The organism is Rhodoluna sp., from assembly GCF_024639375.1.
Taxonomy (GTDB): domain Bacteria; phylum Actinomycetota; class Actinomycetes; order Actinomycetales; family Microbacteriaceae; genus Rhodoluna.
On sequence record NZ_JAHEIM010000008.1, the window covers coordinates 1 to 57671 of the forward strand.

Here is a 57671-nt window from a genome sequence, read left to right on the forward strand (position 1 = left end):
AGCCCTCGGCCACCGCAGTGACACCGGAGTTGCGCACCAAGAAACGTTCCCCGACGATGCCGCGAAGCAACATGGTTCCGCTGGTAGCACCGTAGCCAATAACGTTTCCGGCGATGATGTTTTGCTCGGCTGCAAACACGCTTGCACGGTCTGGACGAACCACGATGGTTCCACCTGAAAGACCCTTGCCGACGTAGTCGTTCGAGTCACCCTCAAGCGAAAGTTTGATTCCCTTAGGCACAAATGCGCCGAATGACTGACCGGCTGAACCCTTTAGCGTGATGTCGATGGTTGCCTCAGGCAATCCATCCGCAGCAAAGCGCTTGGTTAGCTCGTTGCCCAGCATGGTGCCCACTGCTTGGTCAACGTTGGTTATGTCGAGTGAAATCTTTACCGGCTGTGCATCTTCAAGGGCTGCGGTTGCCAAAGCGATCAACTTGTGGTCGAAGTGCTTCTCAAGCTCGTGGTCTTGCACAGTGATGCGGCGACGAGAAGCGCCTGCAGGCAAGGCTGGTGAACTAAGGATTGGAGTCAGGTCCAAACCGTCGGCCTTCCAGTGCGAGATTGCTCGGTTGACATCGATGAGTTCGCTGTGACCAATCGCTTCGTCTAGTGTGCGGAAACCAAGAGCAGCCAGGTACTCGCGAACTTCTTGAGCCAAGAATTCAAAGAAGTTAACTACGAACTCCGGCTTACCAGTGAAACGCGCACGCAAGGTTGGGTTTTGAGTAGCTACACCAACTGGGCAAGTGTCAAGGTGGCAAACCCGCATTAAGATGCAGCCCTCAACCACCAACGGCGCAGTTGCGAAGCCGAATTCTTCAGCACCTAGCAGCGCTGCGATAACAACGTCGCGACCGGTCTTCATCTGACCGTCAACCTGAACCGAAACACGATCGCGCAAACCGTTTAGCAACAACGTTTGCTGAGCTTCGGCAAGACCAAGTTCCCAAGGGGTGCCGGCGTGCTTCAAAGAGTTCAATGGGCTTGCGCCGGTTCCGCCGTCGTGGCCGGAAACCAAGATCACATCGGCCTTTGCTTTGGCAACACCCGCAGCAACGGTTCCGATACCAACCTGCGAAACAAGCTTCACGTGCACACGTGCGGCACGGTTAGCGCGCTTCACATCGAAGATCAATTGCTTGAGGTCTTCGATTGAGTAGATGTCGTGGTGAGGTGGTGGCGAAATCAGACCAACACCCGCGGTTGAGTGACGAGTCTTAGCGATCCACGGGTAAACCTTATTAGGTGGCAATTGGCCACCCTCGCCTGGCTTGGCACCCTGGGCCATCTTGATTTGAATGTCATCTGCGTGAGTCAAATACATGCTGGTTACACCGAAGCGACCAGATGCAACCTGCTTAATTGCAGAGCGGCGAGTTGGGTCGAGAAGACGTTCAACATCTTCACCGCCTTCACCGGTGTTTGATTTTGCACCAAGTTGGTTCATAGCGATTGCTAGAGTTTCGTGCGCCTCAGCCGAAATCGAACCATAAGACATGGCTCCCGTTGAGAAGCGCTTAACGATCGATGAAACCGGTTCGACTTCGTCAATCGAAACAGCAGGGCGAACACCCTCGCGCAATGAGAACAAACCACGCAGAGTCATTAGGTTCTCTGCTTGGTCGTCAATTGCCTTGGTGTATTCGCGGAAGATGTCGTATCGCCTGTTGCGAGTTGAGTGCTGCAACTTGAAGACGGTTTCAGGGTTGAAAAGGTGTGGTGGGCCTTCGCGACGCCACTGGTATTCGCCACCGGTCTCGAGAGACTCGTGAACATTGGTTGAAAGCTCAATTGGGTAGCCAAATGCGTGACGTGAAGCGATTTCGTCGGCGATAACTTCGATACCGATTCCACCGAGTTGGCTGGTGGTTCCGGTGAAGTAGGTGTCAACGAACTCTTGGCTCAAACCGATAGCTTCAAAACACTGAGCGCCTGAGTAAGACGACACTGTTGAGATGCCCATCTTCGACATGATCTTCAGAACACCCTTGCCGAGCGCCTTCACCAAATTGGCGTGAGCCTTCTCGGTGGTTAGACCAACAATTGCGCCTGACTTAACCATTTGCTCAACAGATTCAAGAGCTAGATATGGGTTGATTGCTGCAGCTCCGTAACCAATCAAAGCTGCAACGTGGTGAACTTCACGCACGTCTCCGGCCTCAACAACAAGACCAACATTGTTGCGCAGCCCTTCACGAATTAGGAAGTGGTGCACTGCGGAAGTTAGTAGCAACGAAGGAATCGGTGCCATTTCACGGTTGCTGTCTCGGTCAGAAATAATCAGGTAGGTAGCGCCAGACTTAATTGCGTCGTGCACCTGACCGAAAATCTCGCGAATGCGTTCGGCCAGAGCTTCTGCACCACCATCAACACGGTAGGTTCCCTTGACGGTGTAAGCCTGACCAACACCTGGGCGCTCGTCGATGTGCTGAATCTTTGCCAACTCGTCGTTGGTGATTACCGGGAAATTCAAAATTACCTGCTGAGCGTGTTCAGGAGTGGCAGTTAGCAAGTTGCGAACTGGTCCAATTCCGGTGCTCAGTGAAGTGACAACTTCTTCGCGAATCGAGTCAAGTGGCGGGTTGGTGACCTGTGCAAATTGCTGAACGAAGTAGTCGAACACCAAACGTGGGCGGTCTGAGATTGCCGCAATTGGAGTGTCTGAACCCATTGCACCAAGAGGCTCTGCGCCGGTGCGCGCCATTGGCGCCAAAAGAATGCGCAGTTCTTCTTCGGTGTAGCCGAAAGTGCGCTGACGGCGGTTTACCGAAGTAGCGGTGTGGGCAATGTGCTCACGCTCAGGTAGGTCTTTCAAATTGATGCGGTTGCCTTCAAGCCACTCGCCCCAAGGTTCGAAAGAAGCAATCTCTGCCTTGATTTCGTCGTCATCAATTAGTCGACCATTAACGGTGTCGGCCAGGAACATGCGACCAGGCTGCAAGCGACCCTTGCGAACAATCTTGCTCGGGTCAATGTCGACCACACCAATTTCTGATGCAAGCACAACAAGGCCGTTGTCGGTGATGATGTAGCGACCTGGGCGCAGACCATTGCGGTCAAGGGTTGCACCAACCAATGAGCCGTCGGTGAAGATAACCGCCGCTGGGCCATCCCAAGGTTCCATCAACATCGAGTGGTACTCATAGAAGTTCTTGCGACTCTCGTCGATGTCGCTCTGCTTTTCCCACGCTTCAGGAATCATCATCATCATTGCGTGAGGTAGCGAACGACCACCCATGTAGAGCAACTCAACAACTTCGTCGAACGACGCCGAGTCACTAGCACCAGGAGTAATGATTGGGGTCAACTGCTTGATGTCGCCAAGTACATCGGCGCCAAGTTGAGCTTCACGTGCGCGCATCCAGTTGCGGTTACCCTTGACGGTATTGATTTCACCGTTGTGCGCAATCATGCGGAATGGGTGTGCCAATGGCCAAGAAGGGAAAGTGTTGGTTGAGAAGCGAGAGTGCACCAACGCCAGAGTTGATTCAAAACGCTCGTCGCTTAGGTCAGGGTAGAACGGCTCAAGCTGAAGCGTTGTAACCATGCCCTTATAAACAATCGTGCGTGACGACAGTGACGGGTGGTAAGCGCCGGTTGAGCGCTCTGATCGGTTGCGCAAACGGAAAGCGCGCCGTTCAAGTTCAATGCCAGTTGCAGCATCTGGGGCTGAAACAAACACTTGACGAATCACAGGCATCGCAGCGCGAGCCAAGTCACCCAAAACGCTTGGGTTAGTTGGCACTTCACGCCAGCCCAAAACCTGAAGTTTTTCTTCGGTGGCTAGGTTTGCAAAAGCTGCTTCGACCTGCTGCTCTTGGCCAGGTTCAATGAAAACTAGACCAGCGGCGTATGTGCCCTTGGCTGGCAATTCAAACCCGGCAACTGCTCGCAAGAAAGTGTCTGGTAGCTGCGAAAGGATTCCCGCACCATCACCGGTGCCGGCGTCTGAACCAACCGCGCCACGGTGCTCAAGGTTGCGCAGGGCGTTGAGCGCGGTGTCAATAATGTCGTGACCAGCCTTGCCGCGAAGAGTCGCAACCATGGCAAGGCCACAGGCGTCTTTCTCGTTAGCTGGGTTGTAGAGTCCGGTTGCTGCAGGCGCAGTACCAAATCTCTCAAACGGCGACATTACGGGCATGCCACGCTCCAATCTTTAATCAGAGGGACAACACTGGCCCAGAAAAAGGCGTCGAAATGACGCAGGAAACAAGGGGTTATTTAGGTTCCGAGTCTAATGCATCGGGGGCAACATCAAGGGCTTTTGGCCCCTTACCAGGCAAGTAAACCGTGGTCTCCAGGCCCGGGTGGCGCATTCGCTGCACAAAGAAGATGGCCAAACCAATGGCGATGCCAAACAAAGCCGACCAAATGTTAGTTCTAAGACCTAGGATGATGTCGCTCGGATCTATGCGCAAAGACTCGGTCCAAACGCGGCCAATTGAGTAGAAAACCAGGTACAGGCCAAACAACTTTCCCCAGCGAAGCTCATATTTGCGGTCTAGCCACAGCAAAAGGGCCACGCCAATCAGGCTCCAGATCGACTCGTAGATAAAAGTCGGGTGAAAAAGGGTCTCCGTTGGCAACCCCTGCGGAATCGCCTGGTTGCCTGGATCAATCTGAAGACCCCAAGGCAGATCGGTTGGCAGACCAAAAAGTTCTTGGTTGAAATAGTTTCCCCAGCGACCCAGGGCCTGCGCCAACAAAATGCCAGGTGCCACGGCATCGGCAAAAGACCAGAACTTGATTCCAGCGCTGCGAGCACCAAGCCAGGCGCCGAATGCACCGCCAATCAGTCCGCCATAAATTGCAATGCCGCCCTCCCACACGCGAAATACTGCGGTGAGGTCGGCGCCGTCATAGAAATAGTCATTGGTGTGGGTAAGCACGTGAAAAATTCGGGCGCCAATAATGCCGATCGGCACAGTCCAGAGCGCAACATCCAAAGCAAGGCCACCATCGGCCCCGCGCGCCTTTAGTCGACGATTAGCCAACCAAATTGCCAAGACGATGCCAGCCAAAATAAAGAGAGCGTAAAAGTGAACGCGCACTGGCCCCAGATCGACATAACTAATCGAAGGGCTAGGGATGCTTTGCAAGATGTTCAATTTGGAAACGACTACTTTCTAAGGGGTTTGGAAAGTTCTTGAACTTTGGCTTTGAGAGCTTCTAGCCCGCCGTCTTGATATGCGCGCACGAAGGCTGAACCCACGATGGCGCCATCGGCATATTGATTTACTTCAAGCACCTGATCGGCGGTTGAAATTCCGATTCCAACGGCAGTGTTTTGCTCGGTCGAAGCGTGACGAACCGAAGAAACAACTTGCTTGGCGAGTTGATCTACTTCTTTGCGAGCACCGGTGATGCCCATCGTTGAGACGGCATAAACAAATCCGCGGCTCAGATCCACTGCGGTTTGCACTCGCTCGGATGAAGAAGACGGTGCCGCCAAAAATACTCGGTCTAGTTCAAATTCGTCAGAGGCTTGCAGCCATTCTTTTGCTTCGTCTGGAATCAAGTCAGGAGTAATCAGGCCTGCTCCCCCGGCTGCAGCAAGGTCACTGGCAAATTTCTCGACGCCGTAGCTGAGCACCGGGTTCCAATAGGTCATCACCAAAACCGGTGTGTCAACTTGCTGGGTAATGCGCTTGACTGCCTCAAATACTTGCTTAAGTTTGAAACCGTTTTCTAGCGCAACCAATGTTGCAGCCTGAATCACGGGGCCGTCCATCACCGGGTCGCTGTATGGCACGCCCAATTCAAGAACGTCAACACCGTTTTGACACATAGTGACTGCGGCTTCAACCGAGTCATCAAGGGTTGGATAACCGGCTGGGTAATAACCAATTAGCGAGCCAAGCCCTGCGGCTTTGTTGGCCTTTAGTTTTTGTGAGGTTTTACTTGCCATCTTTTGCACCATCCAAGATGCCGAAGTACTTGGCGGCAGTTTCCATGTCTTTATCGCCACGACCACTGTTGTTCACCAAGATGTTCGAACCGGCTGGCAGGTGCCTGCCAAGCTTTAGTGCGCCGGCAAGACCGTGTGCGGTTTCAATCGCCGGGATAATTCCTTCGGTGCGGCTAAGCAGTCGAAGAGCATCCATAGCTTCGGCATCTGAAATGCCCCAGTACTGGGCACGGCCGAGGTCTTTCAACCATGCATGCTCTGGGCCAACACCTGGGTAGTCGAGGCCAGCTGAAATTGAGTGGCTATCCATGGTCTGACCGTCTTCGTCTTGAAGCATGTAGCTCTTTGCTCCGTGCAACACACCTGGGCGCCCATAGTTCAAAGTAGCTGCGTGCATTGGGGTGTCCATGCCCGCGCCGGCCGCTTCAAAACCAAACAGTTGTACATCGGCATCATCTAAGAATGCATGGAAGAGACCAATGGCGTTTGAACCGCCACCAACACAAGCCGCAAGTGCGGTTGGCAAGAAGCCGAATTCGTCGAGCATCTGCTGGCGAGCCTCAATGCCGATTACCGAGTGGAAGTCGCGAACCATCTGCGGAAACGGGTGCGGGCCCGCAACGGTGCCAAGCAGATAGTGAGTGTTGTCAACATTGGCAACCCAGTCTCGAAGAGCTTCATTGATGGCATCTTTTAGAGTGCGGCTGCCGGTCTTCACCGGAATAACCTCGGCCCCGAGCAAACGCATTCGTGCAACGTTGAGAGCCTGACGTTCGGTGTCGACCTCACCCATGTAAACCACACACTCGAGACCAAATAGTGCTGCCGCGGTTGCCGAGGCAACACCGTGCTGACCGGCACCGGTTTCGGCAATCACACGAGTTTTGCCCATGCGCTTGGTTAGCAGTGCTTGACCCAACACGTTATTGATCTTGTGCGAACCGGTGTGGTTCAAATCTTCACGCTTTAGAAAAATACGAACATCTCCAGCGTGCTCGGCGAAACGCTTTACCTCGGTAATGATCGAAGGGCGACCAGTGTAGGTGCGGTGCAACTCGGCAAGCTCGTGTTGAAACGAAGGATCTTTTTTTGCCACGTTGTAGGTGGCTTCAAGTTCGTCTAGTGCTGCAATCAGCGATTCAGGCACAAAGCGGCCACCGTATTCGCCGAAATATGGACCTTGTTGATCTCTGAGGTTAGACATGAGTTAAATTCTAAGACTTGCCGGCTTGCAAGAAGGACTGCAGCATGGCCGCTGGATCATTGGTGACTAGGGCCTCGCCTACCAACACCACGTCTGCCCCAGCTGCACGGTAGTGAGCCACGTCATCAGCATTGCGAACCGCTGACTCGGCAATCTTGATTACATCGCTTGGAATCAGGTGCACAAGTTTGCCGAATAGATTGCGGTCAGTTTCGAAGGTTGACAGGTCACGCGCATTGATTCCAATCAACTTCGAATCGATGTCGAGCGCGGCCTTGAGCTCATCTTCACTGTGAGTTTCGACAAATGGAGTCATGCCCAGCTCATGCGTAAAGGTTTTTAGGCGTTGAATTTGAGCAAGTGGAAGGCCTGCCACAATCAACAGGATGATGTCGGCACCAGCGGCTCGAGCCTCAAGAATTTGATATTCATTTGCGATGAAATCTTTGCGCAAAAGTGGCACAGACACCGCGGCACGCACGGCAACAAGATCTTCGAGTGAGCCCTTGAACTTGCGCTCCTCGGTTAACACACTGATTGCGCTGGCACCATTTTGGGCATAAGTTTTGGCTAGTTCGGCCGGCTCGGCAATTTCGGCTATGTCACCACGGGATGGCGATGCGCGCTTAACCTCGGCAAGAACCTTGATTTGATCAATCGGAGCCAAAGTCACCATGGCATCAAGTGCTTTAGGAGCAGCAAGCGCCAACGATTCAATTTTGCTTAGAGAAATTTGCTCTTGTCTGCGCTGAGCATCAGCGATGGAGCCAGCAAAAAGCTGATCGAGCACTAGTGGCTGTTCTTGGACTTCGAGCCGCCAACACCATAGCCCTGGCGCTTTAGCACGAATCCAACGCCAACACCTGCAACGGCAACCACTGCAGAAAGAATGACTAGAACCGGCTGGTCAAGCCAGAAGAACAAGGTGCCCGCCGCTGATGCCACCATGATGATGGTTACGGCAGCCCAAGAGGCTACTGAATCGCCGTGGCCTGGGTCGCCTGCTGGCAGGTTGTGGTTCTGAGACATGCTTGCCTTTCTGGTTCTTTACTAAATCTTAGCGTTGAGAATCCCACAGCGAGATGCTGTCGGTAGGAGCTTTTGCTACGGATTGTCGCCGCTCGATCTTTGCCACGCGGGCAGGCCAATGGCGCTCGGTTAGCAAAACGATCGCGGTGGCCAGCACAAGCAATACAAACCCAGCGATTCCAACTTGAGCCCAAAACGTGGTGACCACGTCGACATTCTTAATTCCGTGATTGGCCGCGATTCCCGTGGCTTTCTCAATCTGAACACTGAGACCGGATATATCCGAGGTAGACACACGGCTAATTAGCAGAGCCAAGCCGGCAACTGAAAGCAGCAACGCAAAACTCGCAATTATCTTGCGGGCAAGAGTGCCCACAAATGAAATCACGAACGCGGCGGCCAAGCTGGCCAGCAAAACTGCCGAGATGAATGAATAAGAAGTGAAGCCGTCGAATTCAGAAATGGTGACCGCATCGCCGTTGGGTGACATGCTCAATTGAAACCAGGTTTGACTTGCCGCAATTGTGGCGGCACCAAGGGCAATAAACCACAAGCCAAGCGCGCTGGTCTTCTTGATTTTCAATTAATTTCCTCGAAGTGAATTTGCTGCGACCACAGCACGCATCGGTGCCCCTGCTTTTGAAAGAGTCTCTTGATACTCGGTTTCGGGAACCGAATCGAGCACTAGGCCTGCGCCTGCCTGCACGTGTGCAACACCGTCGCGAATAAACGCGGTTCTAATGGCAATCGCAAGGTCTGCGTTTCCGGCGAAGTCAAAGTAGCCAATGACGCCACCATAAACACCACGGTTTGAGTCTTCGAGTTCATCGATGATTTCAAGCGCGCGTGGCTTGGGTGCTCCAGATAGCGTTCCCGCTGGGAACGTGGCGCGGAACACATCCACAGGTGATTGATTCTCGCGAAGCTCTCCCTCAACGGTTGAAACCAAGTGCATGATGTGGCTGTATCGGTGAATCTGCATGAACTCGGTGACAGTGACCGAGCTTGGCTCGCAAACTTTCAGTAGGTCGTTTCGGGCCAGGTCAACCAGCATAAGGTGCTCGGCTTTTTCTTTGTGATCTATCAATAACGATTCTGCGTGTTCGGCATCTTGCGCGTCGGTCTTGCCGCGCGGGCGTGAACCAGCAATCGGGTGTGTGATCGCCTTGCGATCGATAACTTTGACAAGAGCTTCGGGCGAAGAGCCAACCACTGCGTATGGCCCTGCTTCGTCTACGAAATTAAGCAGGTACATGTAGGGGCTTGGGTTCAATTCGCGCAATGCACGGTAAACCTCGAGTGGGCTGGCAACGCAATCAATGTCGAAGCGCTGCGACAACACCACCTGGAACACATCGCCGATGCGCACGTAATGCTTGGCTTTCTCGATTGATTCGAGGAAGTCTGATTTGAGCGAACGATTGCGTGGGCGCAGTTCACCATCGAGCTCAAAAGTACCCTCGTGCACAGCACTTGGCTTCTTGAGGTCTTGCAACATTTGATCGATGTGCAAGAGGCTTAGTGAATGTGCCGCTGAAAGGTCAATGTTGTCTTCGACAAAGACATTCGAAACCAAAAGCATGGTTTGCTCTAGATGGTCGACAACCACCAAATCACGGAACATAGCCAAGGCCATGATTGGTGCCGGGTAATCAGCCTTTGGCGCTGGGCCAAGTTTTTCAATTTCACGAATTAGATCCCAGCCAAAAAGACCCACCAAGCCAGAAGTAAGTGGCGGCAAATTTTCGTGCGCAGCTGAATGCCAAGCCGTCTGAATCTGAGCCACGGCATCCAAAGCGTGCTCTGAAAGTTCCTCGCCATTGGGCAATGGTTGTGAACCGGTTTCGGAAACCCAATTGACCAAACCAGAAGCGCTTTGAATCAAGGTGCCGCGGTTGCGCACACCGATAAAGCTGTAGCGCGACCAAATGCCCTGTTCTGCAGATTCAAGCAAAAAACTGCCAGCCACATCGGCCGCAAGCTTTTCAAAAACCGAAAGCGGAGTCTCAGCGTTTAGTGGAACAGTTTCGATGATCGGCACCACACGGTGCACAGTCGCCAACTTTTGCAAATCGGCAAGTGTGAAATTGACCATTAGTCCTGCACCTCAAAAAGGGTTGCGGTGTCAAAGCATGACTCGGTTCCATTGTGACAAGCCGGACCTGTTTCATGAACCTGAATCAGCAAGGCGTCTGAATCACAGTCAACTTCGATAGAAACAACTTTTTGCACGTTGCCCGAAGTTTCACCCTTGTGCCACAACGCATTACGAGATCGCGAATAAAAGACAGTCTCGCCAAGTTCGATCGTTTTCAGCAAAGATTCTTGGTTCATCCAAGCCATCATCAAGACGCGCTTTGATTCAGCACTCTGCACAATTGCAGGAATCAAGCCTGATTGGTTATAGGCAAAACCAAAAACTGCATCGCTGTTGAAATCCATTGTTATCTCGTCTCGTATCCTGCTGATTTTAACGCCTGTTTGGCTTGCGCAATCGAGACAGAACCCTCGTGAAAAATCGAAGCCGCAAGAATTGCGTCGGCACCCGCAGCCGCAGCAACCGGAAAGTCTTCTGCCTTGCCCGCTCCACCGGATGCAATCACTGGAATCGGCGAGATGGCGCGAATGGCGGTTAGCATCTCGGAGTCAAAGCCCTCGCGAGTGCCATCGGCGTCGATGCTGTTCACCAGCAACTCGCCAGCACCAAGCTCGATGGTTTGCTCAACCCAGGATAGAGCGTCAAGATCAGTTTCGTTGCGGCCACCGTGAGTGGTGACAATAAAGCCAGACTCCGTTTTTTCAGAGCGTTTCAGATCGAGAGAAATGACCAAGACTTGGTTTCCAAAGCGGTTCGCAATGTCACCAAGAAGCGCTGGATTGGAAATTCCCGCTGAGCCAACGCTCACCTTGTCAGCACCAGCACCCAGCAGTCTTGCTACGTCGTCAACCTCACGAATACCGCCGCCAACCGTGAGTGGAATGAAAACCTGCTCGGCGCAAGCAGTCACCAGGTCATACATAGTCGAGCGATTGTCAACAGTTGCGTGCACGTCAAGAAAAGTTAGTTCGTCGGCACCGTCGAGGTAATAGCGAGACGCAAGTTCAATTGGGTCACCGGCGTCGCGCAGGTTAAGAAAGTTGACACCCTTAACTACTCGCCCATCGGCAACGTCGAGACAAGGAATGACTCGAATTGATAGGGCCACTAGATTCTCGCTGCGTGAATTGCACTAACTAGAATCGCGCGTGCACCAAGTTGATAAAGTTCGTCCATCTTTGAGTTGATGTCTTGTGTGCGCACCAGGGCACGAACAGCAACCCAATCTGCGTCACGCAACGGCGAAATTGTTGGCGACTCAATGCCCGGAGTAATTGCCGAAGCCTGCTCTACCAAATCAGTTGGGCAGTCGTAATCAAAAATTACGTACTCGCGCGCAACCAAAACGCCCTGCATGCGACGCAAAAGTTGTGCGTGCTCATCTTTGATGTTCGGAGCAATGATCAAGTGAGCCGAGCTCTCGAGAATCACCGGGCCGAAAATCTCTAGCCCAGCTTGACGCAAGGTGTTGCCGGTTGAAACCACATCGGCTACGGCATCTGCAACGCCAAGACGAACGGCCACTTCAACGGCACCGTCGAGCTGAACCAATTGAACGTTCACGCCCTCTTTTTTTAAGAAGTCCTCAACTAGGTGTGGGTAGGCAGTGGCAACACGCTTGCCGGCAAGATCAGCAATCGACTTGAATGCACCCACCGGGCCCGCAAATCTAAAAGTCGAACCGCCGAACCCAAGGTCGGCAACCGAGTTTGCAGTTGATCGACTGTCAAGCAATAGGTCAAGGCCGGTGAAACCAACATCCAAAGAGCCTGAACCAACATAGGTTGCAATGTCGCGTGGACGAAGGTAAAAGAATTCAATTTCGTGTGCTTGGTCTACCACGTGCAGATCTTTTGGATCGCGACGAACGGTATAACCGGCTTCTTTCAACATCAGAATTGCTGAGTCAGAAAGGATGCCCTTGTTTGGAACAGCTACCTTTAGCATTTGTCTCTTTCGTAAAATTTTTAGAAGTTTTTCTCGAGGTCGTCAAGGGTGATTCCCTTGGCGGTCATCAGCACCTGCAGATGGTAGATCAACTGAGAGATCTCCTCTGCGGTGCGCTCCTTGCCTTCATATTCGGCGGCCATCCACACCTCGGCGGCTTCTTCGACAATCTTTTTGCCAATGGTGTGAACCCCGGCATCAAGCCATTTCACGGTTTCGGAGCCCGCAGGACGCGAGGCAGCCTTTTCGGTGATTTCGGCGAGTAGTTGTTCGAAGGACTTCATCCCTCTAGGTTACCCGTAAACCCCTGATTCATTCGGTTCTAGTGATGGTGTGCGAACCCGGCGGTCGCTAAATCGCGCAGATTATCGATTTGCTTGGCTCGATCATCGGCCTTAAACACCGCACTTCCGGCCACGAAAGTGTCGGCGCCTAGTTCGGCTACTCGAGCAATGTTTGATTCATCAATTCCGCCATCAACCTGAAGCCACACGTCAAGCTTCTCTTGATCGATTTTGCGACGTGCAGCCGAAACCTTTTCAAGTGTGCTCTCAATAAGCGATTGTCCGCCAAAGCCCGGCTCAACAGTCATCACCAGTAATTGGTCAAATTCAATCAGGGAGTCAAGAATGCTATCCACCGAGGTTCCTGGCTTGACTGCCACACCGGCACGGGCGCCAATGCTGCGCAACCTTCTGGCCAGCGCGATCGGGTCGGCAGCTGCTTCAAGGTGAAAGGTCACAGAGAACGCACCCGCCTCGGCGTATCCGGGGGCCCATTTATCGACTTCTGAAATCATCAAGTGCACGTCTAGCGGCTTAGGGGTAATTTGCTGCATTCGATGCACCATTGGCAGACCAAAAGTTAGGTTCGGCACAAAGTGGTTGTCCATGACATCCACATGAATAAGGTCGGCGTTAGCAATGGTGTTGAAGTCGCGCTCGAAATTGGCGAAATCTGCCGAAAGAATGCTTGGGTTGATGCGCGCTGACATGCATTTAGCCTAATGACTTGTGCAATAAAGCGATGAACATGGCATCGGTCTGATGCAGGTGTGGCCACAGTTGCACTGTCTTGCGCTTGGTGTTGAGCTGCAGGTTTGGGTTAATCTTTGCCAACACGGCGTTGCCGTCAAGCAATTCAACCCCGGATAACTTTCGCGTCGCCCATTCCACAACCGAATTAGTCTCGGCGATGTGAGGTGAACAGGTCACATAAGCGAGCACGCCACCGGGTTTGAGTGCGGCCCAAGCGCTGGTCAGCAACTCTTCTTGCAGTTTGCTCAGTTGCGCAACGTCGCTTTGCTGTTTGCGCCATCGGGCTTCTGGCCGTCTGCGCAACGCACCAAGACCTGTGCAAGGCGCGTCGAGCAAAATTCGATCGAACTTGTTTGGGCTGTCGGTGCCAATTTCGCGTCCATCTTCGATGGTCACCCTGATTGAGCTATCAACCGGCTTTAGAGCTTGTGCCACGAGTTTGGCTCGATGCTCCGAAACCTCGTTGCAAACCAACTTGGCTCCGGCGAGCTTGGCTTCAGCGGCAAGCAGCGCAGCCTTGCCACCTGGGCCAGCACACATGTCGAGCCAGAGCTCATCCTTGGCAACCGGTTTCACATCGACTAACGCGAGGGCTGCAAGTTGCGAGCCCTGATCTTGCACACGCACGCGGCCTTCTCTAAAGGCAAGCAGTTGATTCGGGTCGCCGCCATCGAGTTGTGCGCCGATTGGGCTGGCTGGGCCCACTTCGAGATCTTCGAAATCGTCTTGATTGGCCAAGCCCGGCAGGGCAACCAAACTAACTAACGGCGCAATGTTGTCGGCTAGCAAAAGGTCTTGCAGCTCCCCCTCATGGCCGTCTAGTTTTAGCGCAGTGCCAAGAGCGCGAACTACCCAGATTGGATGTGAAAACTCAACGGCCAATCGCTCATCAGGGTTCTCAAGACCTTCCAAAACAATCGCGAGCCATTCCTCGCGCGTGCGCTCAGAAACACGGCGCAGCACACCGTTGACAAATCCGACCGCACCTTGACTGAGTGCTGCCTTAGCAAGGTTTACGGTTTCGCTAAGCGCCGCGTGCGACGGAACTCGCATGCCCAGAATTTGGTGTGCACCGAGTCGCAGAACTACTAAAGCTTTGATGTCTATCTCGTCGCTGTAACGCTTGGCGCATTCTTCAATCACGCGGTCGTAGAACAACTGCCAGCGCAAAGTTCCAAAAGCTAGTTCCTGCGCGAAACCAGTGTCACGGGTGTCTAGACCAGAGCGATCGAGCAACTTGGGTAAGAGCAAGTTTGCATATGCATCTTCAAGTTCGACAGCCAGAAGCAATTCGAGCGCAACTGATCGCGAAGAAGTCTTGCCTTTAAATTTATTCAATTGAATGCCACCGATGTTTTAGAGATTTGACCGCGAGCCCAGTCGGTAGCCAGCATTGCTTTTTTTCCAGCCGGCTGCACTTCTTTGAGTTCGAGCAAAGTGCCGCCCCCGCAATTAACAATTACTTGTTCAGAAATAGAAACTGTGCCCACCTGGGAATCCTGTTGAGAAAGCGCCGACCAGTCCGTTGCTCCTAGCGCGCGAGCATCAAGAATTCGAAAAGTCTCTTCATTGAGATTGGTCCAAGCCATTGGTTCTGGATTCATCGCCAATACGCGGCGCTCAATGCGCACCGCAGTTTCATTCCAGTCAATCGCACCATCATTGCGGGAGAGTTTGGCGGCTAACGGCAACTCCTTGGCTAGTTCTTGGTCTTGCGGCTGGGCCGAGATCAAACCGGCCTCAATTTGTGGCAATACTTCAAGCAACGCACTGATACCAAGGGTAGTTAGTCGATCAAGCAAGCGGGCGGAATTCTCCCCCGGTTCGATTAGTGACGGCACCCGCAAATAAACCGGCCCGGTGTCCATTCCTTCATCAAGCCTGAAAACAGTGACGCCGGTTTCACGGTCACCAGCAAGAATGGCTCGCTGCACTGGGGCGGCACCTCGCCAATGCGGCAAAAGACTGTAGTGAACGTTGAGCCAACCCTTGTCTAATGCAGCTAGAGCTTTGGTTTTTAAGAATGCGCCATACGCAACAACGACTCCCAGCTCGGCGCCGCTGGCTGCGATTAGTTCTAGAGCAGTGTCGTCAATCACATTGGTCTTGAGCAATGGCAAACCGAGCGCATCAGCCATTTCGGAAACTGGCGATGGCGTAATTACCTTTTTGCGTCCAATTGCCGCATCCGGGCGAGTAATAACCAGAGCAATCTCTGTGCCGTTTAGGTGAAGTGCCTTGAGGGTAGCCGCAGCGTTATGTGGAGTACCCGCAAAAACTAACTTCAAACTGCACCAAGCCTTTCAGCCTCTAGATTACTTGCGAGTCATCCATCTTGATGCGAATTGGGCGCACTGCCCGACCCGATTTTGCACTCACACGACTCTGCCCCGCCGATAGTTGAAGACTCAACGCCTTGAGAAACTCAGCCAACTTAGCGCCTTGAGAGTATTCGTAGCGCAAAAGAATGCGCCAGGTTTGCACAGCGGGCTGTTGGTTTGAAGCAATTGGGCCGAGTACTTCGACTCCTTCGAAAGAAGACATGGCAGTTACTACTTGCTCAAGCAGTGGTCGCTCGGCTTCTACCGATGCCATTCTTACCGCAGGTGCGAATCGAAGTTCTTTGCGATGCTGCAACTCAATTTTTGCCAGTTCAACCTGTGACCAGAGCGCAAGCTGTTGCCCAAGTTTCTGAGATAAGCCAGTGATAACCGCGTGCCCACTTGGCGCCAATAATGCAATTGAATTGCTCCATGATCGCAGTGCATCCTCGGTTGCCCTGAGGCTGTCTTTCGAAAGTGTTTCTTTTGCATCAAGAATTACCACTGCCGCGTAACCACCCGGCACTCTTGGTTCGGCACCTGGGGTTGCCACCACGATCGTCTTACCTGGTTTGATCCACTGCAGTCGATGTTCAGCGTTGGCTTCGATTATTTGCGCCTGCGCGAAGGCTTTGCCGAACTCAGAAGTTGTGCGGGTAGAACCGGCGCGACCTTGCTTGAGTGCTCTGCCACCACAACTTTGACAGGTGAAATTCAGATTCGTGGCGTTGCACCAACGACAACGTGGATGTTTATCGGCGCCCAGCCAAATTGGACCAGCACAAATATTGCAACTTGCTCGGTCTGAGCAATCAGCACAGTAGGCAGAAACGGATTGACCCTTGTTTGCCACTTGAACCAGCACGGCCCCTGAATCAAGGCCAGTGCGAATCGCTTGCCAGGCCATCGCGTCTACCCGAGACTCAGCCGTTGATACTGCTAGTTTGGGAACCGCAAAACTGCGGGTGACGTCACTGAGATAACCAAGCTCGACCAACCGCTGTATTTCGGTTGAGCGCGAGTGAGCTGCAAAAAATATGTTGCAACCACTCTGCTGTTGACGAATCAGTGCAACATCACGCACATGAAAATACGGCGAGGTCGGCTCAACCAGCGCTTGGTCACCGTCATCCCAAATCAGTATTGATCCAAGATTGTTTACCGGTGCGAAAATTGCAGCCCTGGAACCTATAACTACGCTCGCGCTTTTTTGCAAGGCCGCGAGAAACGCAGAGTAGCGTTTCGACGGGGTTTGGTCGGTTGAGTAATCAACAACCTGATCTGCAAACTCGCTTTTAGCAAGTGCCGATAACAACAGCGCCTGGTCTCGATAGTCGGGCACGATCGCGATAGTCGAGCGACTCTGCGAAACCTCGGATTTTATTCGCGCTAGAAATTCGGCTACCCAAAGCGGCTCATCGGCAATTTGAACCGGCTGCTGCAAAGCGGTTTCGCGCAAACCCTGGGGTTTGTTTAGCGCAGCAATAATTTCGCCATTTTGGTCAATAGCTTTTTTCTCAACTGCAACAGAACGGGCCGGAATAGCTAATTTGAGAACATCCGAGGCAGTGGCAGCTTGGCGATCGGCTACTGCCCTAGCCAACTTATAAATATCGGCGGTAAGCACAGTTAGCGGCGAAATCACTTCAGCAACTTCGGATAATTGCCCATCGAAACTTGGCGTCTGGACAAGTTCAACTACGAACGCCGAATGTTTAGCTGTGCCCCTGCCAAAAGGAACCTGCACACGCACACCTGGTTTTACCGAGTCAACTAAATGCTGCGGAATTGCGTAATCAAATAGGCGATCGAGTTGCGGCAACGGCGAGTCAATAGCAACTCTCGCGAAGGTCAATTGCTACTCCTAGGCGTTTGCTGCTGCGCGCAAATCTGCTGCGCGATCAGTTGCTTCCCAAGTGAAGTCTGGTAGTTCACGACCAAAGTGACCGTAGCTTGCGGTCTTTGAATAAATCGGGCGAAGCAAATTCAGTGCATCGATAATCGCCTTTGGGCGCAGATCAAACACGTCGTTGATTGCGGCAACGATAGCTTCGTCGGCAACCTTGCCGGTACCAAAAGTTTCTACATAAAGACCAACTGGACGTGCGACACCGATTGCATAAGCAACCTGCACTTCAACGCGATCGGCCAAGCCCGCGGCAACAACATTTTTAGCAACCCAGCGCATCGCGTAAGCAGCCGAGCGGTCAACCTTTGAAGGGTCTTTGCCTGAGAATGCTCCACCACCGTGACGACTTGCGCCACCGTAGGTGTCGACAATAATTTTGCGACCGGTTAAACCGGCGTCACCCATTGGGCCACCGATTTCAAATTTGCCGGTTGGGTTGATAAACAACTTAACGTTTGAGAAATCCAGACCCGATTGAGACAAGATCGGATCGATAACACTTGACTTCATTGCCTCAACAATTTGATCGTGAGTAACACCTGGATTGTGCTGGGTTGACAAAACAACCGCTTCAATTGTGCGCGGCGTGGTGCCTTCGTAGCCGATGGTCACCTGAGTCTTGCCATCAGGGCGCAAGAAATCTACAGTCTTGTTTTTGCGCACCGCGGCCAATTGCTCACTCAAGCGGTGAGCCAAGTTGATTGCTGTCGGAATCAGCGTTGGCGTTTCGTTTGTGGCATAGCCAAACATGATGCCTTGGTCACCGGCGCCCTGCGAGTCATACTCATCCGCAGATTTGCCAACTCGGGATTCAAGACCCACGTCAACACCCTGTGCGATGTCAGGAGACTGTTGACCAATCGAAATTGAAACACCACAGCTGTCGCCGTCAAAACCGATATCAGAAGAGGTGTAGCCAATCTCACGAATCTTCTCGCGAACCAACTTTGGAATCTCAACGTAACCAGATGTGGTTACTTCGCCGGCCACATGAACTAGGCCGGTGGTCACCATGGTCTCAACTGCAACACGTGATGTTGGGTCTTGCTCGAGCATGGCGTCGAGAATCGTGTCACTGATTTGGTCACAGATTTTGTCTGGGTGACCTTCGGTGACTGATTCTGAGGTGAATAGGCGAAGGGAAGTCATAATTGCTCAAGTATATCGTCGCGATGCGACGAAGCGGCTAGGCCAACTCAGATTCGATCACGTCAAGCAACTCAGCGGCCACCAGAGCCTTTGATCCCTTGGCGCTAACTGCCCGACCCGACTTGGTGAGGATGAGCGTGTCATTGGTTTCGGCCCCGAAAACTGCTCCATTCGAGACATCATTGGCAACCAAAATGTGGCAACCCTTGCTTGCCAATTTGTGCTGAGCAAATTTTTCAAGTGCCTCGCCACCCGCAGTTTCAGCTGCAAAGCCAACAGTGATGCACTTGCTATTGTCAGCAGCAAGTTGGGCAACGGCGTCAGCCAAGATGTCTGGGTTCTGCTCCAAGGTAATTTGAATGCTGCTTTGCTCTGCAAACAATTCAGCACGCTTGAGTTTTTGCTCGGCACCATTGGCGACTTTGAAATCAGAGACCGCAGCAGTCATAACCAAAACGGTTGCCTCGGATAGCGTTGCCGCTACCGCAGCCTGCAGTTCTGCAGCGGTGTGCACATTCAGTTGAGCGTCGAATTCATTGCTGTCTTCTAGATTTGCTGCAATCAGGGTAACTCGCGCGCCACGCGCCTTCGCCTCACGAGCAATAGCGATGCCCTGCTTGCCACTCGAGTGATTGCCAATGAATCGCACCGGGTCAATTGGTTCTTGGGTGCCACCCGCGGTGACCACAAAGTGCTTGCCGGCTAGCGAACTCACCGGATAATTTGCCAAAGCAAATTTCACAATTTCTTCTGGTTCCGGCAATCGCCCGATTCCATAATCTGCACCGGTTAGGCGGCCTTCGGCAGGAACCATCACGCGAACACCGCGCTCTTCAAGTGTTGCCACATTCTCTTGAGTTGAAGGGTGATTCCACATTTCGGTGTGCATTGCCGGGGCAACCACCACAGGTGCCTTGGTGACCAAGAGAGTGTTGAGCAATAAGTCATCGGCGATGCCGGCCGCATAACGACCCAAGAAAGCGGCAGTGGCAGGTGCAACTAAGACAAGGTCTGCTTCTTGACCCAAGGCAACATGTTTTACCGAATCAACATCGGTGTAGAGATCTGGGTCAACGGTGTTGTGCGACAGTGCCTCAAGCGTGGTTGCGCCAATAAAACGCAATGCGTTAGCGGTTGGAATTACTTTGACCGAGTGGCCAGCCTCGGTGAGCTGGCGAATAATCGAAGTTGCCTTATATGCAGCGATACCGCCGGTGACACCAACGATTATGCGCATGATCTAATTCGCTAAAGCGATTATTCGGTGGCGTGCTTCTGAAGCTTGTTCTGGTCGATCTCGTGCATTGCAATGGTCAACGGCTTCTCGTCAACGGTTGCCTCAACCAATGGACCTACGTTGTTGAAAAGGCTGCCTTCGTGCAACGCAGAGTAGTAGTCGTTAATCTGGCGCGCGCGCTTTGACGCAAAAATAACCAATTCGTACTTTGAGTTCACCTTGGTTAGCAAGTTGTCGATTGCTGGTGAAACGATTCCTTCAAGCTTGTCAGACATGATTCAACTTTCTGTTGTCTTTAGCGAGGCTTAAAAATGTGGGCGATTTGAATAATCGCTAGGCCTGCATCAATTCTACGACTTCGGTGGCACATCTGGCCACCTGATCGTTGATAACCACGTGATCAAACTCAGACTGGGCAGCCAATTCAGCTTTGGCAGTTTCAAGGCGACGCGCCTGTTCTTCGGGGCTCTCTGTGCCTCGAGACTCGAGGCGACGCACCAATTCATCCCAAGATGGTGGCGCAATGAAGATGAGCCTGGCCTCTGGTAGGGCCTGCTTTACTAGCCGGGCGCCCTGAATGTCGATTTCGAGAAGCATCAATTGGCCAGTTGCCAATGCTTCTAGAACGCGTTTTTTGGGAGTGCCGTACTTGTTTTCACCGTGAACCACGGCGTATTCAAGCATCTCTCCCCTGGCAATCAGGTCATTAAACTCAGCCATGCTTAAGAAGAAGTAGTCCTTGCCGTCGACTTCGCCTGGTCGCGGTGACCTTGTGGTGGCCGAAATTGAAAGCTTTACCTGCGGATAGTGATCGAGGATGTACTTGACCACAGTGCCCTTGCCCACCGCGGTGGGGCCGGCAATTACGGTCAACTTATTAGTCATGCGCTTAGCCTAAACCGACAACTAATTCGGCCTTTGCGGCATCGATTGCCTTGGCCATGCCGTTGGCACCGGCTGACAGAACACTTCGTGAAACCGAGTGCAGAGTTTGTGCCGATGCAGCGCCGAACAGAATTTTGCTGGCCGAAAGTTCGGCACCCTGGGCACCGAATCCCGGAGCCAAAATTAGTGTGCCGGCTGAGGCTTGACCCTCGAGCACCGATGACAAACCGAAACTATTTAGGTTCAGAGTGGCACCGAGCACAGCGCCGAAAGAACCAAACTTTTCATTTGGTCCGGCGGTTACCCTGTTGATTTCGCCGAGACCGTGCCAAATCTGTGCAGCGATGGTTTCATTGCCAGTGGTGGCTCGTTGCAAAGCGGCGCCTTCGGGGTTTGAAGTTGCCGAAAGCACAAATAGGCCCTTGCCTCGCTCTAGACATTCTTTCATCAATGGCTTCAAAGAGTCGAAGCCAAGGTATGGCGAAACGGTAAGTGCATCGCAAACAAATGGAGCGTTGGCACCGAGCCAGGCGTCGAAGTAGGCGTCCATTGTTGTGCCAATGTCCCCGCGCTTTGCATCCATGATGACAACAACATCGGTGGCTGCAGCTCTCTCGGCAAGCTTCTCAAGCACAGCAAAACCAGCTGAACCGTGACGCTCAAAGAAAGAAACCTGTGGCTTGATGATTCCAACTCGACCTACCGCTGCATCGAGTGCACGGTTGGCGAACTCTTCGAGACCAGTCACGTTATCGTCAAGACCCCAGTCCGACAACAAAGCTGCGTGCGGGTCAATGCCAACGCAAAGCTGACCGTATTTCTCGAATGCGGTTTCTACCTTTTTTGCGAAACTAGTTGGCAAGTGCAACCGCCCTGTCGTGTGCGTGCTCCTGAAGTGACTTCACTGAGAATGGTCCAGCGATAACAGCCTCGAATGAGCCAATCGCTGCACTCAACTGTGCAATCGTCGTGAAGATTGCCTTATCGGCTGCCGTAGTAGCGGCACGAATCTCGTAGCCATCCTTGCGTGCACTTGAACCCGATGGAGTGTTCACCACAACATCCACCTTGCCTGCACCAATCAAATCAACAATCGAGGGTGTGCCATCTGTTGAAGTTTCAGAGTGCTTGCTCACTACTTCAACTTCAATTCCGTGGCGCGCCAGGATTGCAGCTGTGCCACTGGTTGCCAAGACGCGGTAACCAAGTTGCTGCAAACGACGCACTGGCAAAACAACCTGTGGCTTATCGCGGTCGGCAACCGAGATGAAGATGCTTCCCGAGGTAGGTAACGCACTTCCTGCGCCAGCCTGACTCTTGGCAAACGCCTTTGGAAAGTCAACGTCGATGCCCATAACTTCACCGGTTGAACGCATTTCTGGACCAAGCAGCGAATCAACGAAGCGACCATCCTTGGTAGCAAAACGCTTGAACGGAAGCACCGCTTCTTTCACGGCAATTGGCGCGCCAGCTGGAATGTAGGTGCCATCCTTTTCTGGCAAGTGACCCTCACTGATCAGTTGCTTGATAGTTTTGCCAACCATCACGAGTGAAGCGGCCTTTGCCAATGTGATGCCGAGCGCCTTTGAAACAAAAGGCACGGTGCGAGATGCACGTGGGTTTGCCTCTAGCACGTAAAGCACATCCGCAGCTAATGCGAACTGCACGTTTAGCAAACCGCGAACGCCAATGCCCTGAGCAATCTTTAGAGTTGCTTCACGCACGCGTGCAATCTGTGAATCGCTCATCGTGATTGGCGGCAAGGTACAGCTTGAGTCACCAGAGTGAATTCCGGCCTCTTCAATGTGCTCCATCACGCCACCTACGAAAAGATCGGTGCCGTCAAACAACGCGTCAATGTCAATCTCGATTGCGTCATCCAAGAAACGGTCAACCAATAGTGGGTGGCTCGGGCCAACAATTCCTTGGTCTTCGATGCGATCGAAGTAATCACGAATTCCATTTTGGTCATAGACGATCTCCATGCCGCGACCACCAAGAACGAATGATGGACGAACCAAAACTGGGTAGCCAATGCGGTTAGCAATGATTTCTGCGTCGGCAAGGGTCGTTGCGGTTCCGTTGGCCGGTGATAGCAATCCACCGTCATCAAGAATCTTGGAGAACAGGCCTCGCTCTTCGGCAAGGTCAATTGCACTCGGGCTGGTGCCAAGAATTGGAATACCTTCGGCCTCAAGACCCTTTGCCAAACCAAGTGCGGTTTGACCGCCCAGCTGAACCACAACGCCAACCAATTGACCACTCTGCTGCTCGGCGTGAATTACCTCAAGCACGTCTTCAAGAGTCAGTGGTTCGAAGTACAAGCGGTCTGAAGTGTCGTAGTCGGTTGAAACCGTTTCAGGGTTGCAGTTGATCATGATGGTTTCGTAGCCGGCATCAGAGAGCGCGAAAGATGCGTGCACACAGCTGTAGTCGAACTCGACGCCCTGACCAATTCGATTAGGGCCTGAACCCAAAATTACAACTTTCTTGCGGTCAGAAGGAACGACTTCGGTTTCTTCTTCGTAGGTGCTGTAGTGATACGGAGTCAATGCTGGGAACTCACCGGCACAGGTATCCACGGTCTTGAAAACTGGGCGCAACATGAGGTCATGGCGCATCAAACGAACTTCGGTTTCAGACAAACCACGCAAGTCAGCGATTTGAATGTCGCTAAAGCCGTGATCCTTCGCGTTGCGAATAACCTCAGCATCAAGTGAAGGCGCAGCAGCAATATCATCAGCAACCTCGTTGATCAAAACAATCTGATCAATGAACCAAGGGTCCATCTTGGTTGACTCGAATACTTCGGCAGCGGTTGCACCGGCGCGAAGAGCTTGCTGCAACAGCACGATGCGGCCATCGGTTGGCGTCTTAATTGCTTCCAACAGTTCGGCCTTATTTCCTGGCACCCCATTCCAGTGGAATGAAGAGCCGCGACGTTCAAGGCTTCGCAGCGCCTTTTGCAACGCCTGTGAATAGTTGCGGCCGATTGCCATGGCCTCACCAACTGATTTCATGGTGGTGGTTAGTTCTGGGTTTGCTGCCGGGAACTTCTCGAAAGCAAAGCGTGGAACCTTCACCACGATGTAATCAAGCGTCGGTTCGAAGCTGGCAGGAGTCACGCGAGTGATGTCGTTTGGAATCTCATCGAGCGTGTAACCAATTGCAAGTTTTGCGGCAATCTTGGCGATTGGAAAACCAGTTGCCTTCGAAGCAAGTGCTGATGAACGGCTAACGCGCGGGTTCATCTCGATAACTACCACTCGCCCATTCTCTGGGTTCACTGCAAACTGAATGTTGCAACCTCCTGTGTCGACACCTACGGCACGAATGATGTCAATGCTGATGTCGCGCAGGTTCTGGTATTCGCGGTCGGTAAGCGTAAGTGCCGGTGCAACGGTGATTGAGTCACCGGTGTGCACACCGACTGGGTCAACGTTTTCGATTGAACACACCACAACACAGTTGTCATTGGTGTCGCGCATCAATTCGAGCTCGTATTCTTTCCAACCCAAAATTGATTCAGAAAGCAGAACCTGTGAAACCGGGCTCGCCTGAAGACCTGAACCACAAATGCGACGTAGCTCTTCTTCGTCGTAAGCAAAGCCTGAACCCAAACCACCCATGGTGAACGAAGGCTGAACCATTAGCGGGTAGCCAAGTTCACCGGCAGCGTCGATACATTCATCCAAAGTGCCACAAATAACCGACTTTGCAACATCGGCACCAGCATCAAGCACCAACTGCTTGAAGATTTGGCGGTCTTCACCCTTTTTAATTGCATCAACCTTGGCGCCAATTAGCTCAACGTTGTACTTCTCTAGAATGCCCAGCTCATGCAACGCCATTGCAGCGTTCAATGCGGTTTGGCCACCAAGGGTAGGCAGAATTGCGTCTGGCTTCTCTTTGGCAATGATTGCCTCAATTACTTCTGGAGTAATTGGCTCGATGTAAGTTGCATCGGCGAAGTCTGGGTCGGTCATGATTGTGGCCGGGTTTGAGTTAACCAAGATCACACGGATGCCCTCGGCGCGAAGTACGCGGCAAGCCTGTGTTCCTGAATAGTCAAACTCGCAAGCCTGGCCAATAACGATTGGGCCTGAGCCGATAACTAGAACGCTTTGAATGTCTGAACGTTTTGGCATTACTTGGCCACCTTGTTGGTCTTGACGAGTTCAACCAAACGGTCGAAAAGATAATTTGAATCGTGTGGGCCGGCTGCGGCCTCTGGGTGATATTGAACAGAGAAGGCAGGAATGTCTAGGCACTCCAAACCTTCAACGCAGTCGTCATTTAGCGAGACGTGGCTAACCTGAACGCGACCGAAGCCAGCTGGGCTTTGCACTTCTGGGCCGCCATCAATCTTTACTGCGAAACCGTGGTTGTGAGCAGTCACTTCAACGCGACCAGTGCGGCGATCGAGCACCGGCTGGTTGATGCCGCGGTGTCCGAAAGGCAACTTGTAGGTGTCAAAGCCAAGTGCGCGACCTAGCAATTGGTTGCCAAAGCAAATGCCGAAGAACGGAATCTTCGCTTTGAGAATTTCTTGAAGAACAGTTACCTGACCAGCTGCGGCCTCAGGGTCACCTGGACCATTCGAATAAAACACCGCGTCTGGGTTTTGCTCGAGAATAGTTGCCGCATCTGATTTTGCTGGCAGCACCACAACGTCGAGACCACGTGCGGTCATGTGTTCGATTGTCGACTTCTTGATGCCAAGATCAAGAATGGCAACCTTGCCAACTTTCTCACCTTCGGCTGCAACCGAATAGGTTTCGGCTGTTGTCACAACATCGCTCAGCGAAAGACCCTTCATCTTTGCCGCGCCATTCACCTGGGCTAGAAGCTCGGCAATCGGCTGGGTAGCCGCATTGCCAGAAAATACTCCGGCACGCATGGAGCCTGCAGAACGCAGGTGACGAGTTAGCGCACGGGTGTCAATGTTTGAAATGCCCACGATGTTGTATTTAGTAAGTTCCTCATCGAGGCTCGCCTCGGCGCGAAAGTTTGAAACGATGCGAGACGGGTCACGCACAACATAGCCAGCAACCCAAACTTTGGCTGACTCCTCGTCGCGAGCGTTTACTCCGGTGTTGCCAATGTGAGGCGCGGTCTGCACCACAATTTGACCTGCATAAGAAGGGTCAGTGAGCGTCTCTTGGTATCCGGTCATGCCGGTTGCAAAAACGATCTCGCCGAGAGAAGAACCAATTGCGCCATATGGCTTGCCGTGAAATACACGACCGTCTTCTAGAACTAGTAAGGCTTGGGTCATTTGGTTACCTCTCGAGTGATGCTCATTAGTGAATTCAAGATTGCGCGTCGCTGTTTTTCGTCAACGATGCGAAGGTGGGTTGCCAGCTGAGATTGCTCGTGCTGCCATTCGATAGAAATCAAGCCGCCTGGCTCAACGGCGCGATCAATAACAGCCTGGTTGGTGCCCACACGCAAGATTGAAGCCTTGTCGATGGCCAGCGGCACTTCGCCGGTGCGAACGATTAGCACACCCTCGGTGAATACGACCACCTTTGCAACCCCACGACCACCAAGGCCATAGGCGGCGATGCGCTCTAGAGGATTCTGGGCATAAGTTGTCGCAACATAAAAACCAGTTGCTTCAGCGAGTTGCTCACCAAAGAATTCGAGGGCCTCAAGTGGGCGAGAAAAATTTGCCGACTGCTGCGTTTTTCGTCGAATCCAAGATCGAACTGCAAGGCCTGCGAAACCAACCACCAGAACGATGGCAATCAAAGCCATTGTGTTTTTAGTCATTAAGCACGCCCCTTTGCCGACAACTTGCCGTCGCGAACAGTGAAGTATCCGCGGTAAATTGTGTGCTTCACTCGCCCAGGCAACTGCATGCCGATGTAAGGCGAGTTCTTTGACTTCGATGCGCTGTCGGCAATGATAGTTCGCTTAGCGGTTGGGTCAACCAGTGCGATGTTCGCCACCGAACCAACTTCGATCGCCTGACCGGCTTCTTCGTCACGTGCAATTTGAGCTGGGTTATGTGACATCACCTGAGCCAAACGAGCCCAATCAGACTTGCCACTGTCGATGAGAACCTCTTGCGCAATTGACGCCGCAGTCTCGAGGCCTAACATTCCGAACGCCGCAGCAGACCATTCGCAATCTTTTGCTTCGATTGGGTGCGGAGCATGATCGGTAGCGATGATGTCGATGGTGCCGTCAATCAGAGCTTCACGAAGAGCAAAAACATCTTGCTGAGTGCGAAGCGGCGGGTTCACTTTGTAGACAGCGTCATACGAACGCACAAGCTCATCGGTTAGCAATAAGTGGTGTGGGGTGACCTCTGCAGTCACATTGATGCCGCGCGCTTTTGCCCAACGGATAATCTCAACCGAGCCAGCGGTAGACAGGTGACAAATGTGAACTCTTGAACCAACGTGCTCGGCTAACAAAACATCTCGAGCGATGATCGACTCTTCTGCAACAGCCGGCCAGCCAACTAGTCCAAGCTCGGCAGAAACCGCTCCCTCGTTCATCTGAGCACCTTCGGTGAGGCGAGGCTCTTGCGCGTGCTGTGCAATCACACCGTCGAACGCTTTTACATATTCCAAGGCGCGACGCATGATCACTGGATCGTGAACACACTTGCCGTCATCCGAGAAAACTCGAACCTTGGCCTTTGAGTTTGCCATTGCCCCTAGCTCAGCCATCTGCTTGCCGTCGAGGCCAACGGTGACCGCACCAATCGGGTGCACGTCGGCATAGCCGGCCTCGCGACCCAAAGTGGCAACCTGCTCGACTACGCCGGCGGTGTCAGCAACTGGCGAGGTGTTAGCCATGGCATGCACAGCCGTGAAGCCACCAACTGCAGCAGCCTGAGTGCCGGTCAAAACCGTTTCGCTTTGCTCAAAACCTGGCTCACGTAAGTGCGTGTGCAAATCAACAAAACCTGGCAGAGCAACCAAGCCGGTGCAGTCGATTTCTTCGATGCCAGAAAGACTCGTGCCGATTGCCGTGATTTGTTCACCCGTGATGGCGATGTCAGCAATGGTGCCATCGACCAGAGTGGCGTTCTTCAAAATGTAATTAGCTGACATCAGTGGCCCTTTCGCCCGAAAGAAGTGTGAACAAAACTGCCATGCGCACTGAAACACCATTGGCCACTTGTTCAAGCACCGTCGACTTTGGTGAATCTGCAGAAACCGCGTCAATCTCAAGACCGCGGTTCATAGGCCCTGGGTGCATCACGATTGCAGTGTCCTTTAGGCGCAACAAGCGTTCGCCGTTTAGACCCCAGATGCGCGAGTACTCACGCTCGCTCGGAAAGAAAGATGCGTTCATGCGTTCAGTTTGCACTCGAAGCATCATCAGCACGTCGGGCTTTTCTAAATCAATCACGTCATCCAGGCTGTAGTGCAGCTTGGCATTCCAATTGCTTGGGTTAGCCGGTAGCAAAGTAGGTGGCGCAACAAAGTGCACCTCAGCTCCAAGTGTGTTCAGCAACAGCAGGTTCGAGCGAGCAACGCGCGAGTGCAACACATCCCCAGTAATTGCTACCTTCACACCGTCAAGGCCCTTGCCTGCAGAAGCGGTGCCGTGAATTCGCTTGCGCATGGTGAATGCATCAAGCAGCGCCTGAGTCGGGTGTTCGTGAGTGCCGTCTCCAGCGTTCACGATCGCGCCGTTGATCCAACCGCTGTGTGCGAGAACATTTGCTGCCCCGGATGCGTGATGGCGAATGACCACAGCATCGGCACCCATGGCTTCAAGAGTTTGTGCGGTGTCCTTTAGGCTCTCGCCTTTTGAAACGCTCGAACCCTTGGCGGAAAAATTGATTACATCTGCCGACAAACGCTTGGCAGCCAATTCAAATGAAATGCGAGTGCGTGTTGAATCCTCGAAGAATAGATTCACCACGGTCTTGCCCCGCAGAGTTGGCAACTTCTTGATCTCCCGGTCATTCACATCGGCCATGCCTTCGGCAACGTCAAGCAAGTGAATTGCAAAGTCGCGGTCTAGATCACCGGCTGACAACAAATTCTTCAAATTGCTCATGATTCGATCACCACACCGTTCTGACCATCGGCTTCGGTTAGCTGCACGCGAATGCGCTCTTCACGAGCAGTCGGCAGGTTTTTGCCAACAAAATCGGCTCGAATTGGCAACTCACGGTGACCGCGATCAACCAACACCGCGAGTCGCACCGCGCGCGGGCGTCCGTAGTCGTTTAGCGCATCCAAAGCCGCTCGAATTGTGCGACCACTAAACAAAACGTCGTCAACAAGAACCACAACTTTGTCGTCGATGCCCTGACTTGGAATGTGAGTTTCGGTGACGCTGCGAGTTGGGTTTGAAGCCAAATCATCGCGGTACATGGTGATGTCAAGACGACCAAGCAACTGCTCGCGGTCTACTCCAGGTTCGGCTTTTTCAATAACTTTGGCAATGCGCTCAGCCAAAATGACGCCACGGGTTGGAATGCCCAGAATTACTAGGTTTGCGGTGCCGCTCTTCTGCAAAGCAGTGTTGGCTTCAAGAATCTCGTGAGCTATTCGAGTAACTGCGCGATCTATGTCGTCGCTGCTCAAGACGGTGCGTGAAGACACGCCCACCTCCTTCTCCGCCTCTCTGGACGGTCTTTAAAGGATGTTGTGGATACTCTAACAGGCTACTGCCCTACTGCGCAGCCTTTGTAGCCGAGATTCTGGTCAGCAATCCGTTGATAAATGCCCCGGATTCATCCGTAGACAACTCTTTGGCCATCTCAACGGCTTCATTTATGGCTACCGCGTCGGGTACCTCATCGTTGAACATGATTTCCCAAACTGCCACACGCAAAATGGCGCGGTCAACGTTTGGCATGCGGTCGATGGCCCAACCCTGCGAATAGGTGTCAAGCAGGTCATCGATTTCGTTGTGGTTGTCGACAATGCCTTGAACGATCTGCTTGGCGTAGCCAAAGATTGCGTCTTGGTTTTGGCGGTCGGCCGTGAGCTCAGCTACCTCGTTGATCAGAGTAAGCGGAGAAATCTTGCGCAGGTCTGCGGCGAATACCGCATCAACTGCGCGCTTACGTGCTTTTGTGCGAGCGCTCAAAGGATTATTCGGTTACTCGACCGAGGTAGTCACCGGTGCGAGTGTCAACGCGAACCTTGGTGCCGTTCTCAAGGAACAACGGAACCTGAATCTGAAGACCGGTCTCAACGGTTGCTGGCTTGGTGCCACCGCTTGAGCGGTCACCCTGCAAACCAGGCTCGGTGTAGGTAACTTCTAGAACTACTGAGGCTGGAAGTTCAACGTAGATTGGGTTGCCCTCGTGCATCGCAACAACGGCTTCCTGGTTCTCAAGCAGGTAGTTCTTTGCATCGCCAACAGTGGCGTCGTTAAGGCTCACCTGGTCGAAAGTCTCGCCATCCATAAAGATGTAGCCTTCACCGTCGTTGTATAGGTAGGTCATGTTGCGCTTGTCAACGTTGGCGGTTTCAACCTTCACACCAGCGTTAAAAGTCTTGTCAACAACCTTGCCAGTCATCACGTTCTTTAGCTTTGAACGCACAAATGCGGCGCCTTTGCCAGGCTTTACGTGCTGGAATTCGATGACAGCCCATAGCTGACCTTCGATGTTTAGAACCATGCCGTTCTTCAAGTCGTTTGAAGTTGCCATGACAATCACTCACTCATTTCGGTGTTTAAGGTTTTATACATAAAAAAAGGCGGACTCAGCCGCATTCACTGGATTAAGTGTAGTCGACGCGGGTTATTTAGATGCCAGCTGAGTCAAGGCCAAAAGGTAAGAATTGACGCCAAAACCGGCGATGTAGCCGGTAGCAACCGCTGAAATCACGCTGGTGTGGCGAAATTCTTCACGCGAGTGTGGGTTGCTCAGGTGAACCTCAATCAAGCGCTTGCCAGACTTGGTGATCTGAACGGCGGCATCTCGAACTGCATATGAGTAGTGCGTGAAAGCTGCTGGGTTTAGCACAACGTCGATTTGGCGATCTACTGCCTCATGCAGCCAAGAAATAAGTTCTGCCTCGCTGTCGGTTTGGCGTACCTCAACGGCAATTCCCTCGGATGCCCCGTGGGCCTCAAGCGCTGTGACCAGCCCAGCGTAGTCGGTTGCCCCATAGATCTCGGGTTCGCGAGCACCTAGGCGACCAAGATTTGGGCCATTCAAAACCAACACAGTTTGCATAAGCAAAGGTTACCGCTAGCCTTCAACAATCTCTTGGAAGGCGGCGTGCAAAAGTTCAATCGCAGGCGCAGTCATGATGGTTGGCTTGGCAATGTCATCGAGAACCACAAAACGCAAGGTGCCGGCGCGAGTCTTTTTATCGCGCTGCATGGTCTCCTGCAGTTGGCCCCATTTTGCAGCCGGGTAAGTAGTCGGCAAGCCAAGCAAGTTGAGCACACTGCGATGACGGTCAACTGCAGCATCGTTTAGGCGCCCGGCAAGGCGAGCGAGCTCTGCAACGAACACCATGCCAATCGAAATCGCGGCACCGTGACGCCACTTATAGCGTTCGGCGTGCTCAATGGCGTGACCAAGCGTGTGGCCGTAGTTCAAAATTTCGCGCAGACCAGATTCCTTGAAATCTTCACCCACTACTCGCGCTTTGATGGCGACCGATCGCTCAATAATTTCTTGAAACACTTCGGATGTTGGATCAGTTGCAACAGCTACATCGGCCTCAATCAATTCAAGGATGCGCTCGTCGGCGATGAAGCCATATTTCACAACTTCACCAAAGCCGGCCAAGATTTCGTTGCGAGCCAAACTTTGCAAGGTGTCGAGGTCAATGATCACAGCGCTCGGTGCGTGAAAAACACCAACGAGGTTTTTACCTTCGGCAGTGTTGATTCCGGTTTTTCCGCCAATTGCGGCATCCACCATGCCAAGCAAAGTGGTTGGCACTTGAATCAGTTTTACGCCGCGCAACCAAGTTGCTGCAACAAAGCCCGCTAGGTCGGTAGTTGAACCGCCACCAAAACCAATCACCGCATCGGTGCGAGTGAAATCGGCTTGACCCATGACTCCCCAGCAAAAAGCTGCAACCTCCACGCGCTTGGCATCTTCGCTGTCTGGCACGCCAGCAAGAATTGCTTCATAGCCGGCCTCAACAAGGGTTTCGCGCAAAAGTTCGGCACTTGGTGAGAGCCCCACCGGGTGCACAATCAATACCTTGCTAACCGACTTGGCAAGAGCTGCTGGCACTTCACCCAGCAACGCGCGACCAATGACAACCGAGTACGGGTTATCTCCAGAGACTTCAATCACAGTTTTGTCTGACATTAGATACCTAGTTTCTCGCGGATTTCTGAAATCGTGGTGTTGAGGGTTTGACCCGAGGTGTTGACTTCGATGTCAGCTAACTTTTCATAGATTGGTTTGCGTTCGTTGTAGATGCGCTTCCAATCTTCAACGCCCGATTTGATCAAAGGGCGGTTTCCATTTTTCAATCGTGACCCAATGTGCTTGCCATCGGTTGAAAGGTAAATCACCGTTGCCTCACCGAGAAGCTCTTGATTCTTCGGCAATAGCACTGCTCCGCCGCCGGTTGCAATTACAGCCGGTTGCGCCAGAGCTTTCAGCAATGCTTCGTGCTCTAATTCTCGAAACGCTGATTCACCGTGAGCCGCAAAGTATGCAGCAATTTCACCGTGTTCTTCAACAAACAACGCGTCGGTGTCGATAAACGGAACCTTGAGCGACTTGGCAAGTTTTCGACCAACGGTGGTTTTGCCGACCCCCATCGGGCCGACAAGAACTAGTAGCTCACTTTTATTAGGCACGCCAAGAAGTGGTGTCGGTTGATGCCAACACCGCAGGGATGTTTTCTAGGTAGCTGGTTAGATTGCGCTTGCTTTCAGCAACTGAATCGCCACCAAACTTTTCAAGCACTGAGTTAGCAATCACCAGAGCGACCATGGCTTCAGCAACAACACCGGCAGCAGGAACCGCACAAACATCTGAGCGCTGGTGGTGTGCCTTTGCAGCCTCACCGGTGGCAACATCGATTGTCGATAGCGCTTTAGGAATCGTTGAGATTGGTTTCATTGCTGCACGAACGCGCAAAATTTCACCATTGCTCATGCCACCTTCAATGCCACCGGCGCGGTGGGTCAAACGGTGAACAACACCAGAGGCGTCACGTTCAATTTCGTCATGCGCAACTGAACCGCGACGACGAGCGGTTTCGAAACCGTCGCCCACTTCGACACCCTTAATTGCCTGGATGCCCATCAGTGCGCCAGCAAGTTGAGAGTCAAGCCTGCGATCCCAATGAACAAAGCTGCCAAGGCCGGGTGGCAAGCCGTAAACCAAAGTTTCAACTACACCACCAAGGGTGTCGCCTTCTTTGTGACACTCGTCAACTTCAGCAACCATTGCGGCTGAGACATCTGCATTGAAACAACGCATTGGGTCTTCATCTAGCTTGGCCACATCACTTGGAGTAGGCACTGGTGCATCTGCTGGTGCCATAACCGGGCCAATGCCAACGGTGTGAGTCACCAAGAAGATGCCAAGTTCATTCAAGAATTTTGAAGCCACGGCGCCAAGTGCAACACGTGCTGCAGTCTCTCGAGCACTCGCACGCTCAAGCACCGGGCGGCTGTCAAGAAAACCGTACTTCTGCATGCCGGTGAAGTCAGCGTGGCCAGGACGAGGGCGCGTTAGCGCTTCAGCGCGAGCTCCAGAAAGTTTTGCTTCATCCACCGGGTCAGCCGACATTACGTCTTGCCACTTTGGCCACTCGGTGTTGGCCACGGTGATGGCAACCGGACCACCCATAGTTAGGCCGTGACGCACGCCACCAGATAGCGAAACCTCGTCTTGCTCGAACTTCATGCGAGCACCGCGACCATATCCCAAGCGACGGCGAGCAAGAGCATCTTGCACCTCGGCAGTGGTGATAGGGGTTCCGGCTGGCAGGCCTTCTAGAACAGCAACAAGCTCAGGGCCGTGCGATTCTCCTGCGGTGATCCAACGTAACATGCCTGCAATTCTCTCACAGACCAAGACAATGCTGGTTAGGCTGCCTGGCTACTTAGGCGTTAGATTCTGAAACCGAGATGCGCATAGCTTCAAGCACTGCGATTTCATTCGGCAATTCTTGGGATGGATTCGAGAACGTGAAGATGCGAATCTGCGCAATTGCCTGCCAAATCAGCATTTCTAAGCCACTGGCAACACCTGCTCCCCTTGCTGCAAAAACAGTGGCCAACTTGCTCGGCCAAGGGTTGTAAGCCACATCAAGCAGCATGCCGCCTGGCTTCCAGAGTTCGAGTCGCTCAAGGCGAACGGCAAGATCATCCATGGCTTGAGCCGGAACCGTGCTGACAGTCAACTGTGCACCAGCGATCGAGTTTGAAATACTCCAAGAGCGCTTGGCTTTGAGCCCAATCGATTTTGCGAACGCGATGGTTGATTTGCGCGTGCTTGAATTGCGGGCGGAAATTAGCACTTCGCATGATGGGTTGAGTTTTGAAATCGCAACCAGCGCTGACGTTGCGGTGGCCCCTGAACCAATCACTACGGCCTTTTTTGGCGGATTCGATTGAACTTGGCGAACTGCCTGCATGATTCCGAAGACGTCGGTGTTGTAACCGAACCAGGTGCCATCTTCGCGATGTTCCAATGTATTGACCGCTTTGGTTGCCGCCGCCAGCTCATCAACCTGATTGGCAAATCTGAAAGCTTCTTCTTTCAGCGGCATGGTCACGCTGAAACCGTTCCACTGTTGCTGCAGGGCGCCAATAAAAGTGCGCAATGCACCCTTCTTTACTTCAGCGCGGCCATACTCCCAGTCGGTTCCCAAAACTCGGTAAGCGGCAAGATGAATTGCCGGTGATTTTGAGTGCTCAATTGGGGAACCCAAAACCGCAAACTTTTTACTCATAACCAGGGTTCTCTTTCATCCAGGCTCTCCAAAGCGCTACCGCCTTTTCGTGCTCCGCATAAGTATTGCTGAAAACCGTTTCGCCGGTTTCAAGATTGATGGTGCAGAAGTACAGCCATTTTCCATTCGCCGGGTGAAGTGCTGCGTCGATTGCCAGTGCACCGGGTGCGCTGATTGGCGCAACGGGCAAACCATCTTGCAAATAGGTATTCCAAGGATTATCGTTGGCGCGATCGGCTGCACTGGTACTCACCGTTGAGCCATTTACTCCGTAGCTCACAGTTGCGTCAGATTGCAAACGCATACCCGCCTTGATGCGATTCAGGAATGTTGCTGAAACCTTAAAGAAGTCACTTTCGATGCGAGCCTCTTTTTGCACCACCGAAGCCAATGTCAAAACTCGATTTGCATCCTTTGCCGCAATTCCGAATTTGTCGAGCTCTTGCTGCATGCGGTCAACCATCACTTGCAAGATTTCTTTTGCAGAAGAACCCGGCACAAATGTGTAGGTTGCCGGGAACAAGTAGCCCTCGATGCTGGGCAGGTTAGCGCTCAAGCCAAATGCTGTTGGCTGTTTGAAATATTGCTGAAAATCAGAAACAGGCATTCCGGTTTTTTCACTTAACACCGCAAAAACGTTGCTGGCACGAAGGCCCTCTTTGATTACGGCCCTCTCGAGAGATGCCGAGTTTCGATCGGATAGCACGGCAATCGCGGCTGCCGAAGTCATGTGCGTCTTCATTGCAAAAGTGCCCGGATAAAAAGTTGGGTTCAAATCCAGAATTAATTGATAGGTCACACGGAAATTCTTGGTGATGCCTGCGTCAACAAGGTGTTGCGCAATGACTTCTCCGGTATCACCAGAGTTCACAGTGAATTTAACTTCCTCAACACCAGGGCCCGAGTAGTCGTTGCCAAGCAGTTGATCCAAACCTGCTCGAATCACGCCTCGGTTCACATATGCAACACCGGAACCCACTGCAAGCACTAGAACCAACGCGAGCAGGGCGGCAAGGCGACGACGAACAAAAACGCGCTTAGTCATCGATTTGCTCCAAACTCTTACCCGGTTTCCCGCCACTGGATTTTTCCAACTCCATGGCTTGTTCCAAGATAACGGTGGCAGCCACCTGATCAATAATCGGTCGTGATTGCTTAGAATTCTTGCCTGAGGATTGCAGTGCTGCCGTGGCAGCCACAGTGGTCAGTCGCTCATCGATCATGCGAACCTCAACCGGCGACAGCGCAGCCAACGCCTTAGCAATCGAGATCGCATCCGCAGTTGATGCCGTTTCGCCACCTGACATGTTCAATGGCAGGCCGACATAAATTTCGATCACTTCTTCACCAGCCAGAGCAGCAAGAATATCTTTTGCGGTTTGCTCGGCACTCTCGGCGCGGGCAACGGTTGCCAAACCACTTGCAAGAATTGCGTGGAAATCAGAGATAGCCAAACCAACGCGAACCTTGCCCACGTCGACGGCCAAACGGCGCCCAGAACGCACTATGCGTTCAACGCCCCTTCGATTGCAACCACGGCTGCATCAATTTTGCTAACGTCTTGACCGCCACCTTGGGCCATGTCATCCTTGCCGCCGCCACCGCCGCCAAGAATTGCACTGGCAACCTTCACCAATGCTCCAGCTTTGATGCCGTGCTGACGTGCAGTAATTGTGGTTGCTACAACCAGCATTGGCTTTTCTGCAATGACTGCAAACAGCGCTGCCGTGGCAGAGGTGTCGCCAAACTTGTCGCGCAACTGTGAAGCAAGTGTGCGAAGGTCATCCACAGAGTCAAGTTCACCAAGGTTTGTTGCAACAAATTTGCTGCCCTTGAACTCTTTGGCACTTGCAATAAGTTCTGGAATTCGGGTAGCCAGCTGGCTTGCCTGCACTGCAGCAAGTTTGCGCTGAGCAACCTTTAGTTCTTCGATGGTTTGGGCCAATCGCTCTTCAAGCTGCTCTTTAGGTGCCTTCATTGATTCAGAAAGACGTGCAACCAAAGCACGCTCGGCAGAGAGTGCACGGAATGCCTCGATGCCAACAAGTGCCTCAACACGACGTGAACCAGAGCCAACGCTTGATTCGCCGATCAACGAAACCAAACCAATTTGCGAACTGCGTGCAACGTGAGTTCCACCGCAGAGTTCGCGCGACCACGGGCCACCAACCTGAACAACGCGAACACTCTCGTCGTAGGTCTCACCAAACAGCGCAACCGCTCCCCATGTCTTTGCCTCAGGCAATGACATGTATTGCGCGCTTACTGCAAGATCACCGCGGATAGCCAAGTTAGTGACTTCTTCGATTTCGCTGCGTGTTTCAAGCGACAGCGCCTGTGTCCAAGCAAAGTCCAAGCGCATGTAGCCAGGCTTGTTGTATGAGCCGCTCTGCAATGCAGACGGGCCAAGTACCTGACGAAGAGCTGCGTGCACAACGTGGGTTGCCGAGTGAGCTTGGCAAGCACCGAGGCGCCAGTCGGCGTCAACCTGAGTGGTCACTTTTTGACCAACTGAAACCTCACCGCTGCGAACCAAAACCTTGTGGCTGATTAGACCCTTGACCGGCTTCTGCACATCTAGAACCTCTAGCTGCATTCCATCAGCAACGATGAAACCTGCGTCAGAGTCCTGACCACCAGATTCGGCATAGAACGATGTCTCGTTCAAAATTACTTCGGCAATTTGACCCTGCTTGGCGTGCTTGGCGTCGGCGCCATCAACAATCAGACCCAATACCTCGGCGCCCGTGGCCAGCTCTTCGTAGCCTGCGAACTTGGTAACACCCTTGGCGCGGAAAGCCGAGTAAACCGAAAGATCGGTTCCGCCGAGTTTCTTTTCGCGAGCATCGGCCTTGGCGCGATCACGTTGTTCAGCCATCAACGACTTGAAGCCATCGCGGTCAACAGTGAGCCCAGCTTCTTCGGCAATTTCAAGAGTTAAATCAATTGGAAAACCGTAGGTGTCGTGCAACAAGAACGCAGCGTCGCCAGCAAGTTGTTTCGAGCCCGAAGCTTTGACCGCATCAAGAGCCTCGTCGAGATAAACGGTGCCCGCGGTAAGAGTGCGCAAGAAGGTTTCCTCTTCGGCAATAGCGGTTTTCAAAATTCGCTCGAAGTCGGTTTCCAACTCCGGATACGCGGCCTTCATCGCGTCCTTAGATGCAGTGAAAAGAATCTTGAAAATCGGAGTGTCAACACCAAGCAAACGCATGGCTCGAACCGAACGACGAAGCAAACGACGCAATACGTATCCGCGGCCATCGTTAGCCGGAGTGACGCCGTCACCAATCAACATCAAAGCTGAACGCACGTGATCGGCAACCACACGCATGCGCACGTCGTCTTCTACAACAGCGCCATATGTTTTGCCCGAAAGCTGCGCAGCCAAATCAAGCACTGGGCGAACCTGGTCGATCTCATAAAGATTCTCAACACCCTGCATCAAGAACGCAACGCGCTCCAGACCCATTCCGGTGTCAATGTTTTTCTTCGGCAGTTCACCAAGAATTTCAAAGTTGTCTTTTCCGGTTCCTTGGCCACGCTCATATTGCATGAACACGAGGTTCCAGATTTCGATGTATCGATCTTCGTCGGCCTCTGGGCCACCCTCGCGACCATATGCCGGGCCACGGTCGTAATAAATCTCAGAACAAGGGCCAGCAGGCCCAGGCTGGCCAGTGGACCAGTAGTTGTCTTTCATGCCACGGCGCTGAATACGCTCCATCGGAATGTCGGCAACATCACGCCAAATCGAAATAGATTCGTCGTCGTCTTGAAAAACAGTCACCCAAAGCAGCTGTGGGTCTAGGCCCAGGCAACCTGATTCTTTTGAACCGGTTAGAAACTCCCACGCATAAGCGATTGCTTCTTTTTTGAAGTAATCGCCGAATGAGAAGTTGCCGTTCATCTGAAAGAAGGTGCCGTGACGAGTGGTCTTGCCTACTTCTTCAATGTCTAGGGTTCGCACACACTTTTGAACGCTGGTTGCGCGTGGGTATGGCGCAGGCACCAAGCCACTCATGTATGGAATAAAAGGAACCATGCCGGCCACTGTGAAAAGCAGTGACGGGTCTTCGCTAATTAGCGATGCAGATGGAACAACAGTGTGGCCTTTGCCCTCAAAAAAGTTGAGCCAGCGTTGGCGGATTTCTGCCGTCTGCATTTATTAGATGTCTGAAGCGGGCGCGCTAGCCGGCTTTGTTGCAGGAGCAGTCTTTGCAGCAGGCTTCTTGGCAGCCGCTGGCTTTTTGGCCGCAGGCTTCTTTGCTGCCGACTTCTTAGCTGCTGGCTTGCGAGGAGTTCCGCGAAGTTCTGAAGTGCGCTCCTTGAAACCCTCGGTTACCTGCTCGGCAATCTGCTCGCCAAATTCACGAGCACGCTTAGTAGCGTCATCAAGTTTTGCCTGAGCTTCAGGGTTCTTGTCGAGCTGCTTCTTAATCTCAACACCGGCAAAGATGCCAACAATAATCCAGAACAACTTCTTCATGGTCGTTACCTACTTCTTCTTAGTGAGATTTGAACGCAAACCTTGGGCAAGGCCTGCAAGTTTTACCAGTGGTGAACCAACGGTCGAAGAAAATACGGCAACCAGCGAACTGATGTTGGCACTAACTTCGGCAACGTTTTCAGTGATTACATCCACGCGAGCCAACTGCTTGTTGGCTTCGGTGACTGTGTCGGTAAGTTCAGTGAGCAGTGGAGCCACGCTGTTGTTGAGATCGCGAATTGATTCACGAGTCTCGTCTAGCACGCGGCCAAGCTTTAGCAATGGCACTGCAATAAACAGCACCAAGAGCGCGAACGCTCCGGCTGCAATCAAAGCTGCAATGTCTCCACCGCTCATCTGAACTCCTAAGTTGTTTTATCGAGCTGCGTAGTACTCAACAACAAGCTGAACTTCACAGGTAACTGGAACTTCAGCACGCTTTGGGCGTCGAGTCAAGGTCACGTGCAACTTGTCAAGAGCAACATCCAAGTAACCAGGAACTGGAGGCAATACGTCGACGTGACCGCCGGCTGCCGCAATCTGGAAAGGCTCGGTCTTCTCTGACTTCTCGTGCACGTGCACTAGCTGACCTGGCTTCACACGGAATGAAGGACGGTCAACTCGCTCGCCGTTTACCAGGATGTGACGGTGTACAACCATCTGACGTGCCTGAGCAATTGTGCGAGCGAAACCTGCGCGTAGCACGATTGCGTCAAGACGCATCTCTAGAAGCTCAACTAGGTTTTCACCAGTTAGGCCGTCGGTGCGCTTTGCCTCTTGGAAGGTCTTGCGAAGCTGTGCTTCACGAATACCGTACTGGGCGCGCAAACGCTGCTTCTCGCGAAGACGAACGGCGTAGTCGCTGTCGGCCTTCTTCTTGGTGCGACCGTGCTCACCTGGAGCATACGGGCGCTTTTCTAGGTACTTTGCTGCCTTCGGCGTTAGGGCTAGGCCCAACGCACGAGACAAACGCGTTTTACTGCGGGTACGTGTGGTTTTAGACACGTGTTCCTTTCATGCAACTGCAATTAAGCGGTCGCGGTTATAGCGGTCAATGTTCACAAAAGGGGATCTTGGATTGGATCCTCTGCCACGGACCCTCCGGCTATTAGAGGGTCGCACCGTGAATTGAGCACTCGCACAGCCGCGTTTGAGTGCTCCAGTCGGCAACCTGTCAATCCTAACAGCGAAAGGGCTATTTTTTGAAGCCTCGGATGATTGCGCGCAGCCTTGGCCAGCGATCGACGTATTCGCGCTCGGCCCCGATGTCTTTGGGTAGGTAATAAGTGCGACCGAGTGACTTATCGGCCAAATAGCGCTGTGGCACAACCGATTTGGGGTCATCGTGCGGGTAGGCATAGCCCACCCCTGCCCCGGTCTTCTTAGCTCCGGCATAGTTTGAACTGCGCAGCGGCTTTGGCACTTCGCCAAACACCCCGGCGCGAACGTCATCCAAAGCGCTATTAATTGCGTTGTAGGCGGTGTTGCTCTTTGGGGCCAGGGCCAAATAAATAGTCACCTCGGATAGCGGAATGCGCCCTTCGGGCATGCCGATCATGGCGACAGCTTCGGCGGCGGCTACCGCGATGCCAAGTGCCTGCGGGTCGGCCAGGCCAATGTCCTCCGCTGCCAAAATGATGAGCCGTCGAGCGATGAAGCGCGGGTCTTCTCCGGCTTCGATCATGCGGGCCAAATAGTGCACCGCGGCATCGGCATCTGAACCGCGAACCGACTTGATAAAGGCGCTAATGACGTCGTAATGCTGATCGCCATCTTTGTCATAGCGAACCAGGGCGCGATCCATGGCCTTGGCTACGTCGTCTACCGTGATTTTCACGGCCTTCTTGCCGGCGCGAGCGGTGGCAACGGCGGCAGAGGCCTCGAGAACGGTGAGAGCGCGGCGGGCATCGCCATCGGCCAGGCGCACAATGTGGGGAATCACTTCGGCTTCAAGCTCGACCTTGGCGGCCAGGCCACGTGGGTCTTCAACCGCACGCTTGAGCAGGGTTTCGATGTCATCGTCGCCCAGCGAGTTCAATGTGAGCATTAGCGATCTTGAAAGCAGCGGTGCAATTACTGAGAAACTCGGATTTTCGGTGGTTGCCGCAATCAGCACAATCCAGCCGTTTTCCACGCCAGGCAGCAAGGCGTCTTGTTGGGCCTTTGAGAAGCGGTGAATCTCGTCCAAGAACAAAATCGTGCTTACGCCATACGTGTCGCGATCGGCTCGGGCGCGTTCCATCACTTCACGAACATCTTTGACGCCTGCTGTGATGGCGCTTAGTTCAACGAAACGGCGACCGCTGAGTCGAGCCACCAGTTGAGCGATGGTGGTCTTACCGGTTCCCGGCGGGCCCCAAAGGATCACCGAAACAGTGCTGGCCTTCTCTCCTGGTTCGGCTTTTTGAGCCAAGGCTCGCAATGGAGAACCCGCGCCCAGCAGATGCTTTTGGCCTACCAACTCATCCATAGTCGAAGGGCGCATTCTGGCGGCCAATGGCATCACCGATGAATAGAACCCCGACTGATCAGACATAAGCAAAGGCTAATCGAAAGCCTGCAAGCCAGTCGCTAATAACTTGCGTAATATCGAGCGAGAGCATTTCTAGAGGGGCACTAATGGCATCGAAAAAGAAGCACCAGAACATTTATGCAAGCGCAGCCGCACGCTTGGCTGAGTATGAAGCTAAGCAGGGTCAAAACGAGGTTGCCAAAGCGCGCCGTAGTCGCGATAACCGCTTGGCACTAATTGTTTCTGCCGGCGCAGTGGTGTTGGCTGCCATTTTGCAACTCAGCTACTTTGGCTTCGGCCCGGGTCACGTGGCCAGCTCGCCAACCCCAAGCGCTAATGCTTCAGCTGCTCCAGCCCCTAGCGTTGCCGAATCTCGCACCTGGAACGGCACCATGAAAATCAACGGCGAGAGCCTTTCGGTCTCACTCGATGGCAAGAAGGCACCTCAGGCCGTTGCCAACTTCATCACCTTGGCCAAATCTGGCTTCTATAACGATGTCAGCTGTCACCGACTTACTACTGCAGGCATTTTTGTGTTGCAGTGTGGCGACCCTAAGGGGGATGGCACCGGTGGCCCGGGCTACTCATTCGGCCCAATCGAAAACGCACCGGCCGACAACGTCTACAAGACCGGCGTCTTGGCAATGGCTCGCCAGGGTGGCAACGCTGCCAGCATGGGCAGCCAGTTCTTCATCGTTTATAAAGACAGCCCGATTCCTGCGGATGCCGTTGGTGGCTACACCGTATTTGGTGAAATCACTAAGGGCTTGGACTCACTTCAGCCGATCATTAAGGCCGGCGTTGCCGATGGTGGCAGTGATGGCAAGCCAAAGGTCGAAACAAAGCTCGGCGCCATCAGCCTAAAATAAAACTAAGCGTATTCACGGACACCAAACTCAGGAGCCTCAAGTGTCAACAACCACTAATTCATTCGGTCGCGTCGATTCAGAAAACAACGTTTATGTGACCGAGTCTGGCTCCGAGCGCAAAGTTGGTCAGTACCCAAACGTGCCAGCCGCCGATGCACTCGCTTATTTTGAGCGCAAGTTTGCCGACATCGAAGCACAGGTTCGAATTCTCGAGCAGCGTGTGGCAAACAAGGTTGACGCTCACGGTTTGAAGAAGGCAGCGCAAAAGCTTGCCGAAGAATTAAAAGAACCAGCAGCAGTTGGCGACATTGCCGACCTTCGCCGTCGCGTTTCAAACCTTGACACAAAGATTGCAGCGTTAGTTGCTGAGAAGCACGAATCTTCAAAAGAAGCAACCGCCGAGGCAATTGCTAAGCGCACCGAGATTGTGACCAAGGCCGAAGCAATCGCTAACCAAGACACCACAAAAACCCAGTGGAAAAATTCAACTGTTGAACTGACTGCTCTTTTCGAAGAGTGGCAAGCCGTTCAGAAAAATGGCCCAAAGGTTTCTAAGTCTGAAGCAGATGCACTTTGGAAGCGCTTCTCGAGTGCACGCACTCGCTTTGAAGGAAACAAGCGCCAGTACTTCGCAGGCCTAGACGCTGTCACCAAGGCAGCAAAGTCAAAGAAGGCCGACATCGTTGCCCGCGCAGAAGCTTTGGTTTCTAAGGGTGCCGATGCAGTTGTTGAATATCGCAAACTGCTTGATGAGTGGAAGGCCAGCGGCCGCACTCCTGGCAAATCAGACGACGCCATGTGGGCTCAGTTCAAGGCAGCCGGAGATGCAATCTATTCTGCTAAGTCAGAGCAGGTTGCGGTTGAAAGCGTTGAATATGCTGCAAACCTAGAGACCAAACTTGCACTGCTTAAAGAAGCAGAGCAGATTGACCCAACCAAGAATCTTGCTGAAGCAAAGAAGCAACTTGCAGCGGTGCAGACCAAGTGGGAAAAAGCCGGCAAGGTTCCTAAAGAGAAGCTTCGCGAGACCGAAGACAAACTTCGTGCAATTGAAGCCAAGGTTCGCAAGGTTGAAGAAGACGAGTGGCGCAAGAGTGACCCTGAGGTTATTGAGCGTTCAAACGGCGTTCTTGCTCAACTTGAAGACTCGATCAAGAAGCTTGAGGCAGATCTAGCTAAAGCAACTGCAGCTAAAGACGCCAAGAAGACTGCCGCTGCAACCGAAGCCCTAGCCGCACGCAAGGCATGGCTTGAAGTTGTTAAAGCTTCAATGGCCTAAGCATTTATTTACGAACTAACTCGATACACGTCGTAGACGGCTTCGATTCGACGCACCGCATTTAGCAAGTGCTCAAGCACTGCCGGGTCGCCCATCTCAAATACAAATCTGCTGAGTGCGACTCGGTCGTTTCTGGTTGAAACCGAAGCCGACAAAATGTTCACGTGATGCTCGGAAAGCACACGGGTGACATCACTAAGCAAACCTGCGCGATCGAGCGCTTCAATTTGAATCTGAACCAAGAACAAGGTCTTTGAAGTTGGCGCCCAACTTACTTCCATCAAACGCTCTGGTTCGTGCTTTAGTTCTTCAACGTTCTTACAGTCTTCACGGTGAACCGAAACGCCACTGCCGCGAGTTACGAATCCGATAATTTTGTCACCTGGCACTGGCGTGCAGCAACGGGCCAATTTAACCAACACATCGGCGTCGCCCTTTACCAAGATACCTGAGTCGGTAGAGCGCTGACGGTTGATGCTTCGTGGAGAAGATGGAAGCGTGAATTCAGTTTCATCAACGTCTTCTGCGTTGATTGCTGCGGTTAGCTTCTCAACCACCGATTGCGCAGATGTGTGGTTGTCACCAATTGCGGCATACAGACCGGCAACGTCTGGAAACCGCAACTCCCCCGCTAGTTTCACAAGTTCATCGGCAGCCATCAGCTTTTGCAGCGGAAGGTTTTGCTTGCGCATTGCCTTGGCAAGCATTTCTTTACCTTGCTCAATGGCATCGTCACGTCGACCAACTGCAAACCATTGCTTGATTTTTGCTCGTGCACGTGGCGACTTAACAAAGTTCAACCAGTCTTTGCTCGGGCCAGCATCCTCAGACTTCGAAGTGAAAATTTCTACAACGTCACCAGACTGCAATGCTGTTTCGAGTGGCACCAGGCGGCCATTAACTTTGGCGCCCATGGTGCGGTGGCCAACCTCGGTGTGCACCGTGTAGGCAAAGTCAACCGGGGTCGCTCCGCTTGGCAAGCCGATGACCTTGCCCTTCGGTGTGAATACATAAACTTCTTTGGCACCAATTTCAAAACGAAGCGAGTCCAAGAACTCGGATGGGTCTTGAGTCTCAGCTTGCCAATCGGTGAGGTGCTTTAGCCAGGCTAGATCTTCATCCTTAGTGGCCTCGGTTTTGCCAACCTGCTCCTTGTATTTCCAGTGAGCCGCCACACCATATTCGGCACGCTGGTGCATTTCGAAGGTGCGAATTTGAATTTCCACTGGACGACCAGCGGGGCCAATAACTGTGGTGTGCAGCGATTGATAGAGGTTGAACTTTGGCATTGCGATGTAATCTTTGAAGCGCCCTGGCACTGGCGACCAGCGTGCGTGGATTGCACCAAGAACTGCGTAGCAATCTTTGACATCGGCTACCAAAACACGAATGCCAACGAGGTCATAGATGTCGTCAAATTCGCGACCACGCACCACCATCTTCTGGTAAATCGAGTAATACTGCTTTGGTCGGCCGGCTACCTTGCCCTTGATTCGAGCATCGCGCAGATCAGATTCGATAGCGCTAATCACGCTCTCGATGAACTCTTCGCGCTTAGGCGTGCGCTGCTTTACAAGGTTGACGATTTCTTCATAAACCTTCGGATACAACACTGAGAAGGAAATATCCTCAAGCTCCCACTTGATGGTGTTGATGCCAAGTCGGTGCGCGAGCGGTGCATAAATCTCAAGGGTCTCTTGAGCCTTGCGCTTGGCTGATTCTTCGGGAACAAAGCCCCAGGTGCGAGCATTGTGAAGACGGTCTGCCAGTTTGATTACCAGAACACGGATGTCTTTTGACATCGCGACAACCATTTTGCGAACAGTTTCAGCTTGGGCATGGTCGCCAAACTTTACTTTGTCGAGTTTGGTGACGCCATCAACCAACATGGCAACTTCTTCACCAAAGTCTTTGCGCAGTTGCTCTAGTGAATAGTCGGTGTCTTCTACGGTGTCATGCAGCAGTGCCGCGGCGAGTGTGATTGGCCCAATGCCCAATTCGGCCAAGATCAACGTGACGGCAAGTGGGTGCGTGATGTAAGGCTCACCAGATTTGCGCTTTTGTGGTCGGTGAGCTTCCTCAGCAACCGCAAACGCACGATCAATAATCGAGATGTCGGCTTTGGGGTGATTGGCGCGAACCAAACGAATGATCTCGTTTAGCTCTGCGGCGTAAGGCCCACTTCTGGCAAACAAACGCGGCAAGCGTGATCGCAGTGTTGCGATGCTGCCGGTTGGTGTTGCGTCACTCACTTCGGGCCAATCTCTCTGTGCAGAACAGCCTACAAGTCGCGCTTAGCAATGAGCGCTAGTTGGCTGCTGCAACCTTTTTTGCCGCCTTGCGGAACTTTGCTTCACCTTCACGAAGGTGACTGTAAAGCGGCGCAGCAATAAAGATTGTTGAGTAGGTGCCCACGATCATACCCACGAACAAAGCCAAAGCGATGTCGCGCAAGGTTCCGGCACCCAGAAGAGCAGAGCCCACGAACAAAATCGAAGCAACCGGAAGAATCGCAACCACTGAGGTGTTGATCGAACGGACCAAGGTCTGGTTAATTGCGTAGTTAACCTGCTGAGCAAAAGTTGTTGTCTCGCTGAATTCGACCTCGAAGGTGTTTTCGCGAATCTTGTCGAAGACCACCACTGTGTCGTAAAGCGAGTATCCGAGGATGGTCAAGAAACCAATAACAGCGGCCGGGGTTACTTCAAAGCCGGTGGCTCCGTAGATTCCAGCCGTGATTACCAAGTCGTGCACCAGTGCAATAACTGCAGCAAGTGACATCTTGATTGTGCGGAAGTAAAGCGCCATCAGCACTGCGGCTAGTGCGATGAAAACCAAAAGGCCGTTGATGGCCTTGCCAGTTACATCCGCACCCCAGTTTGCGCCGATGAATGAGCTAGCGACTGCGCCGCTCTTCACGTCATAGGCCTTGGCCAGCGCAACACGAACCTCTTCAGACTTCACGTCGGTAAGTTGTTCGGTCTGCACACGAATTGCATCGGTGCCTACGTTGGTTACCAGAGGGTCAATGTTTGCTTCAACCGAGTGCACTGCATCAATAGCAAGCTGCTGAGAGGTGTTGCTCGCGCCTGAAACGCGGAACTCTGAACCACCACGGAATTCAATTCCGAAGTTGAAGCCACCGCGTGCAATTGGCAGCACAACTGCCAAAATAACCATCACAACGGCAATCGAGTAGTAAACCTTGCGCTTGCCGATGAAATCGAATGAACGCTTTCCGGTGTATAGGTCGTTACCGAAATCACTGAACTTAGACATTAGTTGTTCTCCCCTGCCTTGTTGGCAGAATTTGCTTGAGCAGCTTTGCGCTCAGCGATGGTTTGACGCTTGTTTGCTTCTTTAGAGGCCTTAGCAACCTTGGCTGCCGACAAGCTTGCTGAGGTTCGGAACTGGCCGCGACCTACATAACCCGCTGCGCCAAGTGCTTTTGAATCAAAGCCAGACCAAGGGTGGCCCGAGCTAAAGAAACGAGTCTTTGCTAGCAACTGCAAGATCGGGTGGGTGAAGATCATTGCCACACCAAGGTCCACCAATGTGGTTAGACCAAGAGTGAAGGCGAATCCGCGAACGTTTCCTACGGTAAGCGCATAAAGCACAACCGCAGCAAGCAAGCTAACGCCACCAGAAACCAGAATGGTGCGAATAGCGCGCTTCCAACCCTGATCAACCGCCGCGCCTAGTGTGCGACCGTCACGAATTTCATCACGAACGCGCTCGAAGTAAACAATGAACGAGTCGGCGGTAATACCGATGGCCACAATCAAACCGGCAACACCGGCCAGCGATAGGCGGTAGCCCTGACGCCAAGCCAATAGCGAGATAAATAGGTAAACCAGGATCGCTGCAACTACCAGCGAACCAATGGTGACCACTGCAAGGCCGCGGTATTGGAACAGTGAGTAGATAACCACTAGCAAGAGGCCAATGGCTCCAGCAAGAAGGCCTGATGAAAGCTGCTCTGAACCCAAGGTTGCCGAGATGTTCTCTTGGCTCTGAACCTCAAAACCAATTGGCAACGAACCATACTTCAGCTGATCAGCCAAAGACTTTGAAGAGTCCTTGTCAAAGCTTCCGGTGATTTGTGCGCTTCCGTTGCTGATAACTGCGTTAGTGGTTGGCGCAACAATTACGTAGCCATCTAAAGTCACAGCAAAACGGTTCAACGGTTCTTTTTGCGGGTAAAGCCTTGAAGTTACATCTGCAAACTTCTTGGTGCCGGCGTCGTTGAAGTCTAGGTTTACTGCCCAGGTGTTTGTTGATGCACCGGTAGAAGAAGTAACTGTTCCGGCGTTTGCATCTGAAATGTCAGAGCCTTCAATTTCAACCGGGCCAAGCACGAACTTCTCGTAGCCGTTTACATCACAGGTGACTAGCTCCTTGGTTGGGTCATCAACTTGCCCCGGAGTGCGGAAAGCAGTTGAACAGTCTAGCTTGTCGAAGATCTGCTGGGTCGTGCCGGTAGGTGGAGCAACCGGAGCGGCAGAAGTCGAAGGTGACGGTGATGCACCCACGGTTGCTGAGGCGCTCTGCGATGACTGCAAAACCGGACGGAACTCAAGCTTCGCGCTTGAGCGAATTAGCTTCAATGTGTTTTCGTCTGGAACACCTGGAATCTCAACGATGATGTTGTTGTTTCCCTGAGTTTTAACTGAAGCTTCGCTTACACCGCTGGCGTCAACACGCTGACGAATGATTGCCACTGCCTGAGACAACTGTTGTTCGGTAACTGTCTTGCCGTCTTCTAGCAACGGAGCAAGAATAATTTGGGTACCGCCCTGAAGGTCAAGCGCAAGCTTTGGTGCAAATGATGCACCAGCGTTTGTGACAGAACCTAGGCCAATGATGCCGGCTAAGCCAACAATCAAAACGCCCAGCCAGGTAAGGCGCTTGCGAGCGCTCTTGGTTACAGATGAATCAGACACAGGAAATCCTTAGAGGGTATTAGTTGGCAGCTGGCTTGTTTGCAGCAGGCTTCTTAGCTGCTGGCTTAGCGGCCGGCTTCTTTGCTGCAGGCTTTGCAGCAGCAGGCTTAGCGGCCGGCTTCTTTGCTGCAGGCTTAACTGCAGCCTTAGCAGCGGCAGCTGGCTTCTCAGCAACAACTGGCTTTGCGTTTAGGTCAACAGTGCGCACGGCACCCTTTAGAACGGCGATCTTTACACCAGGAGTGGTCTCAACAACCAAACGGTCGTCTGACTGTGAAACTACGGTGCCAACGATTCCGCTGTAAAGAATTACTGAAGCGCCAACTTTAACGCTGTCTAGAAGTGCCTGAGCAGCCTTCTTGCGCTTGCGTGAGCTTAGGAACATGAAAACGATCATTACGGCAAGAGCTGCAAAGAGGAACAAATCTGTGGGCTGCATCAGGACCTAACTTTTTGGGTAAAAGACTATAAATACGACAAGAGACGCAACTGCGCCTCATCCGCTCAATTATAGGTCAATACCCTTGTCAGCCTCTTCAGCAGGCGCGTTTTGACCAAGGTGTCGAAAGCCCGCGGATGTCGCCTGGCGACCCCTAGAGGTGCGTGCAATTAGACCTTTTCGAAGCAAAAACGGTTCAACTACTGCCTCAATGGTGTCTTGCTCTTCTCCAACCGCCACAGCAAGGGTTGATAGGCCAACCGGCTTGCCGGCAAATCGATTCACCAAGACATCGAGAATTGCTTGGTCTAGGCGGTCAAGGCCTAAATCGTCTACTTCATAAAGCTTCAGCGCGCCCTGGGCATCGGCCAATGAGATTGACTCATGGCCCTTAACCAAGGCAAAGTCGCGCACGCGACGAAGCAATCGATTGGCGATTCTTGGTGTGCCGCGGCTTCGAATTGAGATCTCGGTAAGGGCTTGATTTTCAATCTGCAGGCCAAGCTTGTCGGCGGCACGCGCCAAAACCTGCGCCAATTCGCTGTCTTCATAAAACTCGAGGTGAGCCGTGAATCCGAATCGATCGCGAAGTGGGTTCGGCAGCATGCCCGAACGAGTGGTTGCGCCCACCAAAGTAAACGGAGCTAGGTCAAGAGGAATCGAGGTTGCCCCCGGCCCCTTGCCCACCATCACATCGATGCGGAAGTCTTCCATTGCCAAATAGAGCATTTCTTCGGCAGAGCGAGCCATGCGATGAATTTCGTCGATAAACAAAATTTCACCCGGTGCTAGTGATGACAAAACAGCTGCCAAGTCACCCGCGTGCTGGATAGTTGGCCCGCTGGTCAATCGGAGCGGTCGACCGCTTTCGTGAGCCACGATCATGGCCAAGGTGGTTTTGCCAAGTCCCGGAGGGCCCGCCAACAAAATGTGATCGGCCGTGCGGTTTTGAATTTTGGCAGCTTCGAGCAACAACGAAAGTTGGGCTCGAACTTTGTGCTGGCCGACAAATTCAGAAAGTGACTTGGGTCGCAGTGCCGATTCAAAAGCCAACTCGTTATCGGCTGCCAATGGAGAAGTCTCGTCACTCATCGGTTGCCCCAACCGATTTCGAAGCACCTAGTTGAGCAAGAGCTGCACGCAGCAACTCATCGGTTGACAAATCACCATCACGTGAGGCAACTGCTACCGCTTGCTCGGCAAGGCGCTCAGGCCATCCGAGGCCAGTGATTGCGGCAATCACGGTGGCCGAATTCGAGCTCTCTTCGGTGTAATTGATTGCCACACCGCTGATCTGCAATTTGCCAGCAAGTGTGAGCGTAATTAGTTTCGCGGTTTTTGGCCCAATGCCACTGACAGCTTTAAACACTGAGTCTTGGTCGTTAACTACGGCCGACTTGATGGCGTCAACCGAAAGCTGCGCAAGCACCGCAAGCGCCGATTTGGGGCCAACGCCGGTTACTGAACGTAGCAGGTCAAAAATTTGCTGCTCTTCAGATGTGACGAAGGCAAAGAGAGTGTGGGAATCTTCGCGAATAATCAGCGAAGTGAAAACTAGTGATTCAGAACCAAGCGAAAGCGAGCGGAGGGTTGCTGGTGTGGCATGAACTTGATAGCCCACCCCGCCTACTTCGAGCACAGCGGTGCTGGCCTCAATGGCCATAACAATTCCGCGCAATGATGCAATCACTGCATAAGACTAACTAACGGCGCTTCGAAGCACTGGCAGCGCGCTCGGCGGCGTGCCAAGCCTTTTGGGCTCCAGTCATTTCCCCGGATGGCGTTGCCGTTGATCCAGCCGCACGCCAAGCGTGACAAATTGCAATTGCCAAACTGTCGGCGGCATCGGCAGGCTTTGGCACTTCCGCTAGCCCAAGAATTTTTGCAACCATCGCACCAACCTGAGCTTTCGCGGCACGGCCTGAACCGGTGACGGCAAGTTTGACCTCGGTTGGAGTGTGCAGATAAACAGGAATTTCGGCCTGATGAGCAAGCATCAAAACTACGCCGCTAATTTGAGCGGTACCCATTACCGAGCGCACGTTTTGCTGTGAAAAAACTCGTTCTAATGCAATTGCTTGGGGCTTTGATTCGGCGATCAGTTGCTGAAGGCGAACTCCAATTGAACCCACGCGTTCACTTAACTCGAGATCTGCCGAACTTGTGAATGTGTCAACCGAAATAAGACTTACTTTGCGAGAGGCGCCAAGCTCGATAACTCCAACACCGCATCTGGTGAGACCTGGGTCAATACCAAGAATGCGCATTGGCTGTTAGTCGTTTTCTAGTTCTGCAAGAACCTCAGGAGTCATGTCGAAGTTTGAATACACGTTCTGAACTTCTTCACAGTCTTCAAGAGCGTCGATCAATTCAATAACCTTGCGAGCGGTGTCTGCATCAACCTGAATTGGCATGCCAGAGATGAACTCAACATCTGCAGACTCATAGTCGATGCCTGCAGCCTGCAAAGCGGTTCGCACGGCAACCATGTCGCTCGGGTCGGTGGTCAAAACAAACTGCTCGCCGCGGTCTTCGATGTCTTCAACGCCAACCTCCAGAACAGCTTCAAGAATGCTGTCTTCAGAAACGCCGTCAGCTTTGGCAACCACAATTACACCCTTGCGGCTGAACTGATATGAAACGCTGCCAGGGTCGGCCATGGTTCCGTGGTGACGAGAAACAGCGAGGCGCACTTCGGCAGCCGCACGGTTTTTGTTATCGGTCAAACATTCAATGAGAACAGCAACGCCGTTAGGGCCATAACCCTCATACATGATGTTCTGATATTCAACTGCGTCTGCGCCAACACCAGAGCCACGCTTGATGGCACGTTCGATGTTGTCGTTTGGCAATGAGCTTTTGCGGCCTTTTTGAACTGCGTCATAAAGGGTTGGGTTGCCGTCGATGTCTGGGCCACCTAGGCGTGCAGCAACTTCAATGTTCTTGATGAGCTTGGCAAAAAGTTTTGCACGACGACCATCGATTACTGCTTTTTTGTGTTTGGTCGTTGCCCATTTGGAGTGGCCAGACATGATGCTCCTAGATTGCGAAAAAGATTTCTCTAAGTTTAGAGCAAAGGCGATTAGGCATTTTTGATCTGGCGCACAAAGAGCTCGTGAATGCGGGTCTCCCCCGCAACCTCAGGGTGAAACGAGATGCCCAAGGCATTGTTTTGACGCACACCAACGATGCGGCCATCATCAAGCTTTGAAAGCACCTCAACACCAGCGCCTACCCGATCAACAATCGGGGCGCGAATAAAAGCCGCGTGTACCAAGCCGTCAACGCCTGCGAACTCGAGATCGGCTTCGAACGAATCTAATTGGTGACCAAAGGCGTTGCGACGAACTGAGACGTCGAGGCCACCAAAGCCTGCTTGGCCAGGAATGCCGTCAAGAATTTCTTCGGCCAACATGATCAAACCTGCGCAGGTTCCAAAGACCGGAAATCCGTTGTGAATTTTGTTTTTGATCGGCTCAAACAAATCGTAAGCAACGGCAAGTTTTTGCATCACCGTGGATTCGCCGCCGGGAATTATCAGCCCAGAAACTTTTTCAAGTTCAGAGATGCGGCGAACTTCAATCGACTCAACACCAATTGCATGCAAGGTTGCCGCGTGCTCGCGAAAGTCTCCTTGCAGCGCTAGAACGCCAACCGTTAGTGACAATTACCAGCCGCGATCAGCCAGACGGTGAGGTGCCGGCAAGTCAGAAACGTTAATGCCAACCATGGCCTCTCCCAAACCACGGCTGACCTGCGCCAATACATCTGGGTCATTGAAGAATGTTGTGGCCTTTACCACTGCCTTCGCGCGCGCTGCAGGGTCGCCAGACTTAAAGATTCCTGAACCAACAAATACGCCGTCGGCTCCCATCTGCATCATGAGAGCTGCATCGGCAGGAGTTGCAACACCGCCGGCAACAAACATCACGACAGGGAGTTTGCCTGAGGCGGCAACTTCGCGAACCAATTCATACGGTGCCTGAAGCTCTTTAGCCGCAACATAAAGCTCGTCTTCTGACTTTGCAGCCAGCGCACGAATTTCACCGCTGATTGTGCGAATGTGCTTCATAGCTTCAGAAACGTCACCGGTACCGGCTTCACCCTTTGAACGAATCATCGCTGCACCTTCGGTGATGCGACGAAGCGCTTCACCAAGGTTGGTGGCACCACAAACAAAAGGAACATCGAAGTTCCACTTGTTGATGTGGTTTACGTAATCAGCCGGGCTCAATACTTCTGACTCGTCAATGTAGTCAACCTTTAGCGACTGCAAGATTTGCGCTTCAACAAAGTGGCCAATGCGAGCCTTTGCCATCACTGGAATCGACACAGCACTGATGATGCTGTCAATCATGTCTGGGTCGCTCATGCGAGAAACACCACCCTGGGCGCGAATGTCTGCGGGAACACGCTCAAGGGCCATTACGGCAACAGCGCCAGCATCCTCGGCAATTTTTGCTTGCTCAACGTTTACTACGTCCATGATTACGCCACCCTTGAGCATCTCGGCAAGGCCGCGCTTTACAAGTGGGGTACCGGTCACAGGTTTTGAAGTTTGGGCATCAGTCATAGTGTCAAGTGTAAACCTTGCTCTGCGACGGTGCTAAACACTACGAAACAGAAGACCAGCTTTGCGCAATCTGCTCGCGCACTTCACCAAGAAGTCTTGGTAATGCCTTGGTTTCGGCAATGATCGGGAAGAAGTTTGCATCATTACGCCAGCGCGGCACGATGTGTTGGTGAAGATGCGCGGCAATTCCAGCGCCAGCAACCTCGCCCTGGTTCATCCCAAGGTTAAAACCGTGAGCCCCGGATACCTTGCTGAGAACCCTCATGGCCTGCTGGGTAATTTCACCAATCTCGGCAACTTCTTCTGGTGTTGCCAGATCGTAGGTAGAGATGTGGCGATAAGGGCAGACCAAGAGGTGGCCCGAGTTGTATGGGTAGAGATTCAACAGAGCATATGCGGTTTTGCCACGGTAAACGATCAGGCTCTCTTCATCTGACTTATTGACGGCAAGGCAAAATGGGCACTCGTGATCAGCAGGTTGTTGGCCGTGCTGAATGTAAACCAAACGGTGCGGAGTCCACAGGTGCTGAAACGCATTCGGCACTCCAGGAAGTTCTGAAGACAACTCAACGCGTGGCTCAGACATTTTTAGACCTGAACCTTGTCATCGATGGCCTTCAGAATTCGAGCCACAGCTTCAGCAACTGGAATTCCGTTTTCTTGCGAACCATCACGGAAGCGGAAACTCACAGCACCGGCAGCTTGGTCGTTCTCACCAGCAATCAGCATGAACGGAACCTTTGCCATGGTGTGGTTGCGAATCTTCTTTTGCATGCGGTCATCTGAATCATCTACCTGCGCACGCACACCATGCTTGCGTAATTCACCAACAATGTCGTGAAGGTATTCAGAGAATGCTTCAGCGATTGGAACTGCAACAACCTGAACCGGAGCCAACCAAGGCGGAAAGTGACCCGCGTAGTGCTCGGTTAGCACACCGAAGAAACGCTCAACCGAACCGAACAACGCACGGTGAATCATTACTGGACGCTGCTTGGTTCCATCCTGAGTGGTGTATTCAAGATCGAATCGTTCTGGCAAGTTAAAGTCCAGTTGAATGGTCGACATCTGCCAGGTGCGACCGATTGCGTCACGGGCCTGCACCGAAATCTTTGGACCATAGAAGGCAGCGCCTCCTGGGTCTGGCACCAGTTCGAGTCCGGAATCCGAGGCTACTTGCTCAAGGGTTTCGGTTGCGGTCTTCCAAATTTCATCGCTGCCCACAAACTTTGGATTTCCGTCTTCCTTGGTCGAAAGCTCAAGGTAGAAATCGTTTAGGCCATAGTCCTTTAGCAAATCAAGCACGAACTTCAACACATCGGTTAGTTCTTGCTTCATGCTTTCTTGAGTCACGAACAAGTGAGCGTCATCTTGGGTCAAACCGCGCACGCGAGTTAGACCGTGCAGCACACCGCTCTTTTCGTTGCGGTAAACAGTGCCGAATTCAAACATGCGCAACGGCAGATCGCGATATGAACGTGGTTGGCTGCGGTAAATCAAAATGTGGAAAGGGCAGTTCATTGGCTTTAGGTAGTAATCCTGACCAACTTTTTTAACGTTGCCTTCGTCATCCAATTCTTCATCCATGCGAATCGGCGGAAACATTCCGTCGGCATAGGTTTGCAAGTGACCTGAAATTTCAAAGAGGTTGCTCTTCGAAATGTGTGGAGAGTAAACGAAGTCATAGCCAGACTCTTCGTGGCGCTTGCGTGAGTAGTCCTCCATCACCCGACGCATGATGCCGCCCTTTGGGTGGAACACGGCAAGACCAGAACCAATTTCTTCTGGGAAAGAGAAAAGATCTAGGTCAACACCAAGGCGACGGTGGTCGCGGCGGGCTGCTTCTTCAAGACGCTCTTGGTGAGCGCGAAGCTCATCTTTGCTTGGCCAAGCAGTGCCATAAACACGCTGAAGCTGCTTGTTGTTTTCATTGCCTCGCCAGTAGGCAGATGCCAAACGAGTTAGCGCAAAGCCGTTGCCAATCATGCGAGTGTTTGGCAGGTGAGGGCCACGGCAAAGGTCGCGCCAAACTGTGTCGCCAGATTGCGGGTCAACGTTGTCGTAAATGGTCAGCTCGCCGGCGCCAACCTCGGCGGCGCCTTCGCCAACATCGCCACCCTTTAAACCAATCAGTTCAAGCTTGTATGGCTCGTTGGCTAGCTCAACTCGAGCGTCACCGTCGTTGGTTACGCGACGCATGAAACGCTGGCCCGAACGAATGATTCGCTCCATGGCCTTTTCAAGGGCCTTGATGTCTTCGGGGGTAAACGGGTTCTCAACGTCAAAGTCGTAGTAAAAGCCATCTTTGATTGGAGGCCCAATTCCCAACTTGGCTTCTGGATTGATGCTCTGCACGGCCTGAGCCAAAACGTGAGCGGCCGAGTGACGCAAGATGTTTAGGCCATCCGGGGATGAAATGTCAACACCTTCAATGACGTCGCCATCGGCAATTTTGTGGGCTAGGTCGCGCAATTCACCATTTACGCGCTGCGCAACGATGGTCTTTGTCGTGAAAAGGCCAAAACCATCGGCTCCTGGCGCGGCCTCAACCGGCGCTCCGTCAACAGTCAGCTTTAGAACAGACACAACAAACCTCGTCTAAGTAATCAATAGAGCAATCCTACTTCTTGAACTTAGGCGAGCCTTGCTGGACTCAGCGCCGTTGCTGGTGTTTTCTGGTGCTTATGACTACACCAGCCAGCAAGAAAACAGACCTAAACAAGCTCGACGAAGAAATCATGGCTAGCCAGGAATTTCAGCGAAGCACCATGGCAGCCAAACTTAACTGGCTTCGAGCCGGTGTGCTTGGCGCTAACGACGGAATTGTTTCCACCGCAGGCCTAGTAATGGGTGTTGCTGGCGCAACCACCAACTCTGGAGCGATCTTGATTGCCGGGGTTGCTGGCTTGGTTGCCGGCTCGATCTCGATGGCAGGTGGCGAATACACCTCGGTTAGCGCGCAAAAAGACAGCGAAAAGGCCGCACTCGACAAAGAGCGCCAAGAACTTGCCGATAACCCTGAAATGGAGCTTCGCGAACTGGCTTGGTTTTATGAGCAGAAGGGTCTTTCACTTGAGTCTGCAATGCAGGTAGCTAAAGAACTAACTGCTAAGGATGCCCTCAAGGCCCACGCAGAGGCCGAACTTGGCATTGACTCCGAGGCACACGCGAGCCCAGGCCAAGCCGCACTCGCATCATTCGTGGCATTTGCCGGCGGCTCGCTTCTACCTTTGCTTGCGGTCACAGGCCCTTGGATCGAATTCCGTATTCAAGTCACCGTGGTGGCAGTGGTTGCATCGCTGGCCATCACTGGCTATGTGGGCGCAAAAATCGGTGGAGCCAAGTCTGGCAAGGCAATTATTCGCAACGTGCTTGTGAGCCTATTAACCATGGCAACCACCTACGGCATTGGTTTGCTAGTCGGCCAGAACGTCTAAGTTCTTAGAGAAAGTTATGCTTGCCTAGTGAGCAATCCAAAGGTAATCGACGTCGTTCTTATTGGCGGTGGCATCATGAGTGCCACCTTGGCAACATTTCTAAAGTTGCTAAACCCAAAACTTGAGATCCAAATTTTTGAACGATTAGAAGCAACCGCTCTAGAGAGCTCATTCGCCTGGAACAACGCAGGCACCGGTCACGCTGCATTGTGTGAGCTCAACTACATGCCTGACTCAAAAGATGGCAGCTTGCCTAGCGCGACCAAAGCTATCGAAATCAACGAACAGTTTCAGTTAAGCCGTCAATTTTGGTCTTACTTGGTAGAGCAGGGAATTCTTAAGAATTCAGATTTCATCAACGCAACGCCACACATGACTTTTGTACACGGCGCAAAGAATGTTGATTACCTTTCACGACGCTTCGAGGCGTTGAAGAACCAGCCACTTTTTGCTGGCATGCAATTCAGCACCGATTCCAAAGTCATTGGGCACTGGGCGCCGCTTTTGACCGCTGGTCGCAAACCCGGCGAAC

General features: G+C 52.7%; 57 protein-coding genes (1 of these 57 running past the window's edge). 4 read left to right on the top strand and 53 right to left on the bottom strand.

What is annotated here, in order from left to right; all coding sequences use genetic code 11:
- The 41 genes from gltB to Q0L28_RS03685 all read right to left on the bottom strand — a co-directional run.
- Positions 1-4144 (bottom strand): glutamate synthase large subunit (gene gltB, locus Q0L28_RS03485; protein WP_296631666.1); only part of this gene is annotated, 4144 nt, incomplete at its 3' end.
- 76 nt (positions 4145-4220) lie between these two features.
- A complete protein-coding gene (gene lgt, locus Q0L28_RS03490) occupies positions 4221-5102 on the bottom strand; it encodes a prolipoprotein diacylglyceryl transferase (protein ID WP_296631669.1) in 882 nt (293 codons plus the stop codon).
- Between the two features lie 20 nt (positions 5103-5122).
- Positions 5123-5911, bottom strand: a complete 789-nt coding sequence (gene trpA / locus Q0L28_RS03495; protein WP_296631672.1) for a tryptophan synthase subunit alpha — start codon at positions 5909-5911, stop codon at positions 5123-5125.
- Positions 5901-7115 carry a tryptophan synthase subunit beta gene (gene trpB, locus Q0L28_RS03500; protein ID WP_296631674.1) on the bottom strand — a complete coding sequence of 405 codons (1215 nt, stop codon included), beginning with the start codon at positions 7113-7115 and terminating at the stop codon, positions 5901-5903. Before trpB ends, trpA begins: the two co-directional genes overlap by 11 nt.
- Before the next feature lie 10 nt (positions 7116-7125).
- The gene (gene trpC / locus Q0L28_RS03505) at positions 7126-7905 is read right to left on the bottom strand and encodes an indole-3-glycerol phosphate synthase TrpC (RefSeq protein ID WP_296631676.1); all 780 of its coding nucleotides are present in this window, start codon (positions 7903-7905) and stop codon (positions 7126-7128) included.
- Positions 7905-8144: a DUF6704 family protein gene (locus Q0L28_RS03510; RefSeq protein WP_296631679.1), complete on the bottom strand. Its 240-nt coding sequence runs from the start codon at positions 8142-8144 to the stop codon at positions 7905-7907. The genes trpC and Q0L28_RS03510 overlap by 1 nt, the downstream gene beginning before the upstream one ends.
- Positions 8145-8172: 28 nt before the next feature.
- Entirely contained in the window at positions 8173-8727 is a 555-nt protein-coding gene (locus Q0L28_RS03515) for a Trp biosynthesis-associated membrane protein (protein ID WP_296631684.1), read from the bottom strand.
- A complete protein-coding gene (locus Q0L28_RS03520; RefSeq protein WP_296631687.1) occupies positions 8728-10239 on the bottom strand; it encodes a chorismate-binding protein in 1512 nt (503 codons plus the stop codon).
- The gene (hisI, locus tag Q0L28_RS03525; RefSeq protein ID WP_296631689.1) at positions 10239-10586 is read right to left on the bottom strand and encodes a phosphoribosyl-AMP cyclohydrolase; all 348 of its coding nucleotides are present in this window, start codon (positions 10584-10586) and stop codon (positions 10239-10241) included. Before hisI ends, Q0L28_RS03520 begins: the two co-directional genes overlap by 1 nt.
- 2 nt (positions 10587-10588) lie before the next feature.
- A complete protein-coding gene (gene hisF / locus Q0L28_RS03530; protein ID WP_296631692.1) occupies positions 10589-11350 on the bottom strand; it encodes an imidazole glycerol phosphate synthase subunit HisF in 762 nt (253 codons plus the stop codon).
- Positions 11350-12189, bottom strand: a complete 840-nt coding sequence (gene hisG, locus Q0L28_RS03535) for an ATP phosphoribosyltransferase (protein ID WP_296631695.1) — start codon at positions 12187-12189, stop codon at positions 11350-11352. Before hisG ends, hisF begins: the two co-directional genes overlap by 1 nt.
- A 20-nt stretch (positions 12190-12209) precedes the next feature.
- Positions 12210-12473, bottom strand: a complete 264-nt coding sequence (locus tag Q0L28_RS03540; protein WP_296631697.1) for a phosphoribosyl-ATP diphosphatase — start codon at positions 12471-12473, stop codon at positions 12210-12212.
- A 38-nt stretch (positions 12474-12511) separates the two neighbouring features.
- Positions 12512-13183 (bottom strand): ribulose-phosphate 3-epimerase, encoded by a 672-nt coding sequence (gene rpe / locus Q0L28_RS03545; RefSeq protein WP_296631700.1) that lies wholly within the window; start codon positions 13181-13183, stop codon positions 12512-12514.
- A gap of 4 nt (positions 13184-13187) precedes the next feature.
- A complete protein-coding gene (locus Q0L28_RS03550; protein ID WP_296631703.1) occupies positions 13188-14564 on the bottom strand; it encodes a transcription antitermination factor NusB in 1377 nt (458 codons plus the stop codon).
- Positions 14561-15514 (bottom strand): methionyl-tRNA formyltransferase, encoded by a 954-nt coding sequence (fmt, locus tag Q0L28_RS03555; protein ID WP_296631705.1) that lies wholly within the window; start codon positions 15512-15514, stop codon positions 14561-14563. The genes Q0L28_RS03550 and fmt overlap by 4 nt, the downstream gene beginning before the upstream one ends.
- A 22-nt stretch (positions 15515-15536) precedes the next feature.
- Positions 15537-17402 carry a hypothetical protein gene (locus Q0L28_RS03560; protein WP_296631708.1) on the bottom strand — a complete coding sequence of 622 codons (1866 nt, stop codon included), beginning with the start codon at positions 17400-17402 and terminating at the stop codon, positions 15537-15539.
- A 9-nt stretch (positions 17403-17411) separates the two neighbouring features.
- On the bottom strand, positions 17412-18605 hold the full coding sequence (metK, locus tag Q0L28_RS03565; RefSeq protein WP_296631710.1) for a methionine adenosyltransferase: 1194 nt from the start codon (positions 18603-18605) through the stop codon (positions 17412-17414).
- A 37-nt stretch (positions 18606-18642) separates the two neighbouring features.
- Positions 18643-19842, bottom strand: a complete 1200-nt coding sequence (gene coaBC / locus Q0L28_RS03570; protein WP_296631713.1) for a bifunctional phosphopantothenoylcysteine decarboxylase/phosphopantothenate--cysteine ligase CoaBC — start codon at positions 19840-19842, stop codon at positions 18643-18645.
- Between the two features lie 20 nt (positions 19843-19862).
- The gene (gene rpoZ / locus Q0L28_RS03575) at positions 19863-20117 is read right to left on the bottom strand and encodes a DNA-directed RNA polymerase subunit omega (RefSeq protein WP_296631717.1); all 255 of its coding nucleotides are present in this window, start codon (positions 20115-20117) and stop codon (positions 19863-19865) included.
- Positions 20118-20175: 58 nt separating this feature from the next.
- Positions 20176-20727, bottom strand: coding sequence for a guanylate kinase (gene gmk, locus Q0L28_RS03580; protein ID WP_296631719.1), 552 nt, complete (start codon positions 20725-20727; stop codon positions 20176-20178).
- Positions 20728-20731: 4 nt separating this feature from the next.
- On the bottom strand, positions 20732-21589 hold the full coding sequence (pyrF, locus tag Q0L28_RS03585) for an orotidine-5'-phosphate decarboxylase (RefSeq protein ID WP_296631721.1): 858 nt from the start codon (positions 21587-21589) through the stop codon (positions 20732-20734).
- Positions 21579-24875, bottom strand: coding sequence for a carbamoyl-phosphate synthase large subunit (gene carB / locus Q0L28_RS03590; protein WP_296631725.1), 3297 nt, complete (start codon positions 24873-24875; stop codon positions 21579-21581). The genes pyrF and carB overlap by 11 nt, the downstream gene beginning before the upstream one ends.
- Positions 24875-26005 carry a glutamine-hydrolyzing carbamoyl-phosphate synthase small subunit gene (carA, locus tag Q0L28_RS03595; RefSeq protein WP_296631727.1) on the bottom strand — a complete coding sequence of 377 codons (1131 nt, stop codon included), beginning with the start codon at positions 26003-26005 and terminating at the stop codon, positions 24875-24877. Before carA ends, carB begins: the two co-directional genes overlap by 1 nt.
- Positions 26002-26502: a hypothetical protein gene (locus tag Q0L28_RS03600; protein WP_296631728.1), complete on the bottom strand. Its 501-nt coding sequence runs from the start codon at positions 26500-26502 to the stop codon at positions 26002-26004. The genes carA and Q0L28_RS03600 overlap by 4 nt, the downstream gene beginning before the upstream one ends.
- Complete coding sequence (locus Q0L28_RS03605) at positions 26502-27797, bottom strand: dihydroorotase (protein WP_296631731.1); 1296 nt, start codon at positions 27795-27797, stop codon at positions 26502-26504. Before Q0L28_RS03605 ends, Q0L28_RS03600 begins: the two co-directional genes overlap by 1 nt.
- Positions 27787-28746: an aspartate carbamoyltransferase catalytic subunit gene (locus Q0L28_RS03610; RefSeq protein WP_296631819.1), complete on the bottom strand. Its 960-nt coding sequence runs from the start codon at positions 28744-28746 to the stop codon at positions 27787-27789. The genes Q0L28_RS03605 and Q0L28_RS03610 overlap by 11 nt, the downstream gene beginning before the upstream one ends.
- Positions 28747-28751: 5 nt before the next feature.
- Positions 28752-29306, bottom strand: coding sequence for a bifunctional pyr operon transcriptional regulator/uracil phosphoribosyltransferase PyrR (gene pyrR, locus Q0L28_RS03615; protein WP_296631734.1), 555 nt, complete (start codon positions 29304-29306; stop codon positions 28752-28754).
- A 70-nt stretch (positions 29307-29376) separates the two neighbouring features.
- The gene (gene nusB, locus Q0L28_RS03620; protein WP_296631737.1) at positions 29377-29796 is read right to left on the bottom strand and encodes a transcription antitermination factor NusB; all 420 of its coding nucleotides are present in this window, start codon (positions 29794-29796) and stop codon (positions 29377-29379) included.
- A 4-nt stretch (positions 29797-29800) separates the two neighbouring features.
- Entirely contained in the window at positions 29801-30364 is a 564-nt protein-coding gene (gene efp / locus Q0L28_RS03625; protein ID WP_296631740.1) for an elongation factor P, read from the bottom strand.
- Between the two features lie 93 nt (positions 30365-30457).
- Positions 30458-30895: a type II 3-dehydroquinate dehydratase gene (locus Q0L28_RS03630; RefSeq protein ID WP_296631742.1), complete on the bottom strand. Its 438-nt coding sequence runs from the start codon at positions 30893-30895 to the stop codon at positions 30458-30460.
- Between the two features lie 15 nt (positions 30896-30910).
- Positions 30911-31993, bottom strand: coding sequence for a 3-dehydroquinate synthase (gene aroB, locus Q0L28_RS03635; protein WP_296631744.1), 1083 nt, complete (start codon positions 31991-31993; stop codon positions 30911-30913).
- Complete coding sequence (locus tag Q0L28_RS03640) at positions 31993-32493, bottom strand: shikimate kinase (RefSeq protein ID WP_296631746.1); 501 nt, start codon at positions 32491-32493, stop codon at positions 31993-31995. The genes aroB and Q0L28_RS03640 overlap by 1 nt, the downstream gene beginning before the upstream one ends.
- The gene (gene aroC, locus Q0L28_RS03645) at positions 32486-33697 is read right to left on the bottom strand and encodes a chorismate synthase (RefSeq protein WP_296631749.1); all 1212 of its coding nucleotides are present in this window, start codon (positions 33695-33697) and stop codon (positions 32486-32488) included. The genes Q0L28_RS03640 and aroC overlap by 8 nt, the downstream gene beginning before the upstream one ends.
- A 52-nt stretch (positions 33698-33749) precedes the next feature.
- Positions 33750-34601 carry a shikimate dehydrogenase gene (locus Q0L28_RS03650; protein ID WP_296631750.1) on the bottom strand — a complete coding sequence of 284 codons (852 nt, stop codon included), beginning with the start codon at positions 34599-34601 and terminating at the stop codon, positions 33750-33752.
- Positions 34594-35646 carry an endolytic transglycosylase MltG gene (gene mltG, locus Q0L28_RS03655; RefSeq protein ID WP_296631753.1) on the bottom strand — a complete coding sequence of 351 codons (1053 nt, stop codon included), beginning with the start codon at positions 35644-35646 and terminating at the stop codon, positions 34594-34596. The genes Q0L28_RS03650 and mltG overlap by 8 nt, the downstream gene beginning before the upstream one ends.
- Entirely contained in the window at positions 35639-36106 is a 468-nt protein-coding gene (gene ruvX / locus Q0L28_RS03660; RefSeq protein ID WP_296631758.1) for a Holliday junction resolvase RuvX, read from the bottom strand. The genes mltG and ruvX overlap by 8 nt, the downstream gene beginning before the upstream one ends.
- Positions 36106-38763, bottom strand: coding sequence for an alanine--tRNA ligase (gene alaS, locus Q0L28_RS03665; protein WP_296631761.1), 2658 nt, complete (start codon positions 38761-38763; stop codon positions 36106-36108). The genes ruvX and alaS overlap by 1 nt, the downstream gene beginning before the upstream one ends.
- 3 nt (positions 38764-38766) lie before the next feature.
- Complete coding sequence (locus tag Q0L28_RS03670; RefSeq protein WP_296631764.1) at positions 38767-39087, bottom strand: hypothetical protein; 321 nt, start codon at positions 39085-39087, stop codon at positions 38767-38769.
- Positions 39088-39096: 9 nt separating this feature from the next.
- Positions 39097-39444, bottom strand: coding sequence for a DUF948 domain-containing protein (locus Q0L28_RS03675; protein WP_296631767.1), 348 nt, complete (start codon positions 39442-39444; stop codon positions 39097-39099).
- Positions 39445-39462: 18 nt separating this feature from the next.
- Positions 39463-40092, bottom strand: a complete 630-nt coding sequence (gene rpsD, locus Q0L28_RS03680; protein WP_296631769.1) for a 30S ribosomal protein S4 — start codon at positions 40090-40092, stop codon at positions 39463-39465.
- Between the two features lie 190 nt (positions 40093-40282).
- Positions 40283-41623, bottom strand: coding sequence for a replication-associated recombination protein A (locus tag Q0L28_RS03685; protein ID WP_296631772.1), 1341 nt, complete (start codon positions 41621-41623; stop codon positions 40283-40285).
- A gap of 83 nt (positions 41624-41706) precedes the next feature.
- Between Q0L28_RS03685 and Q0L28_RS03690 the strand changes: the two genes are divergently transcribed.
- Together Q0L28_RS03690 and Q0L28_RS03695 are read left to right on the top strand one after the other, a co-directional pair.
- Complete coding sequence (locus Q0L28_RS03690) at positions 41707-42468, top strand: peptidylprolyl isomerase (RefSeq protein ID WP_296631773.1); 762 nt, start codon at positions 41707-41709, stop codon at positions 42466-42468.
- A 40-nt stretch (positions 42469-42508) separates the two neighbouring features.
- Positions 42509-43747 carry a DUF349 domain-containing protein gene (locus Q0L28_RS03695; protein ID WP_296631776.1) on the top strand — a complete coding sequence of 413 codons (1239 nt, stop codon included), beginning with the start codon at positions 42509-42511 and terminating at the stop codon, positions 43745-43747.
- Positions 43748-43755: 8 nt separating this feature from the next.
- Here Q0L28_RS03695 and Q0L28_RS03700 read toward each other — a convergent pair whose 3' ends face one another.
- The 12 genes from Q0L28_RS03700 to thrS form a co-directional block, all read right to left on the bottom strand.
- Positions 43756-45999 carry a bifunctional (p)ppGpp synthetase/guanosine-3',5'-bis(diphosphate) 3'-pyrophosphohydrolase gene (locus tag Q0L28_RS03700; protein WP_296631779.1) on the bottom strand — a complete coding sequence of 748 codons (2244 nt, stop codon included), beginning with the start codon at positions 45997-45999 and terminating at the stop codon, positions 43756-43758.
- A 55-nt stretch (positions 46000-46054) separates the two neighbouring features.
- On the bottom strand, positions 46055-47026 hold the full coding sequence (secF, locus tag Q0L28_RS03705; RefSeq protein WP_296631782.1) for a protein translocase subunit SecF: 972 nt from the start codon (positions 47024-47026) through the stop codon (positions 46055-46057).
- Positions 47026-48690: a protein translocase subunit SecD gene (gene secD, locus Q0L28_RS03710; RefSeq protein WP_296631784.1), complete on the bottom strand. Its 1665-nt coding sequence runs from the start codon at positions 48688-48690 to the stop codon at positions 47026-47028. The genes secF and secD overlap by 1 nt, the downstream gene beginning before the upstream one ends.
- 19 nt (positions 48691-48709) lie before the next feature.
- Entirely contained in the window at positions 48710-49129 is a 420-nt protein-coding gene (yajC, locus tag Q0L28_RS03715; protein WP_296631786.1) for a preprotein translocase subunit YajC, read from the bottom strand.
- Positions 49130-49198: 69 nt separating this feature from the next.
- A complete protein-coding gene (ruvB, locus tag Q0L28_RS03720) occupies positions 49199-50221 on the bottom strand; it encodes a Holliday junction branch migration DNA helicase RuvB (RefSeq protein WP_296631789.1) in 1023 nt (340 codons plus the stop codon).
- Entirely contained in the window at positions 50214-50819 is a 606-nt protein-coding gene (ruvA, locus tag Q0L28_RS03725; protein WP_296631791.1) for a Holliday junction branch migration protein RuvA, read from the bottom strand. Before ruvA ends, ruvB begins: the two co-directional genes overlap by 8 nt.
- Before the next feature lie 13 nt (positions 50820-50832).
- Positions 50833-51396, bottom strand: a complete 564-nt coding sequence (gene ruvC / locus Q0L28_RS03730; protein WP_296631794.1) for a crossover junction endodeoxyribonuclease RuvC — start codon at positions 51394-51396, stop codon at positions 50833-50835.
- A gap of 6 nt (positions 51397-51402) precedes the next feature.
- Positions 51403-52161: a YebC/PmpR family DNA-binding transcriptional regulator gene (locus Q0L28_RS03735; RefSeq protein WP_296631797.1), complete on the bottom strand. Its 759-nt coding sequence runs from the start codon at positions 52159-52161 to the stop codon at positions 51403-51405.
- A 50-nt stretch (positions 52162-52211) separates the two neighbouring features.
- Positions 52212-52796, bottom strand: coding sequence for a pyridoxal 5'-phosphate synthase glutaminase subunit PdxT (gene pdxT / locus Q0L28_RS03740; protein WP_296631799.1), 585 nt, complete (start codon positions 52794-52796; stop codon positions 52212-52214).
- The gene (pdxS, locus tag Q0L28_RS03745; RefSeq protein WP_296631803.1) at positions 52797-53702 is read right to left on the bottom strand and encodes a pyridoxal 5'-phosphate synthase lyase subunit PdxS; all 906 of its coding nucleotides are present in this window, start codon (positions 53700-53702) and stop codon (positions 52797-52799) included.
- A 40-nt stretch (positions 53703-53742) separates the two neighbouring features.
- The gene (locus Q0L28_RS03750; protein WP_296631807.1) at positions 53743-54288 is read right to left on the bottom strand and encodes an HIT domain-containing protein; all 546 of its coding nucleotides are present in this window, start codon (positions 54286-54288) and stop codon (positions 53743-53745) included.
- A gap of 2 nt (positions 54289-54290) precedes the next feature.
- Positions 54291-56288, bottom strand: coding sequence for a threonine--tRNA ligase (gene thrS, locus Q0L28_RS03755; RefSeq protein WP_296631810.1), 1998 nt, complete (start codon positions 56286-56288; stop codon positions 54291-54293).
- A 98-nt stretch (positions 56289-56386) separates the two neighbouring features.
- Here thrS and Q0L28_RS03760 point away from each other — a divergent pair, with 98 nt between their 5' ends.
- A complete protein-coding gene (locus Q0L28_RS03760) occupies positions 56387-57139 on the top strand; it encodes a VIT family protein (RefSeq protein WP_296631813.1) in 753 nt (250 codons plus the stop codon).
- Positions 57140-57166: 27 nt separating this feature from the next.
- On the top strand, positions 57167-57671 hold the 5' end (the start) of the coding sequence (mqo, locus tag Q0L28_RS03765; RefSeq protein ID WP_296631816.1) for a malate dehydrogenase (quinone). 971 nt of this gene lie beyond the right edge of the window; the window shows 505 of its 1476 coding nt (coding positions 1-505); it begins with the start codon at positions 57167-57169; the stop codon falls past the right edge of the window.

Bases quoted from the DNA above. Each gene is read 5' to 3' on its own strand.
- trpA (WP_296631672.1), bottom strand. From the start codon at position 5,911: ATGGCAAGTAAAACCTCACAAAAACTAAAGGCCAACAAAGCCGCAGGG.
- trpB (WP_296631674.1), bottom strand. From the start codon at position 7,115: ATGTCTAACCTCAGAGATCAACAAGGTCCATATTTCGGCGAATACGGT.
- Q0L28_RS03510 (WP_296631679.1), bottom strand. From the start codon at position 8,144: ATGTCTCAGAACCACAACCTGCCAGCAGGCGACCCAGGCCACGGCGAT.
- Q0L28_RS03520 (WP_296631687.1), bottom strand. From the start codon at position 10,239: ATGGTCAATTTCACACTTGCCGATTTGCAAAAGTTGGCGACTGTGCAC.
- hisI (WP_296631689.1), bottom strand. From the start codon at position 10,586: ATGGATTTCAACAGCGATGCAGTTTTTGGTTTTGCCTATAACCAATCA.
- hisG (WP_296631695.1), bottom strand. From the start codon at position 12,189: ATGCTAAAGGTAGCTGTTCCAAACAAGGGCATCCTTTCTGACTCAGCA.
- Q0L28_RS03540 (WP_296631697.1), bottom strand. From the start codon at position 12,473: ATGAAGTCCTTCGAACAACTACTCGCCGAAATCACCGAAAAGGCTGCC.
- rpe (WP_296631700.1), bottom strand. From the start codon at position 13,183: ATGTCAGCGCGCATCAACCCAAGCATTCTTTCGGCAGATTTCGCCAAT.
- metK (WP_296631710.1), bottom strand. From the start codon at position 18,605: ATGACTTCCCTTCGCCTATTCACCTCAGAATCAGTCACCGAAGGTCAC.
- coaBC (WP_296631713.1), bottom strand. From the start codon at position 19,842: ATGCGCATAATCGTTGGTGTCACCGGCGGTATCGCTGCATATAAGGCA.
- rpoZ (WP_296631717.1), bottom strand. From the start codon at position 20,117: ATGTCTGACAAGCTTGAAGGAATCGTTTCACCAGCAATCGACAACTTG.
- gmk (WP_296631719.1), bottom strand. From the start codon at position 20,727: ATGACTAATAAGTTGACCGTAATTGCCGGCCCCACCGCGGTGGGCAAG.
- carB (WP_296631725.1), bottom strand. From the start codon at position 24,875: ATGCCAAAACGTTCAGACATTCAAAGCGTTCTAGTTATCGGCTCAGGC.
- carA (WP_296631727.1), bottom strand. From the start codon at position 26,005: ATGACCCAAGCCTTACTAGTTCTAGAAGACGGTCGTGTATTTCACGGC.
- Q0L28_RS03600 (WP_296631728.1), bottom strand. From the start codon at position 26,502: ATGACTAAAAACACAATGGCTTTGATTGCCATCGTTCTGGTGGTTGGT.
- Q0L28_RS03605 (WP_296631731.1), bottom strand. From the start codon at position 27,797: ATGTCAGCTAATTACATTTTGAAGAACGCCACTCTGGTCGATGGCACC.
- efp (WP_296631740.1), bottom strand. From the start codon at position 30,364: ATGGCAACTTCAAACGACTTGAAGAACGGCATGGTTCTAAACATCGAA.
- Q0L28_RS03630 (WP_296631742.1), bottom strand. From the start codon at position 30,895: ATGCAAACTGTGTTGGTTTTGAATGGCCCAAATCTTGGTCGCCTAGGT.
- aroB (WP_296631744.1), bottom strand. From the start codon at position 31,993: ATGTCAGACAAAACTGTGATTGAAGTCTCTGGAGATAACCCGTACTCG.
- aroC (WP_296631749.1), bottom strand. From the start codon at position 33,697: ATGTTACGTTGGATCACCGCAGGAGAATCGCACGGCCCTGAGCTTGTT.
- Q0L28_RS03650 (WP_296631750.1), bottom strand. From the start codon at position 34,601: ATGAGTAAAAAGTTTGCGGTTTTGGGTTCCCCAATTGAGCACTCAAAA.
- mltG (WP_296631753.1), bottom strand. From the start codon at position 35,646: ATGACTAAGCGCGTTTTTGTTCGTCGTCGCCTTGCCGCCCTGCTCGCG.
- alaS (WP_296631761.1), bottom strand. From the start codon at position 38,763: ATGCAGACGGCAGAAATCCGCCAACGCTGGCTCAACTTTTTTGAGGGC.
- Q0L28_RS03670 (WP_296631764.1), bottom strand. From the start codon at position 39,087: ATGAAGAAGTTGTTCTGGATTATTGTTGGCATCTTTGCCGGTGTTGAG.
- Q0L28_RS03675 (WP_296631767.1), bottom strand. From the start codon at position 39,444: ATGAGCGGTGGAGACATTGCAGCTTTGATTGCAGCCGGAGCGTTCGCG.
- Q0L28_RS03685 (WP_296631772.1), bottom strand. From the start codon at position 41,623: ATGTCTGATCAGTCGGGGTTCTATTCATCGGTGATGCCATTGGCCGCC.
- Q0L28_RS03690 (WP_296631773.1), top strand. From the start codon at position 41,707: ATGGCATCGAAAAAGAAGCACCAGAACATTTATGCAAGCGCAGCCGCA.
- secF (WP_296631782.1), bottom strand. From the start codon at position 47,026: ATGTCTAAGTTCAGTGATTTCGGTAACGACCTATACACCGGAAAGCGT.
- yajC (WP_296631786.1), bottom strand. From the start codon at position 49,129: ATGCAGCCCACAGATTTGTTCCTCTTTGCAGCTCTTGCCGTAATGATC.
- ruvB (WP_296631789.1), bottom strand. From the start codon at position 50,221: ATGAGTGACGAGACTTCTCCATTGGCAGCCGATAACGAGTTGGCTTTT.
- ruvC (WP_296631794.1), bottom strand. From the start codon at position 51,396: ATGCGCATTCTTGGTATTGACCCAGGTCTCACCAGATGCGGTGTTGGA.
- Q0L28_RS03735 (WP_296631797.1), bottom strand. From the start codon at position 52,161: ATGTCTGGCCACTCCAAATGGGCAACGACCAAACACAAAAAAGCAGTA.
- pdxS (WP_296631803.1), bottom strand. From the start codon at position 53,702: ATGACTGATGCCCAAACTTCAAAACCTGTGACCGGTACCCCACTTGTA.
- Q0L28_RS03750 (WP_296631807.1), bottom strand. From the start codon at position 54,288: ATGTCTGAGCCACGCGTTGAGTTGTCTTCAGAACTTCCTGGAGTGCCG.
- Q0L28_RS03760 (WP_296631813.1), top strand. From the start codon at position 56,387: ATGACTACACCAGCCAGCAAGAAAACAGACCTAAACAAGCTCGACGAA.